This is a genomic window from Streptomyces anatolicus, assembly GCF_019400875.1.
Classification (GTDB): domain Bacteria; phylum Actinomycetota; class Actinomycetes; order Streptomycetales; family Streptomycetaceae; genus Streptomyces; species Streptomyces anatolicus.
Genome location: NZ_WMBF01000005.1, coordinates 1 through 57,117, shown reverse-complemented (window position 1 = coordinate 57,117; position 57,117 = coordinate 1). Strand labels below are relative to the sequence as shown.

Annotated in this window: 47 protein-coding genes (1 of these 47 only partly in view); 19 read left to right on the top strand and 28 right to left on the bottom strand. The window is 69.6% G+C overall.

The genetic code is table 11. The features are described from left to right. Positions 1 to 1,271: the 5' portion of an ATP-grasp domain-containing protein gene (locus GKQ77_RS01415; RefSeq protein ID WP_219686730.1), read on the bottom strand. The gene continues 154 nt to the left of window position 1, outside the view; 1,271 of the gene's 1,425 nt are visible here — the first part of the coding sequence; its start codon is at positions 1,269 to 1,271; its stop codon lies beyond the left edge, outside the window. Positions 1,272 to 2,062: 791 nt separating this feature from the next. Between GKQ77_RS01415 and GKQ77_RS01410 the strand changes: the two genes are divergently transcribed. The 5 genes from GKQ77_RS01410 (at position 2,063) to GKQ77_RS01390 (ending at position 5,992) form a co-directional block, all read left to right on the top strand. After that, on the top strand, positions 2,063 to 3,442 hold the full coding sequence (locus tag GKQ77_RS01410) for a hypothetical protein (RefSeq protein ID WP_219686729.1): 1,380 nt from the start codon (positions 2,063 to 2,065) through the stop codon (positions 3,440 to 3,442). An 11-nt stretch (positions 3,443 to 3,453) separates the two neighbouring features. After that, positions 3,454 to 3,768, top strand: coding sequence for a Rieske 2Fe-2S domain-containing protein (locus tag GKQ77_RS34040; RefSeq protein WP_219686728.1), 315 nt, complete (start codon positions 3,454 to 3,456; stop codon positions 3,766 to 3,768). Further along, entirely contained in the window at positions 3,765 to 4,025 is a 261-nt protein-coding gene (locus GKQ77_RS01400; RefSeq protein WP_219686727.1) for a ferredoxin family protein, read from the top strand. The genes GKQ77_RS34040 and GKQ77_RS01400 overlap by 4 nt, the downstream gene beginning before the upstream one ends. Continuing rightward, positions 4,022 to 4,591 (top strand): cupin domain-containing protein, encoded by a 570-nt coding sequence (locus GKQ77_RS01395; protein ID WP_308117509.1) that lies wholly within the window; start codon positions 4,022 to 4,024, stop codon positions 4,589 to 4,591. Before GKQ77_RS01400 ends, GKQ77_RS01395 begins: the two co-directional genes overlap by 4 nt. A 141-nt stretch (positions 4,592 to 4,732) precedes the next feature. After that, positions 4,733 to 5,992 (top strand): ATP-grasp domain-containing protein, encoded by a 1,260-nt coding sequence (locus GKQ77_RS01390; RefSeq protein WP_219686726.1) that lies wholly within the window; start codon positions 4,733 to 4,735, stop codon positions 5,990 to 5,992. Between the two features lie 57 nt (positions 5,993 to 6,049). Here the strand turns inward: GKQ77_RS01390 and GKQ77_RS01385 are convergent, their stop codons facing one another. The 6 genes from GKQ77_RS01385 to GKQ77_RS01360 form a co-directional block, all read right to left on the bottom strand. Further along, positions 6,050 to 7,399 carry an aldehyde dehydrogenase family protein gene (locus GKQ77_RS01385; protein ID WP_219686725.1) on the bottom strand — a complete coding sequence of 450 codons (1,350 nt, stop codon included), beginning with the start codon at positions 7,397 to 7,399 and terminating at the stop codon, positions 6,050 to 6,052. Continuing rightward, positions 7,396 to 8,757 (bottom strand): APC family permease, encoded by a 1,362-nt coding sequence (locus GKQ77_RS01380; RefSeq protein WP_308117508.1) that lies wholly within the window; start codon positions 8,755 to 8,757, stop codon positions 7,396 to 7,398. Before GKQ77_RS01380 ends, GKQ77_RS01385 begins: the two co-directional genes overlap by 4 nt. Positions 8,758 to 8,801: 44 nt before the next feature. Further along, on the bottom strand, positions 8,802 to 10,025 hold the full coding sequence (locus tag GKQ77_RS01375; protein ID WP_308117507.1) for an NAD(P)/FAD-dependent oxidoreductase: 1,224 nt from the start codon (positions 10,023 to 10,025) through the stop codon (positions 8,802 to 8,804). Positions 10,026 to 10,033: 8 nt separating this feature from the next. After that, complete coding sequence (locus GKQ77_RS01370; RefSeq protein ID WP_219686723.1) at positions 10,034 to 11,431, bottom strand: FAD-dependent oxidoreductase; 1,398 nt, start codon at positions 11,429 to 11,431, stop codon at positions 10,034 to 10,036. Then, positions 11,428 to 13,512, bottom strand: a complete 2,085-nt coding sequence (locus tag GKQ77_RS01365) for a molybdopterin oxidoreductase family protein (protein WP_219686733.1) — start codon at positions 13,510 to 13,512, stop codon at positions 11,428 to 11,430. Before GKQ77_RS01365 ends, GKQ77_RS01370 begins: the two co-directional genes overlap by 4 nt. Positions 13,513 to 14,027: 515 nt before the next feature. Continuing rightward, complete coding sequence (locus GKQ77_RS01360) at positions 14,028 to 14,828, bottom strand: bestrophin-like domain (protein WP_219686722.1); 801 nt, start codon at positions 14,826 to 14,828, stop codon at positions 14,028 to 14,030. A gap of 596 nt (positions 14,829 to 15,424) precedes the next feature. On the opposite strand from GKQ77_RS01360, the gene GKQ77_RS01355 reads away from it, so the two are divergent. Beyond that, positions 15,425 to 15,829: a site-specific integrase gene (locus tag GKQ77_RS01355; RefSeq protein WP_258020686.1), complete on the top strand. Its 405-nt coding sequence runs from the start codon at positions 15,425 to 15,427 to the stop codon at positions 15,827 to 15,829. Between the two features lie 162 nt (positions 15,830 to 15,991). Here GKQ77_RS01355 and exaC read toward each other — a convergent pair whose 3' ends face one another. The 6 genes from exaC to xylB all read right to left on the bottom strand — a co-directional run bounded on the left by exaC (position 15,992) and on the right by xylB (position 23,985). Further along, on the bottom strand, positions 15,992 to 17,515 hold the full coding sequence (exaC, locus tag GKQ77_RS01350) for an acetaldehyde dehydrogenase ExaC (protein ID WP_219686721.1): 1,524 nt from the start codon (positions 17,513 to 17,515) through the stop codon (positions 15,992 to 15,994). Between the two features lie 124 nt (positions 17,516 to 17,639). After that, positions 17,640 to 18,995, bottom strand: a complete 1,356-nt coding sequence (locus GKQ77_RS01345) for a GAF domain-containing protein (RefSeq protein ID WP_219686720.1) — start codon at positions 18,993 to 18,995, stop codon at positions 17,640 to 17,642. A gap of 127 nt (positions 18,996 to 19,122) precedes the next feature. Continuing rightward, positions 19,123 to 19,719 carry an N-acetylmuramoyl-L-alanine amidase gene (locus tag GKQ77_RS01340; protein WP_219686719.1) on the bottom strand — a complete coding sequence of 199 codons (597 nt, stop codon included), beginning with the start codon at positions 19,717 to 19,719 and terminating at the stop codon, positions 19,123 to 19,125. Between the two features lie 78 nt (positions 19,720 to 19,797). Further along, positions 19,798 to 20,835, bottom strand: coding sequence for an acetamidase/formamidase family protein (locus GKQ77_RS01335; RefSeq protein WP_219686718.1), 1,038 nt, complete (start codon positions 20,833 to 20,835; stop codon positions 19,798 to 19,800). Between the two features lie 436 nt (positions 20,836 to 21,271). Then, positions 21,272 to 22,516 carry an ROK family transcriptional regulator gene (locus GKQ77_RS01330; RefSeq protein ID WP_219686717.1) on the bottom strand — a complete coding sequence of 415 codons (1,245 nt, stop codon included), beginning with the start codon at positions 22,514 to 22,516 and terminating at the stop codon, positions 21,272 to 21,274. 14 nt (positions 22,517 to 22,530) lie between these two features. Then, positions 22,531 to 23,985, bottom strand: a complete 1,455-nt coding sequence (gene xylB / locus GKQ77_RS01325; protein ID WP_219686716.1) for a xylulokinase — start codon at positions 23,983 to 23,985, stop codon at positions 22,531 to 22,533. A gap of 123 nt (positions 23,986 to 24,108) precedes the next feature. Here xylB and xylA point away from each other — a divergent pair, with 123 nt between their 5' ends. After that, complete coding sequence (xylA, locus tag GKQ77_RS01320) at positions 24,109 to 25,275, top strand: xylose isomerase (protein WP_219686715.1); 1,167 nt, start codon at positions 24,109 to 24,111, stop codon at positions 25,273 to 25,275. Positions 25,276 to 25,673: 398 nt separating this feature from the next. On the opposite strand, the gene GKQ77_RS01315 is transcribed toward xylA, so the two are convergent. Together GKQ77_RS01315 and GKQ77_RS01310 are read right to left on the bottom strand one after the other, a co-directional pair. Further along, on the bottom strand, positions 25,674 to 26,996 hold the full coding sequence (locus GKQ77_RS01315; RefSeq protein WP_372459815.1) for an SWIM zinc finger family protein: 1,323 nt from the start codon (positions 26,994 to 26,996) through the stop codon (positions 25,674 to 25,676). After that, positions 26,993 to 29,872: an SCO1167/SCO6262 family helicase gene (locus tag GKQ77_RS01310; protein ID WP_308117506.1), complete on the bottom strand. Its 2,880-nt coding sequence runs from the start codon at positions 29,870 to 29,872 to the stop codon at positions 26,993 to 26,995. Before GKQ77_RS01310 ends, GKQ77_RS01315 begins: the two co-directional genes overlap by 4 nt. A 249-nt stretch (positions 29,873 to 30,121) precedes the next feature. Here GKQ77_RS01310 and GKQ77_RS01305 point away from each other — a divergent pair, with 249 nt between their 5' ends. Then, positions 30,122 to 31,171 carry a fatty acid desaturase family protein gene (locus tag GKQ77_RS01305; protein WP_219686713.1) on the top strand — a complete coding sequence of 350 codons (1,050 nt, stop codon included), beginning with the start codon at positions 30,122 to 30,124 and terminating at the stop codon, positions 31,169 to 31,171. A gap of 165 nt (positions 31,172 to 31,336) precedes the next feature. Beyond that, on the top strand, positions 31,337 to 31,519 hold the full coding sequence (locus tag GKQ77_RS01300) for a tail-anchor membrane protein (RefSeq protein WP_125510991.1): 183 nt from the start codon (positions 31,337 to 31,339) through the stop codon (positions 31,517 to 31,519). 18 nt (positions 31,520 to 31,537) lie between these two features. On the opposite strand, the gene GKQ77_RS01295 is transcribed toward GKQ77_RS01300, so the two are convergent. Both GKQ77_RS01295 and GKQ77_RS01290 read right to left on the bottom strand, forming a co-directional pair. Beyond that, positions 31,538 to 32,362: a hypothetical protein gene (locus GKQ77_RS01295; protein ID WP_219686712.1), complete on the bottom strand. Its 825-nt coding sequence runs from the start codon at positions 32,360 to 32,362 to the stop codon at positions 31,538 to 31,540. Between the two features lie 127 nt (positions 32,363 to 32,489). Further along, a complete protein-coding gene (locus GKQ77_RS01290; RefSeq protein ID WP_219686711.1) occupies positions 32,490 to 32,789 on the bottom strand; it encodes a hypothetical protein in 300 nt (99 codons plus the stop codon). 98 nt (positions 32,790 to 32,887) lie between these two features. Between GKQ77_RS01290 and GKQ77_RS01285 the strand changes: the two genes are divergently transcribed. Further along, on the top strand, positions 32,888 to 33,793 hold the full coding sequence (locus GKQ77_RS01285; RefSeq protein WP_219686710.1) for an oxygenase MpaB family protein: 906 nt from the start codon (positions 32,888 to 32,890) through the stop codon (positions 33,791 to 33,793). Here the strand turns inward: GKQ77_RS01285 and GKQ77_RS01280 are convergent. Next, positions 33,770 to 34,303 (bottom strand): PadR family transcriptional regulator, encoded by a 534-nt coding sequence (locus tag GKQ77_RS01280; protein ID WP_219686709.1) that lies wholly within the window; start codon positions 34,301 to 34,303, stop codon positions 33,770 to 33,772. The genes GKQ77_RS01285 and GKQ77_RS01280 overlap by 24 nt on opposite strands. A gap of 136 nt (positions 34,304 to 34,439) precedes the next feature. On the opposite strand from GKQ77_RS01280, the gene GKQ77_RS01275 reads away from it, so the two are divergent. Further along, the gene (locus GKQ77_RS01275) at positions 34,440 to 35,213 is read left to right on the top strand and encodes an alpha/beta fold hydrolase (protein WP_219686708.1); all 774 of its coding nucleotides are present in this window, start codon (positions 34,440 to 34,442) and stop codon (positions 35,211 to 35,213) included. A gap of 12 nt (positions 35,214 to 35,225) precedes the next feature. Here GKQ77_RS01275 and GKQ77_RS01270 read toward each other — a convergent pair whose 3' ends face one another. Then, on the bottom strand, positions 35,226 to 35,825 hold the full coding sequence (locus GKQ77_RS01270) for a class I SAM-dependent methyltransferase (RefSeq protein WP_219686707.1): 600 nt from the start codon (positions 35,823 to 35,825) through the stop codon (positions 35,226 to 35,228). A 151-nt stretch (positions 35,826 to 35,976) separates the two neighbouring features. Here GKQ77_RS01270 and GKQ77_RS01265 point away from each other — a divergent pair, with 151 nt between their 5' ends. From GKQ77_RS01265 to GKQ77_RS01245, 5 genes are all read left to right on the top strand, one after another. Then, positions 35,977 to 36,750, top strand: coding sequence for an MHYT domain-containing protein (locus GKQ77_RS01265; RefSeq protein WP_219686706.1), 774 nt, complete (start codon positions 35,977 to 35,979; stop codon positions 36,748 to 36,750). Between the two features lie 76 nt (positions 36,751 to 36,826). After that, a complete protein-coding gene (locus GKQ77_RS01260; RefSeq protein ID WP_219686705.1) occupies positions 36,827 to 39,475 on the top strand; it encodes a sensor histidine kinase in 2,649 nt (882 codons plus the stop codon). Beyond that, complete coding sequence (locus tag GKQ77_RS01255; protein ID WP_219686704.1) at positions 39,472 to 39,906, top strand: roadblock/LC7 domain-containing protein; 435 nt, start codon at positions 39,472 to 39,474, stop codon at positions 39,904 to 39,906. The genes GKQ77_RS01260 and GKQ77_RS01255 overlap by 4 nt, the downstream gene beginning before the upstream one ends. Positions 39,907 to 39,925: 19 nt before the next feature. Next, the gene (locus GKQ77_RS01250; RefSeq protein ID WP_219686703.1) at positions 39,926 to 40,339 is read left to right on the top strand and encodes a DUF742 domain-containing protein; all 414 of its coding nucleotides are present in this window, start codon (positions 39,926 to 39,928) and stop codon (positions 40,337 to 40,339) included. Further along, the gene (locus tag GKQ77_RS01245) at positions 40,320 to 40,925 is read left to right on the top strand and encodes a GTP-binding protein (protein ID WP_219686702.1); all 606 of its coding nucleotides are present in this window, start codon (positions 40,320 to 40,322) and stop codon (positions 40,923 to 40,925) included. The genes GKQ77_RS01250 and GKQ77_RS01245 overlap by 20 nt, the downstream gene beginning before the upstream one ends. A gap of 3 nt (positions 40,926 to 40,928) precedes the next feature. Here the strand turns inward: GKQ77_RS01245 and GKQ77_RS01240 are convergent, their stop codons facing one another. Further along, positions 40,929 to 41,357 (bottom strand): PPOX class F420-dependent oxidoreductase, encoded by a 429-nt coding sequence (locus GKQ77_RS01240; RefSeq protein ID WP_219686701.1) that lies wholly within the window; start codon positions 41,355 to 41,357, stop codon positions 40,929 to 40,931. Positions 41,358 to 41,449: 92 nt separating this feature from the next. Between GKQ77_RS01240 and GKQ77_RS01235 the strand changes: the two genes are divergently transcribed. Then, positions 41,450 to 41,863, top strand: coding sequence for a roadblock/LC7 domain-containing protein (locus GKQ77_RS01235; protein ID WP_219686700.1), 414 nt, complete (start codon positions 41,450 to 41,452; stop codon positions 41,861 to 41,863). Between the two features lie 155 nt (positions 41,864 to 42,018). Then, on the top strand, positions 42,019 to 42,942 hold the full coding sequence (locus tag GKQ77_RS01230; RefSeq protein ID WP_219686699.1) for a DUF6397 family protein: 924 nt from the start codon (positions 42,019 to 42,021) through the stop codon (positions 42,940 to 42,942). Positions 42,943 to 42,978: 36 nt separating this feature from the next. On the opposite strand, the gene GKQ77_RS01225 is transcribed toward GKQ77_RS01230, so the two are convergent. The 4 genes from GKQ77_RS01225 to GKQ77_RS01210 form a co-directional block, all read right to left on the bottom strand. Beyond that, positions 42,979 to 43,488 carry a tetratricopeptide repeat protein gene (locus GKQ77_RS01225; protein WP_219686731.1) on the bottom strand — a complete coding sequence of 170 codons (510 nt, stop codon included), beginning with the start codon at positions 43,486 to 43,488 and terminating at the stop codon, positions 42,979 to 42,981. A gap of 136 nt (positions 43,489 to 43,624) precedes the next feature. Beyond that, a complete protein-coding gene (locus GKQ77_RS01220) occupies positions 43,625 to 44,818 on the bottom strand; it encodes a winged helix DNA-binding domain-containing protein (protein ID WP_219686698.1) in 1,194 nt (397 codons plus the stop codon). A 25-nt stretch (positions 44,819 to 44,843) separates the two neighbouring features. Then, entirely contained in the window at positions 44,844 to 45,746 is a 903-nt protein-coding gene (locus GKQ77_RS01215; protein WP_219686697.1) for an acyl-CoA thioesterase, read from the bottom strand. Between the two features lie 46 nt (positions 45,747 to 45,792). After that, entirely contained in the window at positions 45,793 to 48,306 is a 2,514-nt protein-coding gene (locus GKQ77_RS01210; protein WP_219686696.1) for a DEAD/DEAH box helicase, read from the bottom strand. 121 nt (positions 48,307 to 48,427) lie between these two features. Here GKQ77_RS01210 and GKQ77_RS01205 point away from each other — a divergent pair, with 121 nt between their 5' ends. Beyond that, positions 48,428 to 49,222 (top strand): metal-dependent hydrolase, encoded by a 795-nt coding sequence (locus GKQ77_RS01205; protein WP_219686695.1) that lies wholly within the window; start codon positions 48,428 to 48,430, stop codon positions 49,220 to 49,222. Between the two features lie 41 nt (positions 49,223 to 49,263). On the opposite strand, the gene GKQ77_RS01200 is transcribed toward GKQ77_RS01205, so the two are convergent. The 4 genes from GKQ77_RS01200 to GKQ77_RS01185 all read right to left on the bottom strand — a co-directional run bounded on the left by GKQ77_RS01200 (position 49,264) and on the right by GKQ77_RS01185 (position 56,866). Beyond that, positions 49,264 to 51,150, bottom strand: a complete 1,887-nt coding sequence (locus GKQ77_RS01200; RefSeq protein ID WP_219686694.1) for an ABC transporter ATP-binding protein — start codon at positions 51,148 to 51,150, stop codon at positions 49,264 to 49,266. Further along, complete coding sequence (locus GKQ77_RS01195; RefSeq protein ID WP_219686693.1) at positions 51,147 to 53,051, bottom strand: ABC transporter transmembrane domain-containing protein; 1,905 nt, start codon at positions 53,049 to 53,051, stop codon at positions 51,147 to 51,149. The genes GKQ77_RS01200 and GKQ77_RS01195 overlap by 4 nt, the downstream gene beginning before the upstream one ends. 126 nt (positions 53,052 to 53,177) lie before the next feature. Then, entirely contained in the window at positions 53,178 to 54,959 is a 1,782-nt protein-coding gene (locus tag GKQ77_RS01190; RefSeq protein ID WP_219686692.1) for an ABC transporter ATP-binding protein, read from the bottom strand. Then, positions 54,956 to 56,866: an ABC transporter transmembrane domain-containing protein gene (locus tag GKQ77_RS01185; RefSeq protein ID WP_219686691.1), complete on the bottom strand. Its 1,911-nt coding sequence runs from the start codon at positions 56,864 to 56,866 to the stop codon at positions 54,956 to 54,958. The genes GKQ77_RS01190 and GKQ77_RS01185 overlap by 4 nt, the downstream gene beginning before the upstream one ends. Positions 56,867 to 57,117: the final 251 nt, after the last annotated feature.

The window sequence follows — 57,117 nt, the reverse complement described above, 5'->3', positions numbered from 1 at the left end:
TTGAGCACTGCCGGGTGAGCTGCGAGTTCGTCCCAGCCATGCACCGCCCGCAGCCTGCCGGTCGGTGGGAACAGGAACTGGACCCGGGCAGCGCGTGTGACGGGCGGGACCAGGCCGGGAGCGTTGCCGAGCAGATCGTCGAGGTGCATCCCGTAGAACTCGAGGCCGGGCCTGGTGTGTTCCACCAGTGCATGGATGAAGTCGCCCCCCGTGCGGATGTGGAATTCGCCCAGGACGACACCGTGCTCGGTGAGCCACAGCTCGACGTGGAAAGCGCCATGCGTGATTCCCGTCTCCGTCAGTGCGCGCGTCACGGTGTCACGGGCCGCCGATGCCGTCGCTTCGTCCAGCCCCGATGGCATGCGCTGGCTCGTGGAGATGAAGCCGCTGGTCACCTCCTTGCGGGTGAGCCCTAGTACGAGGGGTGCACCCTCGATGAAGACGCCTTCGGCGGAATACTCCGTCCCGCTCACGTGGGTCTCGACAAGGAATGGGGCGGTCTGCCGCAGTTCCTCGTCGGTGACGTGGGCCTGGTCCGAGGTGGGTTCCGCCGCCTGATTCTGCGGGACCTCCTCCACAAGGGACGCGCTGGACGCCTGCGCCACGGCCGCCGACAGGTCCTCGGGCTCCCGGACCAGGCAGACGCCGATGCTGGCCAGGCCGTCGCGAGGCTTGACCACCCATGGGCCAGGAGCCGTCCGCTCGACGAAGCGTCGGGCCTCCTCAAGGCCATGGCACACGGCCGACTCCGGTTGTGGGAAGCCCGCGTCGCGCAGCAGCTGCCGGCACCGGTCCTTGTAGCGGATACCTCTCACCGCTTCGGGGTCGTTGCCCGGCAGGCCGAGCTCCCGTGCGATCTCCGCGACGGGCAGCACGGAGAGTTCCGCGATGGTGACAACGGCGTCGAACCCCGTCCGGCCGGTCGCCCAGGCCCGACATGCCTGCGGGTCCTGTACGTCGAGAGCCACCGTTTCGTCGAAGACCGCTCGCTCCTGCGGTGTGGCCTGGGCCAGCTTCGTCGCGGTGTCCGCGCCTACCAGACGCAGGTCGCGGCGACGGGCTTGTCCGCTCAGCCGCTCCATCTGGTCCCGCCCCCAAGATGGCATCCCTGATGTTCCCAGAACAAGAATCGTTCCTTTCGCCACGGCGTCACCCTCAATCTTCCTGTGTACCGACTCATGGTCCGAATCAGAATCCAGCAAGCAGGCCCGGAAATCCAGCAGCCCCGACGGGACGCCCAGCGACGACCGGATTTTGGCCGAAGTGACCATCGGAAGAAAGGCCGAGTGGCCCGTTTCGCCCGTCCTGGTAGGCGGCTGCTCACAGTTCGATTAATAGTGCGATCGACGAATGGCTGAAGGGTGGCCTTGACTGTCTTGAGATGACGTACGAGCCGCTTCCGGAGGTCGTCATCCGGATCGGCTGTCACGCCTGCCACACGTGACCGGAAACGGATACTTGCCAGTCGTCGCTCCGTTGACCGCCTTCTACGCGACTCCTACGCTGCGTTCGGCAGGAATCATTTCCTCGCTCAGGAATACCGCCTCCCCTCTTCCAGGACGTCGGCAGACAGGCGTGTGCGCAAGTCTGCCGACGTGCCGTGGACCGATGAAGGGCACGCGTAATGCTCCTGGAACTGCGCTCACGTCCGGAGTTCGATGAACAAGACGATGCGGATACGGCCGCCGTGGAGAGGGACCTCTACCGTCGACTCGACATGTTTTCCGGCGACGACGATGTCATCGTCGCTCTAGGGATCGCCGCTGCCGGGTACTGGAAACCCGAAAGCATCGAAGTGTCCATTGACAAGATCAGGAAACAATGGAAACCTCTCGATATCACATCCGAGGGAATTGCGAGGGAGGACTTCTCTCGCTTTCAACGGCTGTGGTACAGCTTCAAAATTCCGTACGCACACGCCTCCCTGGTCTGGTGGTGTCTGTTCTGTCGTGCCCTCGGCCGGGGTGACAGCGTCGACCGAGCGTTGCACCGCATGACCCGGTGGCTCGGGATGCTGGAACCTGGAGTCGATCCCCCCACTCTGGCCGCCCTTTCGCACGAAATGGGACTGCGGCACTCCAAGACCGTGCTGACCGAGGCCGAGACCACGGACGTCGACGCACTGGCGACTGCCGTTCATGCAGGCGCGCTCTTCCTTCCGGCCCCCCACACCCGCAACGATCTGTGGCGCGGACGGCGGGTCGCCGTAGGCGCGCTCGAGGCAGCCGCCCGACGCTCCTGGACGGAACTGCCAGGAGAAGAGCGGAACGAACTGCTCGCCACACTCGCGCGACGGGTCACCCAGGTGGAACGCATGCGCTTCCTGATGGACGAAACCGTGTTGGACAACCGCGGGGTGTCCGCAGTCGTCGCGAACTGCGCGGAGCAACCGGTGGCCGACTGGTCACCGGCCCGGTTGGCGCTCGTGACCCTCCTGCGATGCTGGCACGAGGCGGGGTTCGTCCTGCAGGAGATGAACCAGACCCTCGTGTCGTTCCCGGCGCTGGCCCTCTTCCTCACCCGCAAGGACGCGGCCTACGGCGAGGGGCTCCCCGACCAGGGCCCAGCCGATCTCCTGGACGGCGACCCGGTGCGCTACGCCCAGCACCTACGCGTGTTGCGACAGCGCGCGGAGGCCACGTACGAGCGGTGTCTGCACTTCGACGGCAGCAATTGGGAACGCCGCGAATTCCTCCTGCCACGCGCGATCTACCGGCGTAGGCAGCTGCTGCCCGAGGGACTCTGTGCCCACCTGTACGCGCAGACCGGCGCCGAACCGCCCTCGCGCGAGGGCACGGGCGAGGCCTGGGACGCGTTCCTTGAGCGGGCCCTGGAAGCGGGGAGCACTCCGACCCGGGTCATACAGGAGTGCGCGCACTGGGCTGCCAACGCCGAGGACCTGCCCGTCGACATCGCGGTCTTCACCGTCCCGCATGGAACGAAGCTGCAGCAGCCGTGGACGATGGAGTTCACCGACCTGTTCTGCTACACGGGCTTCCGCGATGGCTTCGACTGTGCCGCGTTCGGCATCACGGCCGGTCGCGTGGGCATGTACAACATCATCGCTCAGCGGATGCGCTACAACGCGGTGAAGAAGGCGCAGAACTATGCGCCCGTCATGCGCTTCGCCCCGCAGGGCTTCAACCTCCCCGACATCGCCATCGCCGAGGACGCCAACCACGGAGGACACGCGGCGTCCGGGATACGGCTGGCCTGCCGGCTCCCCCTCACCGTCCACCACCGCGGCAAGGACTGGAACGGCCTCGGCGATGTGCGCCTCAATCGATGCCTCTACCGCCCGGAGAACCGTTTCCGGCCACGGGACATGGTCCTGGGCCACCGCTACACGCAGTGGGCCAAGGGAATCGCGGACGCCACCTACCGCAGGGACCTGACCTTCGACGCCAAGTGGACCGGCAAGGTCACCGACCTGACGCCGTAACGGAGGACTCGATGACCGACACCGTCCGAACCGGCCCGCGGACCGGCCAGAACACTTTCCCGGTCCGCGTCGCCGACCGTACTGTCCACGTGCCAGCGCGCTGTCCGCACCGTGGCGCGCCGCTGACCGAGGGCACCGTCACCGGAAGTCTACTGATCTGCCCCTGGCACGGGGCCACCTTCGATCTGCGCACCGGTAGCCGCCTCCGCGGGCCGGTATGCCCTGACCTCGAAGTCCTGGCTGGCGAAGAACCCCTTAGCACACCCGTCACGACGCCGCGACCGCGCAGTGACGACGCCATCGGCCCACGCGAGGAGTCCGCATGACGTACGTGATCACCCAGCCCTGCGTCGACATCAAGGACGGGGCCTGTGTCGACGTCTGCCCCGTCGACTGCATCGAGGGCGGCGAAAAGGACCGGCAACTGTTCATCGACCCCGAACGGTGCGTGGACTGCGACCTGTGTCTGACGGTCTGCCCCGTCGACGCCATCTATCCAGAGGCCGAAGTACCGCCGGAGTGGGAACACTTCACCCAGCTCAACGCCGACCACTTCGTCGACCGAGAGGCCGACGCATCGTGACCACCACCGAAAAGCCCGGCCAGGAGCACCTGTCGATCGTCCGCTGGGCCGAATCGGCGATCGGCAGCGACTCCACCTCCTTGCACATCCCGCATGGGGAACGGCCGGTACCCATGCACGGCGCCGATTCCACCGGGCTGAGCCTGGTCAGCAACGGCACTGTCGGCGCCGACGTGATCCGGCTACCGGCCGGCGCCGGATTTCCACCGCACACCCACCCCGGGCATCATCTGCTCGCGGTACTCGCAGGCCGGGGCACCATCACCTACAACGGCCGCGTCCACCCCACAGAGGCCGGCCAGATCTACCTCGTCGAGGGCTCGGTCACCCACGCGGTCGGCGCCGTGACGGACCACGTCATTCTGGCGATGGGGGCGCCCCACATGGCGGTCGACTCCGACAAGCGCATGGCGATCGTCACCTACGAGGAGGTACTCAGCGAGGTGGGCGACCTGCACTGCTTCCTGTGCGACACCAAGTCCGAGGTCCCGCAGTACCTGCACGATGTGGGCTGTCCGCACTGTCCCTGCCACACCTGCGCCGTGCACGGGCGGCTGATCGGCTGAAACCGGACTGCCACACCGCACGCTCTGATTCGCCCAGGGCGTGCGGTGCCGTGACCCGATATACCGTGCGTCCAGGCAGAAAGCCCTCTCCTCCTTCACCCCGTTCACCTCATCGATGCGTGGCCAGAGAAAGGAAGCGGCATGCCGGAGGCGACGCTGCTCGTGATGGGCAGCACCGCGAGCACCCCTTGGGGAAGGGATCAGATCCGCCGGCTGAGTACACAGGCGCGGCAGCGCGGACTCCGCCTCCTGGGCGCTGACACGCAGGACAATCTGGCCGCCGCCGGGAGCGAACAGCCCCCGATGGACGAGACGGTCTCTCTCGACGTGCACGACGTACGTGCCTGCCGTGCCTGGGCCGCGGACAACCGCGGCCGGATCGTCGCCGCGGCCACCATTCGCGAGCTGTCAGTGCTGCCGACGGCCTGGGTGGCGCGCGACCTCGGCCTCGTCGGCAACGACCCCGAGGCCGTGCTTCGTATCCGACGCAAGGACGAGTGCAGACAGCGCCTGCGACAGGCCGGCTTTCCGCAACCGCTCACCGCCGAGTGCCACGACGTGCGGGAGGCGGAGCGGTTCCTGCGCGAGACCGGCACCGGACCGTGGGTCGTCAAGCCCCGTGACGGGCTCGCGGGCATCGGCGTGACTGTCGTGAACGGGTCCGATGACCTGGCCGGCGCCGTAGCCAAGTTCGACACACTGCCCGCGGCGATGAAGCCCCTCGGTCGGCCGCACTCCTTCCTGGTTGAAACGTACGTGGAGGGGGACGAGTACTCTGCCGAGGGCGTCGTCACCGGCGGGAGACCACAAGTTCTGGCACTGACCCGCAAAGGCAAGGGCGAGGGATTCGTCGAAACGAGCCACCGGATGCCCGCAGGCCTTGACCCGGCGACCGACGCCGCCGCGCGTGAGGCCGTCGAGCGGGCGCTGACCACAGTCGGCATCACGCATGGCGTCTTTCACGTCGAATTCTGGGTCACCGCCTCGGGCATCGTCCTGGGCGAGCTGCACGATCGCGGCGGCGGCGACTTCATCCACGCGCTGGTGGAACACGTCCGCCCGGGTCTCACCCTGTACGGCATGCTGCTGGACGATCTGCTCGGCCGCCCCCCGCAGCCCGTTCCGCCCGCCACCCGCGCCGCATGCGCACAGTTCGTTCTCGCGCCACCGGGACGGCTGCGCTCGGTGCACGGGTGGGACGAGGTCGCCGCTCACCCATCGGTGATCGCGTCCCATCTCCAGCTCGCGGTCGGCGACACCGTGCCGGAGGCGGCGGACTCCTACACCCGTCCCGCCGTGTTCGTTGTCGGCACCGACAGTCCAAAGGACCTCGACGACCTCGTGTCCTCTCTCTCCGCCCGCGTCGTCTTCGAGACGGTCAAGCAGGAGGGTTCCGGGTAGTCCGGTACCCGGTGAAGGAAGAGCCCCTTTCACGTGAAAGGGGCTCTCCGAGGCGTGTTACGACGTGACGTCGACCATGATTGTCTTCGGCCGTTGATACTCCGTCAGCGCCAAGACGCTCATGTCCGTGCCGTGCCCCGAGCCCTTACGGCCGCCGTGTGGTAGCTCGGCCGTCTGCTCCAGGTGGCAGTTCACCCACACCTCACCGGCGTTCAGCGCGCGGGCGAGGCGCAGCGCCGGGGCGGACGCCTCGCCCCACACACTCGCGGCAAGAGCGTGCGGCACACCGTTGGCCGCGCTCAACAGCTCTTCAAGAGTGTCGAACGCTTGCACGGTGAGAGCGGGGCCGAAGATCTCCTCCGTGACCGCGGGGTCCTTCTCCGGGACATCGGCCAGAATGACCCCCGGGCGCCAATAGCCGCCCTCCTCGTTCGCGGCGACGTCCAATTCGCCGCTGTACCTGATGCCGGCGGCGCTGGAGCCGATGATGCCGTCGAAGCGTGCTGCCTGGTCCGGGTTGTTCAACGGTCCGAAGTCCTTCCCCGCCCGTTTGGCCGCCATCGCCTCGCTGAGGCCATCGACGGTACGTCCGTAGGATTCCCCGAGGGTCAGGACCCGGGCGGGAGAGGCGCAGCTCTGCCCCGCGTTGTAGGTGACGGCGGCGACGAGCTTCTCGTAGGTGTGAGCGGGCGCGTCGGGAAGGACGAGGACGGGGCAGTTGCCGCCGAGTTCCAGGCTGACCCGGCGAAGCCCCGCCTTGCGCAGGACGTCGAGGCCGCCAGCGCGGCTGCCGGTGAAGGCGATGCCGTCCACTCCGCTGTGGGCGGCGACCAACCGGCCCGTGTCCCGGTCACCTGGCACGGTCTGCAGCACCCCGTCGCCGAGGGCCTCCTGGGCGTGCCGACCCAGGAGCAGGGCGCTCTCGGGAGTGGTCTCGGCCGGCTTGAGCAGTACCGTGTTTCCGGCCGCGAGCGCCGGGGCGAAGCGCCATGTCGCCATCAGCAGCGGGTAGTTCCAGGGCACGATGGCGGCGACGATGCCCAGCGGCTCCCAGCGGACCCAGCTCTCGCGCCCGCGTAGCCTCGCGCCGCTACCGGGGGTGAGGTCGGTGCGGACGGCTCCCGCGAAGAACCGGATGAGGTCGACGCACTGCTCCACCTCTCCCCGTGCCTCGGTTTCCGGCTTGCCGGTCCCAGCCTGTTCAGCGCGTACGTACTCCTCAGCGGCCTGCTCGACCACAGTGGCGAGGTGTAACAGCTTGCGGGACCGCTCGCCTGTGGTGAGATTGGCCCACCATGGTGCGGCTACCTGCGCCGCGCTGATCGCATCGTCGATCCCCAATGCGTCAGTCGCCGCCACCATGAACCGTTCTCGACCGGTCCTCGGGTCTTTCAGGGTCTGCGTCATGAGGGTCGCTTTACCCCTCCCCGACTCCCTGCATTCTGCTTTTCCGACGTGAGTTCAGGAGGGTCGACGCGTAGCCCTCTGGTCAGTACACACAGGTACACAAGCCCCAGAACCAGCCAGGAAATTCCCAGCAGCAGGGCGGTCTGGTTCAGCCTGCTGAGCAGGTACAGATCTACCACTGCGCCTGCCAGCGGCAGTACGAGATGAGTGAAAGCTGTCTTCGTTCCTTCGCGGTAGTTGTGCCACCATGTGGCGATCACGCAGACATTGACCAGCGTGAACGCGAGAAAAGCCCCGAAGTTGATGAAGGAAGCTGCCGTCGTGAGAGACAGGAGTACGGCGAAGAGTCCGACCGCCATCACGAGTCCGAGATTGAACAACGGGGTGTGAAGTCGCGGATGAAGGTAGCCGAATACCCGGTGGGGCAGCACTCCGTCCCGCCCCATCGCGTACAGCAGCCGACTTGTGCCGGCTTGGATGGCCACACAGGATGCGAGACCTCCGACAATGATGACGGCGCTGACGAGATCGGCCAAATAAGTCGGACCGACCGTGGCCACCACCTCGTATCCGCCGGCGTCCTCGTTCTCGAACTCTCCTCCCGGGTGCAGCCACTGCATGAGCAGGCTGACGGCGCAGAAGACGGCACCCCCGACGAGCACGGTCAGGACGATGCCGCGCGGAATGTCACGGCGCGGCTCCCGCGCCTCCTCCCCGAGGGTGCTGAGGGCGTCGAAGCCGAGAAAGGCGTAGGCGGCCACGGCGGCGGCAGCTGCGCTGGTGCTCAGCGAACTCGCCTCGTTCCACAGGGCCCGGGAACCGGCTCCGGATGAGGCTTCGTCGAGCTGCAGCAGGCACGCCGTCACGAGTGCCAGCAGGCCCAGGGCGGTCAAGCCGAGAAGTACCTTGTTCACCTGGTCCGCGATCACGATGCCGAGCGCGTTCACCAGTGTCGTGGCCACGATCACGGCGACCAGCCAACCCCACATCGGGAGGAAGGTGAGCTGAGCGTGCATATAGGTCGCCTGAATCAGCCAGGCGACCATCGGCAGGAAGAAGTAATCGAGCAGCAGCACCCATCCGGCCAGAAAGCCGGACCGCGGACCGAGGGTGCGCCGGGCATAGGTGTAAACAGACCCGGACGTGGGGAACCGCCGGGCCAATTTTCCGTAGCTCAGCGCCGTCAAGGTCATGGCGACGGTGGCGATGAAGAACGCCATGGGAGCAGTGCCGTGGGACGCTGCGGAAATGACTCCGAAGATCGTGACGACTGTGGCCGGCGCCATGTACGCCAAGCCGAACACGGTGATCGACAAAAGGCCGAGCCGAGGAGAGAGACGACCGGAATCAGAAGACACATCCGTCCCCTTTTTCGCATACCTGATCAACGGTTCAAAGAATCTCACGGTACCGGAGCTGCCCCCGGCATCACGGACCTCAGCAGTTCCTCCGGCGAGGCGGACAGCTCATGCCCTCGCAACACATGGAGCACGGGCAATGCACCCACACTCGCTCCTACAAGAATCGCGCCGATCAGTGTCCTGCCATCACCGGCGAGCACCAGCTTGGAATAAGTGCCCGTCGAGTGGTCGTTCCAGCAAAACTCCATCGCGTCCCGCGTTTCGGCGTGCACATCACCGAATGCGGCCATGTCGACACCGGGAAGCTTGAGGCGAATAACGCTGTTCTCTCCACGGAAGCAAGCGTCCGAGGCGCCCAGTAACTGCCGTGCCACCGCTTCCGCCATCCGGTATCCGGGCGCCACCAGCCCGTAACAGCGCCCGTGGATCGCGGCGCACTCGCCTATGGCCCAGATTCTGTCGCTGCTTGTCCGGCACCGCTCGTCCACCAGGAACCCACCGCGGTCCGCGCGGATAGGTCCGGTGGCCGCGGCCAGTTCGTCACGAGGCCGGATGCCGGCGGTGAAGACGACCAGACAGGCCTCGACTTCGGTGCCGTCCGACAGCACCACCGCCGCCACCCGTCCGTCCGCCCCGGGTGTCACCTCCCGCACCCCGGTACCGCATCGCACGGTCATTCCCAGTGAGCGGACGCGGTGTACCAGGAGCCGGCCGGCGCCGTCGTCGGTGTGCGCCGGCAGCAGTCGGGGAGCCGTCTCGACGACGTACGGCACCATGCCGAGCAGACGCAGGGCGTTCGCGGCCTCCAGCCCCAGCAGACCACCGCCGACCACGACCCCGGCTCTGCCCGGACGGGCGGCTCTCCGGATCGCCTGTACGTCCTCCAGAGTGCGGTAAGTGAAGCACCCGGGAAAGTCATGGCCGGGAACAGCCGGCACCCATGGCCGGGACCCCGTGGCGAGGACCAGCGCGTCATAACCCACCTTCGTCCCGTCGGCACAGGTGACGGTGTGTGCGGCCGGGTCGCAGGCCACCACTTCCGTGCTCAGCCGCAGATCTGTCCACGGGGCCTCCCTCGTGCGGGGCCCGGGCAGGAGCAACTCCGTGGAGCTGGTGCCCTCGAAGCAGGACGACAGATTGACTCTGTCGTAGGCGGGGTGGGGCTCGTCCGTCAGCACCGTCACTCGCCGATGCCGCACCCGCTCCCCGTCCCGGATCCTGTCGATCAGGCGGTGGCCGACCGGACCGTGGCCGACGACGACCACATGTTCCGTCATGGCACCATCCCTTCGCGGCTCAGCTCGGCGCAGAATTCACGGACGAAGGGCATACAGGTGCCACACCCGGTGGCCGCGCCGGTCGAGCTGACAAGCCGGTCCGCGTCCCGGGCACCCTGGTCCCAGGCGGCTCTCAACGTGCCGCGGGTGACGTTGTTGCACGGGCAGACGACGGAGGTGTCCGGTGCGGGCTGCCCGCGATAGACGCCGGACGTGCCCGACAGGAACGCGAGCCGGTCACGCGGCACCAGCAGGCCTCGCTCGTGGAGGCCCTGCACGGTCGCAGCTGCTCGCGGCAGTCCCACGAGGACCGCTGCACGCACGCGCTGCCGGTACAGGATCAGGCGTGCGTAGCGGCCACGTGCCGGATCGTGGAACACCACCTCCTCACCGTCCTCCGCCATGCCCTCGTGGAAGGCGTTCTTTGGACCGAGGGCGAGCAGATCGAACCCCTGTGTCCTGGGTCGGAGTACGGTCACATCCGTTGTGTCGCTGTTCCGCTCCTGACCACCCGTCAGCAGGCAGGCGAGACGGTCGGCCTGCCGCCATGCGTGAGTCAGTCCGCCGAGAACGACACCTTGGTGCTCGGCGCAATCGCCCAGCGCGTGGATGCCCGGGTCCGTGGTCCGTAGCTGCGCGTCCACCAGAACACCTCGGTGTACGGCGAGGCCCGCTTCCCGTGCCAGAGCGGTGTTGGGGGTCGTACCGCTGCAGAGCAGCAGGCTCCCGCACGGGAGCTCGCGGCCGTCATCGAGGGACACGACTCCCGGGCCGTGCCCGGTCACCCGGCGCCCCGGCAGCAGCCCGACACCGGCCTCACTGAGCGCCCGGGCCAGTAGTCCTCCCGCACGAGCGTCCACGTGACGGTGCAGCGGAGTACGGCCGGGGTACACGAGCGTGACGTCGTGCCCGAAGGAGGCCAGCGCGTTTGCGGCCTCGACGCCGCGGAGCCCGCCACCGAGCACCACGGTCGGTCCGACGCAAGGTTCGCGACAGTCAGCGAGGCTCCGCAGTCGCCTCACGCCCTCCGCGAGCAGGCCGCGAGCCGCACGCAGCCCGCGCACGTCCGGCACCGCCGTACGCGCCCCTACGGCAAGCACCAGGTGGTCGAATCGGTGTCGGCGCCCGTCGCTGGTGAGTACCTGGCGGTGCCGCCGGTCGATCCCGGTGACGGTGACGCCGGTGAGCACCCGCACGTCGTCGGGCAACGCGGCAAGCCGCACGTCGTCGGCGTCCAGTTCACCCGTGAGAACGGCGGTGAGGAGGGGTCGCTGGTACGCGGGCTCCTGCTCGTCACCGCAGAGGGTGATCGCCCCCCGGTGCCCGTTCCGGCGCAACCGCTCCGCCAGCCGATGCGCGGCCGGGCCGTTGCCGGCGATGACCACCGCACTCATGCGGTCTCTCCGGCAGCGCCATGTGCCGTGACGCGTACGGCGACCGACTTGAATTGCGGCATCCCGCTGACTGGGTCCAGGGCGTTGCCGGTGAGCAGGTTGGCCGTACCGCGGCCCGGAAAGTGGAAGGGCACGAAGACGGTGTCCGGACGAATCCCTCGGTCGAGGCGAACCCGGGCGACAACGTGACCGTTGGCAGAGTCGATGTCAGCGAGTTCACCGTCACTCAATCCGAGGGCGTGCGCCGTATCGGGGTGGATCTCAACGAACGGGTTCGGCGCGGACGCGGCCAGCTCGGAGATCCTCCGCGTCTGCGCGCCCGACTGGTAGTGGAGGAGGAGACGGCCGGTGGTGGCGTGGAGCGGGTAGTCCTCGTCCGGAATTTCGGCGGGGTCGCAGTGGTCGACCTCGGCGAACCGCGCCCTTCCGTCCGGGTGAGCGAAGCGTTCCAGGAACAGTCGCGGCGTGCCGGGGTGGCCCGCGGTCGGGCAAGGCCAGTGCAGTACCTCACCCGCGTCCAGCCGTTCGTAGTCAATGCCCGAGTAGTCGGCTCTGCCGCCGCGGGACGCGGCCCGGAGTTCGTCGAAGACTAGGCGCGGCACGGTGGGGAACCGCTCGGCCGGCTGCCCCAGGCGGGCGGCGACACCGGAGAGTACGTCCAGGTCACTGCGCGCCTGACCAGGAGGCCTGAGCAAGCGTCGGCGGCGGAGTACTCGGCCCTCCAGATTCGTCAGGGTGCCCTCTTCTTCGGCCCACTGCGTGACCGGGAGGACGACATCGGCCAGTGCGGCCGTCTCCGACAGTACGAAGTCCGCCACCACCAGCAGGTCCAGCGCCGCGAGTCGTTCGCGGACATGGTTGGTGTGCGGGGCGGAGACCACCGGGTTCGAGCCGAAGACCAACAGGGCCCGGGGACCGCCCGGGGCGCCGAGCATGCCGAGGAGTTCGCAGGCGCTGGGCCCGGGACCGGGAAGCGACTCCACGGGGACGCCCCAGACCCGGGCGACGTGCGCGCGTGCGACCGGGTCACTCAGCGGCCGGTAGCCGGGCAACTGGTCGGCTTTCTGGCCGTGCTCCCGTCCGCCCTGTCCGTTCCCCTGCCCGGTGAGACAACCGTATCCACCGCCTTCCCGGCCCGGAAGGCCCAGTGCCAGCGATAAGTTGATCAGGGCCGCCGCCGTGTCGGTGCCTCTGGTGTGCTGTTCGATGCCCCGGCCGCTGAGCACGTAGGAGCGCTCCGCCTCGGCCAGCAGCCGCACCGCAGCGCGCTGCTCTGCCGCCGGAACTCCGGTGACCTGCTCCGCCCGCTCGGGCCACCACGCCGACGCTTGCTGCCAAGCCCCTTGGAAGCCAACGGTGCGTTCACGCACGTACTCCCGCTTCACCAGCCCCTCGACGACCGCTACGTGCAGCATGCCCTGGAGGAGAGCAAGGTCGGTGCCGGGGGCAGGCTGCAGATGGAGCGCAGCACGGCGGGCCGTGGCGGTACGGCGAGGATCAATGACAACGAGCTGGGCTCGCTCCAGATGCCGCAGCAACGGCGGCATGGTGCTCGCCGGGTTGGCACCGGCGAGGAGGACTACCTGTGCGTCTTCGAGGTCGGTCACAGGGAACGGCAGCCCCCGGTCGAGACCGAAGGCGGCATTGCCGGCTGCTGCGGCCGCGGACATACAGAACCGCCCGTTGTAGTCGATGCGGCTCGTACCCAGCGCGATACGGGCGAACTTGCCCAGCAGGTAGGCCTTTTCGTTGGTCAGCCCGCCGCCGCCCAGGACGCCGACCACGTCCGAACCGTGCTCGGTACGCAGGTCCCGTAAGCGGTGGGCCATGAAGTCCAGCGCCCGGTCCCAGTCGGTCGGGACGAGCTCCCCGTCAGCGCCACGCAATAGCGGCTGCAGCAGCCGGTCGGGAGTGCGCAACAGCTCCGGAGCCGTCCAGCCCTTGCGGCACAGCGCACCCGGCCGGCCATCGCTCAGGGAACCGGGACTGACCTCGACCTCCTCGTCGTCGCTTCGCAACCGTGTCGGACACTGGAGAGCGCAGTAGGGGCAGTGCGTCATCACCTCTCGTACGCCGCGCATGTTTCCCTCCATCGCCTCCGCGGGCGCTGTGGCAGAGCGGATGTCGCAGCACGACACCCCGATCGCGCACCGGTCTACTGACAGCCCGAACGCCGGGGTATAGGACCCGCGGCGCGCAGGGGACGGGCCGACCCCGAACGCTGACTTGTCGGCGAGTACCAGCGTGTTCGCTCGCGGCGTGCTTGCCAATGCCGAAATCACGCTCGCTGGAAACACTCGATGACTGAAAACCGCGCTCTTGTAGCCCGTCGCTCGGGACACTTCTTTCTGCCGGTCCGCTGAAGCGATGGTTGACCTTTCCGCTGACGCGGGGTGTGCCGTTTCCGTACCCGTCGTCCGCAGACTCCTCGTCCCCCGTGAGGTTGCTTTCAGCCTGTTCACTGGCCTTCTGCTTGGCTTCCTCCGCCTTGGTTGAGGGAGCCGATCTCGCCTGCTCTGCGAGCCGCTGTGCTTGTCGATGCGCGACAGCTTGTGGCGGACGACGACGAGCGCCGGGCGAGCCCGGGCCTGTTCGGTCAGGTGTTTCGGCGGTTGCCTTCGGCGTCGCAGGGCAGGTCGGCGGCCTGGTGGTGGGCGAGGAAGTCGCGGGTGGCCTGGCGTTCGATGTCGGAGATGGCGGTGGGCTTCACGTCGATGATGCCGCCGAACGGGCGGTCGACGTCAAGGATGATGCACAAGGTGCCAGTGAGGAGTGCGGTGATGACGGTGAGGGTGATGATCTGCCCTCGGTGATTACGTCGGGGGATGCAGGTCCCCAGGGCCATGACAGTGATGACCAGGGTTGCCAGCAGGAACCAGAGGATCGCGCTGGGAACGCTCGCGGTCGCCTGGGTCAGCCGCTCCTCGCGTTCCTCCGAGCGCTTGTTGTCGGCGGCCACCAGCATGCCGAAGACCGGCCTGCCCTCCATCTCGCGGAAGACGTGGCGGAAGTCGGTCGACCAGACGCTGGGAGCGGCCGATCCCTTGCCGTCGGCCATCGCGGGCCATTCCTGCTCGCGAACGGCGCGGGTGTAACAAACGGCATCTGCCTGGACCTTGGTCCTCTGGGCATCGGGCGCGTACTCGGCGGCCTCGACGAGTTGGTCGACGGCCCGGGCCTCGCCGCGGGAGGCGACCTCGGCTTTTCCGTAGGAACCGTTGGCGGTGACGAGCACGAACGCGAGCAGCAGCACGGTCAGGGTCAGCAGTGGGCCGACCAAGTCTTTGACCGCCATGCCCGAGTCGTCGTCCTCGCTGATGAGGCGGGGACGCAGCCAGCGGTTGGCTGCGAGGCCGGCGAGCAGGGCCAGCACGGCAACGACGATGACGAGGACCACGGGCGGTCACCTCCGGTACGGGACTCGGAAAAGGCCCCGGCGGAGAGGGGCCCGGGGACACATCCCGTGCTGCGCACCACCCGGAACAGCGGGAAGGTCTCTGCACCCCCGGACGAGCGACATCCCTTACGCCGGACAGCCTCTGTCTCGATCGCGTGTGCAGCGAGAACGGGAGCCCTCGTCCGCTCGTCCTGCCAGTGCGCGTAGCCGCCAGGGCCGAGTTCCCTGTGCCGCAAGCTGGACGGCAAGGCGGCTGCAGCCAAGACAGCGCGGCGCAAGAGGGCTGCGTTCAGCGAAGCGCTCAACACCGCAGTGGAGAAAGGTTACTTTGGCCTGGGCCGGATAGGGGACGGCAGCCGGGTCCACCTCCTCGTTGACGGGCGGAGCGTTCCGCCTGAGCCCGTTGAGGGGGTTATCTCCGAACAGGTGAGGACCGCGTCCGCGCTGGTGAGCCACCGCCCCAAGCAGCCGGTTCGCGTGGCCGCGTAGTACATGCAGCCGAGGAACGCCTCGCCGCAGGCAAGGACTGGACGGACGACGGCGCGGTGCACGAGGTGCACTCGCTCAAGCGCCGCGCGGCTACCGCGACCCGACCTGTGCCGATCCCGCCGCAGTTCGTGCGCATCCTGCGCGCGCACATCGATTGGTTCGGCGTGGCGCCGGACGGGCGGCTGTTCCGGAACCAGGTCGGCAACTACGTGGACGCAGCCGCGTACGGCACGACATGGGCGCGAGCACGGAAGTATGTCCTGACCCACACGGAACTCGCCTCCGGGCTGGCCAAGCGGCCCTACGATCTGCGGCACGCAGGGATCTCGTTCTGGCTGTACTCCGGTGTGGACCCGGCCGAATGGGCCCGCCGCGCGGGCCAGAGCATCGAGGTCCTCTTCCGCCACTACGCCAAGTTCCTGGACGGCGTCCGGGAGCAGGCCAACCGCCTCATCGAGCAGTCGATGGAGGAGTGGGACCGCGTCAGCAAGGGGGTGGCGAGTGAGGGCTGAGTCGGGGTTTTGGTCCGTGACTGGTCCGGAACAGCTGGTCAGGAGGGGGATGGCTGTGGGAGAAACTGGGAGTTACACCGCAAACCAGGCTTTGACCTCAGTGGGTCGAGTGAAAGGCGCCTGACGGGCAAAGGCCCAGGTCAGGCGCCTTTTTCCGTGCGTCTAGAAGAAGCCGAGCTTCTTCGCCGAGTACGACACCAGCAGATTCTTCGTCTGCTGATAGTGCTCCAGCATCATCTTGTGCGTCTCGCGGCCGATGCCCGACTGCTTGTAACCGCCGAACGCCGCGTGCGCCGGGTAGGCGTGGTAGCAGTTCGTCCAGACGCGCCCCGCCTGGATCGAACGGCCCGCCCGGTACGCGGTGTTGATGTCCCGCGTCCACACCCCCGCACCCAGCCCGTAGAGCGTGTCGTTCGCGATCTTGATGGCGTCGTCGAAGTCGATGAACGACGCGACCGAGACGACCGGGCCGAAGATCTCCTCCTGGAAGATCCGCATGCGGTTGTCGCCCTCAAAGATCGTCGGCTGGACGTAGTAGCCGCCCTCCAACTCACCGTCGTAATTGATCCGCTGGCCACCCGTCAGCACCTTCGCGCCCTCCTGCTGACCTATGTCCAGGTAGGAGAGGATCTTCTCCAGCTGGTCGTTGGAGGCCTGCGCGCCGATCATGGTGTCGGTGTCGAGCGGGTGCCCGGCCTTGATCTGCTCGGTGCGGGCGATCGCCGCTTCGAGGAACTCGCTGTACTGCCCGCGCTGCACCAGCGCCCGCGACGGACAGGTGCAGACCTCGCCCTGGTTCAGGGCGAACATCGTGAAGCCCTCAAGCGCCTTGTCCCGGAAGTCGTCGTCGGCGGCCCACACGTCGTCGAAGAAGATGTTCGGCGACTTCCCGCCCAGCTCCAACGTCACCGGCTTGATGTTCTCCGAGGCGTACTGCATGATCAACCGCCCCGTGGTGGTCTCCCCGGTGAAGGCGACCTTCGCGACGCGCGGGCTGGAGGCCAGCGGCTTGCCCGCCTCGACCCCGAAACCGTTGACGATGTTGACCACGCCCGGCGGCAGCAGATCGGCGACCAGGCTCATCCAGTAGTGGATGGAGGCCGGGGTCTGCTCGGCGGGCTTGAGGACGACCGCGTTGCCCGCCGCGAGTGCCGGGGCCAGCTTCCATGTGGCCATGAGGATCGGGAAGTTCCACGGGATGATCTGTGCGACGACACCGAGCGGCTCATGGAAGTGATACGCGATGGTGTCCTCGTCGACCTCGCTCAGCGACCCCTCCTGCGCCCGGATGACGCCCGCGAAGTAACGGAAGTGGTCGATGGCGAGCGGAATGTCGGCCGCCAGCGTCTCGCGGATCGGCTTGCCGTTCTCCCAGCTCTCGGCGACCGCGAGCTGTTCGAGATTGGCCTCCATCCGGTCTGCGATCTTCCGCAGAACGTCCGCGCGCTCGGTGACCGAGGTCCGCCCCCAAGCGGGCGCCGCCGCGTGCGCCGCGTCGAGAGCACGCTCGACGTCCTCGGCGGTCCCCCGGGCGATCTCGGTGAACGGCCGCCCGTTGACCGGGCTGGGGTTCTCGAAGTACTGGCCACGGGCGGGAGCCACATACTCGCCGCCGATGAAGTGGTCGTAGTGCGACTGGTAGGAGACGATCGCGCCCTCGGTACCGGGCGCTGCGTAACGGGTCATCTTGGCTGGCCTCCCGGGGAAGACTGCCCGCCGTTGGGCAGCTCTCGCCCGGAGGCTAGAACCACGGACGTTGCATCTAGGTTGCGTTCCCTCTATGCCTCTATTCCTCTGTCGGTGGGCGCCCTCAGTGGGTGGTACTGGTGGCCCGCTTGGGTGGGCGGCGTGACGGCAGCGTGGCGGTCGACTCGGAGATCCGGGGCGGGCAGCGCGCCGATTCGGGGCGCGGTCCGGCGAGGGCCAGCTCGGTGTCCAGTTCCCGCAGGCGGGCCAGGACGGCAGGCGTCGGGCGCAGCGCGGCCAGCGCCCGCCACGCCACCAGGTCGTCCTCGGCCCACGGAGCGTGGGCCCAGTCCGCCAGCAGGTCAGGGTCGCTCCGGTCGATGAGCGCCGCCCGTAGCTGGTCGGCGAGCCTGCGCCGGAGGCGGACCAGGGCGGGCGCCTGTGACTGCGGCAGCAGCGGCCCGGCGTACGCGGCGGCGGCCGCCGCCACCGCGCCTGCGCCCAGACGACGCTCAACCGTGTCGACATCGCACTCGACAGGCACGGCCAAGCGGTACGGACGCGACCGCAGCAGCTCCGCCCCGAGCACCCGCCGCAGCCGCGCCATCTCCGCCCGCAACGTCACCTGCGGCACCGACTCGTCCTCATACAGCGCACACAGCAACTCGTCCCCGCTCAGCCCCTCCGGATGACGGGCGAGCAGCACGACGATCTCGCTGTGCCTACGGCTGAGCCGCACCTTCCGCCCAGTCGCCACGAGCAGCGCCTCGTCCCGGCCCAGTGCCGAGACCTCGACCGTGCCCCCGGCCCTCGCCGACGGGGCCAGCAGCGCCAGTTGGGACTCCGCCGCCCTCGCGACCGCCTGGACGAAGGCGAGGCTGTGCGGATGCGCGAGACCGTTCCCGCCGGTGATGTCGACGGCCCCGATCAGCCTCCCGGTGCGCGGATCGTGCACCGGAGCCGCCGCGCACGTCCACGGCTGCACATGCCGCATGAAGTGCTCGGTGGCGAAGACCTGCACCGGCCGGTCCACGGCGACCGCCGTACCCGGCGCGTTGGTCCCCACGGCGGACTCCGCCCACCGCGCCCCCGGCACGAAGTTGATCCGCCCCGCGTGCCGCCGCGTCGCCGCATGCCCCTCGACCCACAGCAACCTGCCCTGCGCGTCGCACACGGCGAGCAGATGCTCCCCATCCATTGCGAAGGTGCCCATCAACTCACGGAACAGCGGCATCACCTTCGCCAGCGGATGCTCCGCCCGATACGCCCCGAGGTCGCCGTCGGTCAGCTCCACGGCGGCGCCGTCGCCCTCCGGACTGACACGCGCCCTGGCCGACCTGCGCCATGACTCGGCCACAACGGAACGCACCGGGCGGACCACCGTCCCCGCGGCGGTGAACCTCTCGTGCGCCCGGCGCAGCACCCGCACCCGCTCGGCGGGGTCGGCGCCCGGCTCCAGGGCCACCCATGGATCGGTCAACTCGGCCTCCCGGGACGGCGATGCAGTGACGCGGTCGTGCCATCGTCGTCCCGGAAACGGAAGCCGACAAGCGTGCCGCGAAGTGCGGGACTGCTCGTTCTAAGGTGGAGTGCGTCGAGGCAGCTACTCAGGCGAAGTTGACGAGCCGTATGTAGCGCGTCCAGTCCCAGTACGGGCCGGGGTCCGTGTGGTCCGAGCCGGGAACTTGGTGGTGACCGATGATGTGTTCCCGGTCCCTGGGTATGCCGTACTTCGAGCAGACGGCGGCGGTCAGCGCGGCGGACCGCTCGTACATCGCGTGGGTGAAGTACTGAGGCTTGTCGACCCATCCTTCGTGCTCGATACCGATACTGCGCGTGTTGTAGGTCCAATTACCCGCGTGCCAACCGACGTTGCGATCGCGGACGCACTGTGCGATGTGACCGTCTTGGGAACGCACCACGTAGTGGGACGAGACCTTCCTCGCCGGATTCTGGAAGATGGCGAGCGTGTCCGCGTATGTCTCCTGGGTGACGTGGATGACTACGTAGTCGATGGGATAGGTGCTGGGGCGGTTGGCGGCCGTGTAGTTGGACGTGCTGGCCGGCACCCACTCGGCGGCGGGGTAGTCGACGGCCAGGGCTTGGGCGTCCGCGTGGCCGACGGGCAGGAGTGCCGCGGGCACGGCGGCGGCCGCGCCCTGGAGCAGTCGGCGCCTGCTCGGGAAGCGTCTTGTTCGATCCATGACTGGCCTGCCTCTCGGTGGGTGGGGAGGGGGACGACTGGACGGGCGGGTGTACTGCACGGGAAAGAGCGGTGTCGGCTACCAGGAGGTGCGTAGGGTTGTTCCCTGAGGGAGCGTGGCGGCTGTCTCGCGCAGCCGGGCGTGCAGACCGCGGTGTGTCTCCCGCGCGGGCAGCCATTCCTTACGGAGCTTTGCCACACATGTGTAGTTGGTGTCGCAGACATTGGCGAGCGGCGACTCGACGGTCTGCGTCGCGAACTGATAGGCGTCCAGCTCGCCGAAGCCGTAATCCCGGACCAGCCACTGCACGAGGTCGAGTTGGGATATGCGGAACGCGTCTTCCAGCGGGCGTGCCGATCCGGTCGAGATGATGTGCGTATCGGACTCCAGGCGGGGCCAGGGAGTGGTCACCCCTTTGAGGAGTTCGACGATCACCACAGTGTTCATGGCGCACTCGACCGCGACCCCGCACGTCTCGCCCTCGCCCTGCCGCGCGTGCCCGTCGCCCAGGCTCAGCAAGGCGCCTTCCACGTTCACCCCCAAATAGCAGGTGACGCCCGACCGCATCTCGGGTGTGTCCATGTTGCCGCCGTGGGCGTCGGGCACGAGTGCCGAGCGCACCTCCAGGTTGGCCGGGGCTACCCCGACCGTGCCGTGCATGGGGTCCATGGGCAGATCTACCTCGAAGTCACCGTCCCGCGCGCTGAACCGCGCGGTCCGGCGAGCCCGGTCGAGCTGCCAGATCCATACGGCCTCGGGCAACGGAGGCTGGAGCGAGGCGGTCGCGTGCGTGGAGGTGAGAGCGCCGAACAGAGGGACTGTCGTGGAGGCCGCCCAGTCACGGGCCGGTTCGATCGACACGAAGTGCACGGCCACGGTGTCGCCGGGCTCCGCGCCTTCCACGTAGAAGGGGCCTGTCTGCGGGTTCAGGAACGGGAATTCGCAGACCTGGGAGACGAGGTCCTTCTCCGAGCGCACGTTTCCGGCGAAGCAGTCTTCCGTGAACAGGTCGAGAACGGTGCCCGGGGCGATGCGCGCCACGGGCGGGGCGCCGCCGAACGTCCAGGCGTACTCGCCCGGCTCGGGCCGTACGGTCAGAATTCGGGGGTCGCTCATCGCTGCACTGCTCCACTCTGGTCCGAAAGGCCAACGTTCTGATCGGGCACGGGCATGGGCTTGTCGTCGAGGTGGACGCGGCCAGGCCACTGCCGTAACGCTCTGGAACAGGACTCGCGGAGCCCGATGGGCTCACGGCGCAGCCCCGGATCATTCTCCCCCGACATGTGAATCCCCCGATCCGCGAGGACGCCGCCGTCACCACGCCGGGGCAGCGCCTCGCGTGAATTACGTTACGGCGCTTGCCGGTTGGGGTGGAAGGGTGAAACTCGTATCTGTGCACAGCATCGAGATTGTGGAAATCTCGGCCACTCGAATGGGGGACCCGGCGGCTGTGGAGCTGAGTGGAGTGATCAGCGCTGAGGTCGCCGACGCAGCCATGCCGGGGTTCGCCGAACCAGCTGCGCCGCAGTCCGCGGTAGGAGCCGCGATGCTCCTATCCCGCAGCGCCTACCCCCGCCGGATCATCCAGCACCGCCCGAGCGACCGAGTGTGCCGCGCCCAGCAGAGGCCCGTCTGACCCGAGCCCGGAGACCGTGACCCCGCAGGCCCGGCCTCCCGTGCGCCCTGCCAGCTCCCGCTCCAGCGACGGAAGCAGCCACGGCGCGAGTCGGGACAGTGCCCCGCCGAGCACCACCGCCCGTGGATCCAACAGGTTGACGGCGCCGGTGAGCGCGATGCCGAGTGCCGTCCCCGCGCCGCCCAGCGCTCGCCGCACCGCCTTGTCACCGGCCGCGGCGCGCTCGGCGAGGAGCGCGACGCGGTCCTCGCCCGCTTCCAGCCCCGCTGCGCGCAGCACCGCCTTCTCGCCCGCGTACTGCTCCAAGCAGCCACGACCACCGCAGGGGCAGCTCGGACCCTCTGGCCACACCGGCATATGGCCGAACTCGCCCGCGAAACCGTGCGTTCCGCGCAGTAGCCGACCATCGATGACCAGCGCGGCGCCGATGCCGATCTCCGCCGAGACGTGCAGGAAGTCCTCCGGCGTGCCCTCGCCCAGCCACAGCTCGGCGAGCGCCCCGAAATTGGCTTCGTTGTCCACCGTCAGCGGTAGCTCGGGGGGCAAGTGCGGCCCGAGGTCGATGTCGTGCCAGCCGAGGTTGGGAGCGCGGACGACCGAGTGTGTGTCCCTGGCGACCAGGCCCGGCACGGCCACCGCGAGACCCGCGGGGGACAGGCCCGCCGAGCGGGCCTCGGCGCAGACGCGTCGCACCAGGGCGGCGAGTTCCCGCAGCACCGGCTCGGGTGGGCGCCCGCGATTGCCGACCTGCTGGATGACACGTGCACGCGTCTCGCCGCGCAGGTCGACCGCGCAGACCGCGAGATGGTCCACGCCCACCTCCGCCCCGACGCCCACGGGACCCCGCGCGCTGACCGCGAGAGCTGAACCGGGGCGGCCCACCCTCCCGGGCCGCTCGGGCCCGAGTTCGTCCAGGAGTTCGGAGCGGATCAACTCGTCCACCAGCGTGGAGACGGCGGCTCGCGTCAACCCGATCCTGGAGGCCACGGCGGCACGGGACAGGGGGCCGTGCGCGGCCACGGTGTGCATGACCCGTGAGAGGTTGCGGCGCCGCATCCCCTGCTGGGTGTCGGGCAGCCGCGCACCCGACGTACCCGAGTGCCTGTCGTGCGGCCGTGCGGCCGACGTACCCGAGTCCCTGTCGTGCAGCGGTGCGGTCATGCCTCGGTCAGCCCTCACTCCCCATGGGGCGCCCTGTCCAGGAGCGGCGCCGCGTCGGAGAGTACCCCGGAGATCCGGGACAGCGTTTCGTCGTCCCGCTCCATGGGGTCGAGCACGGGCCCCTGCGTGGTGCCCCAGCGCCGCGCGATCGCGCTCGGGTCCTCGCCGGTGAGTACGCCTGCCGCCTGCGCGGCGGCACCGAGCGCGACCAGTTCCTGAGCCTCGGGCACCTGAACGGGACGCCCGGAGAGGCGACGTACGGTGTGCTGCCAGGCGGCGCCGCGCGCTCCGCCTCCGATGAGCAACAGCGGGAGCGACCTGTCGGCGTCCGTGTCCAGTACGCGGTCGAGAGCGCCGAGCAGCGAGTGCACGGCTCCGTCGTACGCCGCCTGGAGCAACTGCCCGGGTGTCGTGTCGTGTCGCAGGCCGTGCACCATCCCGGTGGCGTGGGGGAGGTTCGGCGTCCGCTCGCCGTCCAGGTAGGGCAGGAGCGTGACCGCGCCGCCCGGTGCCACTGCCTCCCGGTCCAGGTTCAGCAGCGCGGCCATCCGGTCGACGGCCAGCGTGCAGTTGAGCGTGCAGGCCAATGGCAGCCACCCGCCACGCGCGTCGGCGAAGCCCGCCACCGTGCCGGTCGGGTCCGCGGGGCGATGTTCGGAGACCGCGTACACGGTGCCCGAGGTGCCGAGACTCAGTACCGGAGTGCCCGAGTGTAGGCCGAGGCCCAGGGCGGCCGCTGCGTTGTCGCCGGTGCCGGGGGCGACCAGCGTGCCCTTGGAGAAGGGCAGTTCACCGCCGTCGCGCACTGTGCCGACGATTTCACCGGGACGCGCCACGCGGGGGAGCAACGCCGGGTCCAGCCCCACCATGCCGAGGATCTCCTCGTCGTACGTCTCCGAAGCCGACGCCCACCAGCCTGTCCCCGAGGCGTCACCGCGGTCGGTCGTGCCGAGCCCTGTGAGGCGTTCGGTGAGGTAGTCGTGGGGCAGGCGGACGGCGGCTGTGGAGCGGGCGGCGGCCGGCTCGTGCTCCGTGAGCCAGGCCCATTTCGTCACGGTGAAGGAGGGCCCCGGCACACTGCCCAGCCGGTCGGCCCATTCCTTGGGGCCGCCGAGCCGTTCCAGGAGGCTCCGCGCCTGCGCGGCCGAGCGCACGTCGTTCCACAGGAGAGCGGGCCGCACCGGGTTGCCGCCCTTGTCGAGCGTGACCAGCCCGTGCTGCTGGCCACCGACCGACACCGCAGCGGCCTCCCGCGCCACGGGACCGCACTGCCGCAGAGCAGCGCACAGCGCTTCCCACCACTCCTGGGGATCGCTCTCACGTGCCTCGCCCGCGCTGACCCGGTGCGGCGCCTGGCCGCTCGCCACGATCCGGCCCGTGGCGGCGTCGACGACCAGTGCCTTGGTGGACTGCGTGGAGCTGTCCACGCCGACGACAAGGGGCCCCTGTGCTGAGGGCGCTGATGACATGAGCGGTCTCCGTTCCTGCGGCTCGCCCGGGTACGTCCCGGAGTTTCCTCCCCGACCTTCCCAGCGGAGCCTCCGGATACTAATTTGTAAAGGGCCATGACGAAATAGTCGAGGGAGCCGCACATGAACTACCAGCCCACTCCTGAGGACAAGTTCAGCTTCGGCCTGTGGACCGTCGGCTGGCAGGGACGTGACCCGTTCGGTGACGCCACACGCAGTGCGCTCGACCCAGCCGACTCGGTGCGCCACCTCGCCGAACTGGGCGCCTACGGAGTCACCTTCCACGACGACGACCTGATCCCGTTCGGGTCGTCCGACGCGGAACGCGAAGGCCACATCAAGCGCTTCCGACAGGCACTGGACGCGACAGGCCTGATAGTGCCGATGGCCACCACGAACCTCTTCACCCACCCCGTCTTCAAGGACGGCGCGTTCACCGCCAACGACCGCGAGGTTCGCCGTTACGCGCTGCGCAAGACGATCCGCAACATCGACCTGGCGGTGGAGCTGGGCGCGCACACCTACGTCGCCTGGGGCGGCAGGGAAGGAGCCGAATCCGGGGCCGCGAAGGACGTACGCGACGCACTCGACCGCATGAAGGAGGCCTTCGACCTGCTCGCCGAGTACGTCACCTCCCAGAGCTACGACCTGCGCTTCGCGATCGAGCCGAAGCCGAACGAGCCGCGCGGCGACATCCTGCTCCCCACGGTCGGTCACGTCCTCGCCTTCATCGAGCGACTGGAGCGGCCCGAACTGTTCGGCGTCAACCCCGAAGTGGGCCATGAACAAATGGCGGGACTGAACTTCCCGCACTCCATCGCCCAAGCACTGTGGGCGGACAAGCTCTTCCACATCGACCTGAACGGCCAGACAGGCATCAAGTACGACCAGGACCTGCGGTTCGGAGCGGGCGATCTGCGCAGCGCCTTCTGGTTGGTGGACCTCCTGGAGAGGGGCGGTTACGAGGGGCCGCGCCACTTCGACTTCAAGCCGCCCCGTACGGAGGACTACGAAGGGGTGTGGGCGTCGGCCGCCGGCTGCATGCGCAACTACCTGATCCTTCGGGAGCGGTCGGCTGCCTTCCGTGCCGACCCCGAGGTGCGCGAGGCGCTGAGCGCCTCCCGTCTCGACGAGCTCGCGCTGCCCACGGCCGACGACGGGCTCTCCGGGCTGCTCGCCGACCGGGGAGCCTACGAGGCCTTCGACATGGAGGCGGCCGCCGCGCGCGGGATGGCGTTCGAACGCCTCGACCAACTGGCCATGGACCATCTCCTGGGAGCACGCGGCTGAAGCGGGAGTACGGCGCCGGCCTCCGGAGAACCGGCGCCGACGTCGCCTCCCGCGAGGGGCAGGAGGCGACGTCGGCAACCACCGATCCGTTCAGCCGTGATGGGGCGCGGTGCCCTGGTCACCCCCTTCACGTAGGTCGCGCCGGCAGAGCTGACGCATCCGGTTCCCCGCTGCCGAGCCCGGGGACGGCTCGTTGCCGTCAGACCTCCCTGGTCCCGACGTCCTCCACGCTCGCGGATGACATGGCCGCGCTCAATCGCTGACCAGGGTGAGTGCGTGCGCCGGTGTTCCCGGCGCACCGGTGCGCGGCGCGAACACGCCGGTGAGCGCCGCGTTGCTTTTCGGCCAAGCACCGGTGTCCGCGCCTCCCCGCCATCATCGGGCCGAGCGCGCCTTTGTCACTCGCTGCCGCTCGCCACGGCCAGAGCAGTCGCCGGGTCGTGAGCCGCCGGTCCCGCCGGGGTCCAGCGACCCCGCTCCTTGCGGTAGGGCCACCAACGGCCGTCGCGCCCATGGCGCAGCTGAACGTCCGAGCCGACCACGGTCCACCGATTGCGTGCGGCCCGCAGCTCCGGGCGCTCGCCATCATCCCAAGCCGCTGAGAGCGCGGCACGCGCGCGTGCCAGCACATCCTCCTCGGGAACCCACTCCTCCTCGAGTACGCGAAGCGCGGCCCGCCCCCCGTACCGCCACGCCCGGACGGCGAGCGCGAGACCGTCACGGCTATGCTCGGACGCCGCGGCCAGCCGGGCCTCGACCGCCGGACCCGGATCAGCGGCGGCCAGACGTACGGCATCCTCACGCACGCTCAGCTCATCCTCGACCGCGAGCCGGTCATGGCCCGGAGCGAGCGCCTCCGCCAGCAGCCGGTAGGCCTCGACGGCCGCCTGTGCCGCCAGGAACTCCACCGCCTCCACATCGAGGCCTTGCGCGGGCCCGACCTCCGTGTCGAGCGTGGGCGGCAGGCCTGGCTCGGAGGGCAGTGCGGGCAGACCGGGCAGCGGAGGCAGGATGGTGCCGTCCGCGTACGCCTCCGCGGCGCTGACGCCCTCTGGAGCCGCCTCCTGAGGCTCGTCACGCGGCTCGGGGGAATCGGCGCGAGTGAGGCTGCGCACGTGCAGTTCGTCCAGCAGCTCGCGTTCCCCACGGCCCCGCATCAGCAGGAGCACGAAGGGGTCCTGGTCGAGCAGCCGCGCCACCTGGTAGCAGAGGGCGGCCGTGTGCCCGCAGTGGTCCCACGCCTCGCAGTCGCACTCCGCTTCCAGGTCTCCGATGCCCGGCAGGAGTTCGACGCCCGCCGCGGCGGAGTCCTCCACCAAGTGCGGCGGCATGTCGCGGTCGAGGAGCGCCGCGATGTGCCCGGCCCGCTCGACGGCCATCCCCAGGAAGCGGTCCCACTCCTCGGGGCTCAGTTCTTGCAGCAGCACGTCGGAACGGTGTGGCGTGCCGTCGCGGTCCTGGACGACCGCCGTTATCCGGCCAGGCCGCACCGAGACCGCACCCACGGCACCCGCGCGCGCGAGCCGACGCCCCGCCTTGAGTTGACCCAGGTCCAGGGCCGTGTCCTCCAGCGCCTTCAGCCAGGCCTGACCCCACCAGGTCTGCGCGAAGCCCCGCCCGTGCGCGGGCGGCATGGCCTCGAACGTGCGCTCGTCGGTGGCTCCGTCGCCGCGCCCGTCGCCGTCTTCGGCTCCGTACGCCTCGTCATGGATGTCACTCATCGCGTGCCCCCTCGCAGCTCCACCAAGTCGGACAGTTCGGCATCGGTCAGCTCGGTGAGTCCGGCCTCGCCCGAACCGAGAACGGAATCGGCCAGCTCCCGCTTGCGCAGCAGCATGTCGGCGATGCGGTCCTCGATGGTGCCCTCCGCGATCAGCCGGTGCACCTGCACCGGCTGCGTCTGCCCGATGCGGTACGCACGGTCGGTGGCCTGTGCCTCGACGGCGGGGTTCCACCAGCGGTCGTAGTGCACGACGTGCTCGGCGCGTGTCAGGTTCAGCCCGGTACCCGCTGCCTTCAGGGACAGCAGGAAGACCGGGACCTCGCCGTCCTGGAAGCGCTGCACCATCGCCTCGCGCTCCGCGACGGGCGTGCCGCCGTGCAGGAACTGCGACGGGACACCGCGGTCCGCCAGATGCCGCTCGATGAGCCGGGCCATCTGGACGTACTGCGTGAAGACGAGCACGCTCGCGTCCTCGGCGAGGATCGTGTCCAGCAACTCGTCGAGCAGTTCCAGCTTTCCGGAGCGTCCCGGGATCCGCGGCTTGTCCTCCTTGAGGTACTGCGCCGGGTGGTTGCAGATCTGCTTGAGGCCGGTGAGGAGTTTGACGATCAGCCCGCGGCGCGCGAAACCGTCGGCCCCGGAGATCTCCGCGAGCGTTTCCCGCACGACGGCCTCGTAGAGGCCCGCTTGTTCCGCGCTGAGCGAGACGGCACGGTCGGTCTCCGTCTTCGGCGGCAACTCGGGCGCGATCCCTGGATCCGACTTGCGCCGGCGCAGCAGGAACGGCCGCACGAGCTGCCCGAGGCGCTCGGCCGCGCCCGGATCCGCGCCGCCCTCCACGGCTTGGGCGTAGCGCGTGCGGAAGGTGCTGAGTTTGCCGAGCAGGCCGGGAGTGGTCCAGTCCAGAATGGCCCACAGTTCGGAGAGGTTGTTCTCCACGGGGGTGCCGGTGAGCGCCACGCGCGCGCGTGCCCCGATGGTGCGCAGTTGCCTCGCCGTTGCCGAGTACGGGTTCTTGACGTGTTGCGCCTCGTCGGCGACGACCATGCCCCAGGGGGTCCGGCCCAGCCTCTCCGAGTCGAGCCGCATCGTTCCGTAGGTGGTGAGTACGAACTCGCCGTCCGCAAGGCCCTCCAGATTGCGCTGGGCTCCGTGGAATCGCCGTACGCGCGTGCCGGGCGCGAACTTCTCGATCTCACGCTGCCAGTTGCCCATCAATGACGTCGGACAGACCACCAGCGTGGGCCCCGCTGTGTCCTTCTGGGTCTGGCGGTGCAGATGCAACGAGATCAACGTGATCGTCTTGCCGAGGCCCATGTCGTCGGCGAGGCAGCCACCGAGGCCGAGCGAGGTCATCCGCGCCAGCCAGTTCAGACCGCGCAGCTGATAGTCGCGAAGCTCAGCCGCGAGTGCCTCGGGCTGGCCGACGGGCTCCATGCCTTCCGGGTCCGCGAGCCGTTCGCGCAACGTGGCGAGCCACCCCGTCGGCTCCACGTCGACGCGCTGCCCTCCGACCTCGGTGGTGCCGCTCAGGGCGGCGCTGAGGGCGTCGATCGGCGTGACCTTGCGGTCGAGCCGGTCGCGGGCGCGGCGTGCCTCCTCGGGAGCGATGAGCACCCATTGGTCACGCAGGCGCACCACGGGACGGTTCGCTTCGGCGAGCCGGTCGAGTTCGGCGCGCGTCAGCTGCTGGTCTCCCAGTGCGAAGCGCCAGTTGAAGGCGAGCAGGGCGTCGGGGGAGAGGAACGAGGGTGTGTCGGACGTCGGCTTGTCCGGGCTCTTGCCGTTTCCGTCCTGTTCCTCGTCCGGCGGACCGATGACCGCGCGCGCGGTGAGACTGCGCGCCAATTCCCTCGGCCAGTGCACGTCGACGCCCGCGCCCGCGAGCGCCCGGGCGCCCTCGCCCAGGAGATCGGTGACCTCTTCGTCGGCGAGTTCGATCGCGTCGGGCACGGTGGCCGAAAGCAGCGGGGCGAGCGGGGACCACGCGCGCGTGGCACGTCGCAGCGCCAGGAGGGCGTCCATGCGGGACCGCGGACCGAAGGCCTGTTCCGTCGTCCCGCCCCCGGCCCACACCTCGGCGGCGTCCGCCACCAGCGTGGGGTCGCTGACGCTGTGCAGTTGCAGAACTGCGCGGAAGGTCAGCCGGGTGCCGTCCTCGGTGACCGAGACGAGGCCGGGGATCTCCACGCGCAGCGAGATCCGTACCCCGGCGTCGTGACCCGCCGCCACGTCCGTGGCCCAGGACCGCTGTTCGGGAACGTGCTGTGGCTCCATCGACGCGAAGACGGGCCCGCCTGCCGCCAAGGCTGCGGCGGGGGAGCGCGGCAGCGTATCGGCCACGGCATCGAGGAACTGGCGCAGCAGCCGCTCCGGCTCGGGCAGCCGCAGAGGCGCGTCGGCGTCCAGCGGCAGCGAGTGGGCGGCCGGTGGCATCGCCGCGGCGAGGTCACGTAGTCGCTGCAGATCCTCGGCCCCCAACGGGCCGGCTCGCCAGGAATCGTGATCACTGGCCGTCAGGCCCGGCAAAAGCAGTCCACGGGCAGCGAGTTGCAGCGCGAGGACCCCTGCCGTCCCCCAGAAGGCAGCTGTCGGGTGGGTCCCCGACGCGGCACGCGCGCGCGTGAGGACGGGCAGCGCGGCGCGTACCGGAAGCAGGACCGCGGGCACGGCACTGAGTTCGACGCCGTCGTCCGTAGGGACGGCGACGGCCAGCTCCTCGAAAGCGGCGTCACCGACCGAAGGCGGCTCGGTGCCATCGGGACACCAGAAGGCGACCTGCCCCCCGCGCGCGGGATCGGCGGGCACGAAGAGTACGGAACAGCGCGACAGTTCGGAGATCTCGGAGGCGGAGACAACGGGGAGCCTTGGCACAGCGATAGCGCATTCCTCAAATTTGACTACTGACACCGGAGCGGCCGAGAGTACAGCACGGTGAGCATGCGGCGGACGTGTGTCGAGGGTGATCCCGATCACTTCCCCTCGGAGGGGTGTCATCAAACCCCCTGTCGGGCGGTGCTGTCCCCCGTTGAACACGGGTGGTGGCGCCATGGTTGCCCCAGGTCACCTCGCCCTACGTTTGATCAGGTCAGCCCCGCCGTCACGCAGACCGGAGACCCACCCATGCCCCAGGCAGCAGTCGCGGAACGCCCTTCCCCCGGCGCCCGCAAGCAGGCCACCGGAAGTGATTTCACGCCCCTCCTGCGCACCGTCAAGGAGAAGGGCCTCTTGGACCGCCGCACCGGCTGGTACACCCGCACCATCGCGGCCAACGCTCTGGCGCTTGTGGCTGTGGGTACCGGGATGTTCGTCATCGGAGCTTCTTGGTGGGTGCTGCTGCTGGCCCCCGTCCTGTCCATCCTGTGTGCCCGAACGGCATTCATCGGCCATGACGCGGGGCACGCGCAGATAACCGGCGACCGGTCCATCAGCCGAGCCATCGGCCTCGTACACGGCAATCTCCTCCTAGGGATGAGCTCCGCCTGGTGGAACGACAAGCACAACAGGCACCACGCCAACCCCAACCACGTCGACAAGGACCCCGATGTCGCCGCCGATGTCCTCGTCTGGACCCGCCGGCAGGCGAAGCTCCGGGTGGGTTTCCGGGGGTGGCTCACCCGCAACCAGGCCTGGCTCTTCTTCCCGCTGACGCTCCTCCAGGGCATCGCCATGAAGCTCTACGGCTTCCAGGACCTGCGACGTCAGTCTCCGCGCGAGCGCGTGGTGGAAGGGCTCCTTCTCGTCGCTCACCTCGTGGGGTACGTGACGCTGCTGCTCGCCGCCATGCCGCTGGGTCACGCGATCGTCTTCGCCGCCATCCACCAGGCGCTGTTCGGCCTGCACCTCGGGCTCGCCTTCGCGCCCAACCACAAGGGCATGGAGATGCCCGACCCGGACGGCGAGCGCTGGGGCCATCTGCGCCGGCAGGTTCTCACCTCGCGCAACATCCGCGGTGGCCCGGTCACCGACTGGTTCCTCGGCGGGCTCAACTACCAGATCGAGCACCACCTGTTCCCCAGCATGCCCCGGCCTCACCTGCGCCTTGTCCAGCCTGTCGTACGCGATCACTGCGCCGCCGTGGGCATGTCCTACACAGAGGCCGGATTCGTCGACTCCTACCGACAGGTCCTGCGCCACATGTACGAAGTCGGTGAGCCTCTGCGGGTCGAGTAGGCGGTGGGCGACGCCGGCGGGGGGCACTCAGTAGGCGGTGGGGGCAGTAGGGGTCGACTCAGGGGTCTGTCAGGGATGTCTCAGGGTCGCGACCTGGAACCGTACGAGGTCAGATCCCGTTTTCCCAGACAGAGAGCGGCACCAGCCGCGAAGGAGGCGACACACATGTCGAGGAACGCGAAGATCGCCGCAGGAGGTGTGGCGGCCGGACTCATCATGCTGTTCTGGCTGCCGTGGTGGGCCGCACTCCTGATCGTGCTCGGAGTGCCCGCGGCGGCCTATCTGACGCTCGACCCCGGGCAGCGGCGCAGGCTGCGCCGGGTCACGCGCAAGGAGATAGGGCGCTGAGACCGCTGTAGTGCGCGCTCATGAAGGGCGGACCGCCATCTCGTCGAGGGCCTTCAAGAGCTCCGGTAGCTCAGGTCCGCGGCCGACGGGCAACACCTCGCCAGGCTCCTCGTCCAGGAGCACGAAGGCGATGTCGTCGGTCCTGGCGACCAAGGACCAGCCGGGACCGTCGGCCCGCAGGATGCGGGCGTCTCCCGAAGCGAAAGACGACCGCACTCGTCCGAGGGGCGGGGGCGTGTCCAGGTACGCACGCGCTTCGGCGAGTACTCGTCGCACTCCAGTCAACGGCGCCTTCTCGGGGTCCGTCGGAAACGCGCTGTCGGGGTGGTCCCTCGCGAAGTCGGCGTCGTCGATCTGCTCCCGCCACGCCGCCCATCGCAGGGCTATCTCATCGGCGCCCAGGCGCCGCTGGGCCGGTCCCCACACGTCCGACTCCGGTGGCGTGAGCGGTTGCTGGTCCTCGTCCCCAGGGGCTGGCTCCGGGTCATGCGGGGCAGGCACGCCCGGCGCCGCGACAGCGACCGCGAGGGGCCAGCCGGGCAGTGCGGCCACGACAGTACGTGCGTCAGGGGACAGGTCGTACTCCATCCCGCAGTCCCAGGAGGCAATCGCGACGGCCACGAGCGACACATCGTCGACGACGACCGTCCATCGCGCGCCATCGCCGTCCTGGCCGAGCACCAGTCCGTAACCGGCGGCGAGCGATGCGAGGCCGAGCGCCGCGCACGCCTCCGGATAGTCGTCACCCAGCACGCTGGGGAACTTCGCGGGTGTCAGGAGAACCGCCGTCAGCACATACAGCGCGTCGTCATCGGCGGCGCCGGCGTCGTCGGTCACGGCCATGCCGGCCTCCCCTCGCTTCATCCGTCGGCGCACCCTAACCAGCCGCCCCTGAGATCGTCGAGAGGTGGATGAGCGACAAAACCTCCGCGGGTTCGCCCCGTTCCGACTTCTCCGGGCGGACGAAGGATCAGGCGGCGGGCAGCCCCAGAAGCGTACGGGCCACGTCCCGAGGCGACTCGTCACGTTCCCGCGCGAGAGCGATGACAGCCCGGCACGCGAGTTCGCTGACACCGAAGGACAGGGCCTCCGGGGAGACCCACCCCGCGGCCTCGTCCATCTGGTCCCGATCGTCCTCGGCGCAGGCCGCCACGTAGACAGCGGCCGCTTCGAAGAGATTGTGCGGGCGTTTGCGCTTGTCGGTGGCCTGGGGGCGCTCGCCCTCCGCACCCTTGCCGGCGCGCCAGAACTTGCGGAGCCTGTCAATCATGTGGTCTGCCTTCCCCCGGGTATGGCCTCACCCGCTGATCACTCATCCATCCCTCACCAAAGTAGAGTTGGTGTTCCGGTCACAGAAGGGGACAACGCGTGAAGCGTTTCGAGCGGCTCGAGCAGATCAGGCGCCTGGACCCGGAAAAGGACTTCCTCGAGATCTACCGGCTCACCGCGACGTTCGAATTCCCTTGGGACTATACGCGCGCACTCGAACTCGCCCTGTACCGCACCTATGCCGTGCCCAGCATCGGCCGACTGCTCGCGGACACAGCTGAACTGACGGGTCGTACGCAAAAGCGGTACGACGACACAGCCCTGCTCCTCGACACCGTCGTAGAACACGGATTCGGTAGCGACGAGGGCCGTACCGCCATCCGCCGCATCAACCAGATGCACCGCAGTTACGACATCAGCAATGACGACATGCGCTACGTACTGTGCACCTTCGTGGTGATGCCCAAGCGGTGGATCGACTCCTACGGCTGGCGCAGGCTCTCGCGTCATGAGACGGCCGCCGGTGCCGCGTATTACCGCACCCTCGGCCAGCACATGGGCATCAAGGAAATCCCCCGCACCTACGAAGAGTTCGAAAACTGCCTCGACGACTACGAAGAGGCCAACTTCGGCTGGGACGAAGGCGCACGCGAGGTCTCCGACGCGACCCTCGACCTGATGGCCTCCTGGTACCCGCGCCCTCTGGCGCCCGTGATGCGCTCCGCGACCCTCGCCCTGCTGGACGAACCCCTGCTGCGCGCCTTCCGCTACGACCAGCCGGGTGCCGTCACCCGTTCGCTGGTCAGGGGAGCGGTGCGCCTGCGGGGGCGTGCCGTGCGCCTGATGCCGCCGCGGAGCGCGCCGCACTACGCCCGGCAGAACTGGGAGATCAAGGGATACCCCGGCGGGTACGAGGTCGCCCAGCTCGGCACGTTCCCGGTGCCCGGCGTTCGAGGCTGCCCGGTGCCGCACAAGGGCAGCTCAACGGTCACTCCCACCGAGTGACGTCAAGGTCGCGCGCAACCAGGTGAGTTCAGCCCGGCTGGTCGCGCGGGCAATCGTGAGGATGCCGCGCCGGAAGGGGTCGTCGAGCTCTTCCGCGCTCAGCGGCCGTTCGCCGTCGTAGAAGAAGCTCGCGGGTTCCTCCAGAAAGGTCAGCCGCCTGCGCAGCACCGCCCTCTGGGCCGCCTCGTCGTCCAAGTGGCGCAGGAAGGCGAGAAGCGTGAACCACCGGTTTTCGTCGGTGATGTCTCCCTGCGCCGGTTCCGCGAGCCGCTTGCGCAGCTCCTGTCTGCCCTCCGGCGTGAGAGTGAGGACGTGGCGCGGCGCCGCGACGGCCCCCGGCTGAGTCTCGCGGGCGAGTAGTCCCGCTTTCTCGAGCCGCTTGATGGCGGGGTACAGCGTGCTCTCCGCGACGGGCCGTACGTGCCCGGTCAGTGCGGTGATGCGCTTGCGCAGCTCGTAGCCGTGGAGGGGGGTGTCGTAGAGGAAACCGAGGATGGCCAGTTCGAGCATGCGCCGCATTCTGCCGTATGCCCTGCCGTCTGCGTGGTACATCAGTTACGTAATACATCGTCAGCGATGTATCGTCCCTGACGACTCGTGCGCCGGGCGAGGCGCTGCACACGACGACAGGGAGCGGGAGTCAGCCATGCGTGAGGCACGGTTCGACGCGCGGGGGAGCCGCGTGCGGTGGACAGAGGTTGACGGCGCCGACCCGGCAAGGGTGTACGTCCACGGTCTTGGCGCGACCTCGACCGTCTACCACGCGCACATCGCCGCCAGGCCCGAACTGGTCGGCCGCCGCTCGTTGTTCGTGGACCTTCCCGGACACGGCATCAGCGACAGGCCCGCCGACTTCGGTTACACGCTGGAGGAGCACGCGGCGGCGTTGGCTGCGGCGCTGGACGAGGCCCAAGTCGCCGCAGCGGAAGTGATCGCGCACAGCATGGGCGGCTCCGTGGCCATCGTGCTCGCACACCGTCGCCCCGACCTCGTGTCGCGCCTGGTCCTCGCGGAAGCCAATCTCGACCCGAACCCGCCCCTGACGGCGGGCAGCAGCGGCATCGCCGGCTACGAAGAGGAGGACTTCGTCGGTGGCGGCTACGCGCGCGTGCTGGATGCGGTGGGGCCCACGTGGGCGGCCACCATGCGCCTTGCCGACCCCCGCGGCCTGCATCGAAGCGCGGTCGGGCTCATAGCGGGGACGCGGCCCACGATGCGCCGGATGCTGATGGCGCTGACCATGGACCGCGTCTACTTGCAGGGCGCGTCGAGCGGGAACCTCCCGGGGCGGGACGCTCTGACGGCTTCCGGAGTCAGGGTGGTGACCGTGCCGGGAGCGGGACACAACGTCATGTTCGACAACGCCGACGCGTTCGCCGCCGAGGTGGCGGGCCGCACGTCGGCCGGGGCGACGCCCTGAAGGCCGGTCCGCTCAGTCTTCGCGTACGGCCAGGGCGAGGAAGCGGGCGTCCTCGTCGACGTACGACGTCATGCGCCAGCCGGAGCCGGCGAGGAGGGGGCGGAGATTGGCCTCCGCCCGCAGATCGTCCGGCGTGATCTGTCGCCCCTGCCTGGCCGCGAGCGCTGCCCGGCCGATCGGGTGGAAGAGGGCGAGCAGCCCGCCAGGGCGCACCACGCGCCTCAACTCTCGCAAGTTCTCCGCCGGATCCGGCAGATGTGAGATCAGTCCGGCGCCGAAAACGGCGTCGAGAGATCCGGAGAGCACCGGCAGCCGCGCCACATCGGCGAGCAGGAGCTGTCCGTCGCGATCCCTGCCCGCGTTCCTGGCGGCCTCCAGCATGGCCGGTGTCAGATCGGCGCCCAGCACCACTCCCGAGGGGCCTACGGCGCCCCTGAGGGCCGGGAGGGCGCGCCCCGTGCCACATCCGGCGTCGAGCACGCGAGAGCCCGGGCGGAGTCCGAGCTCGGCCACGGCAGCCTGATAGGCGGGCCCGTCGTCGGGGAACCGGGTGTCCCAGTCGGCGGCGCGGGCCGTGAAGAAGTCCTTGACTTGTGTCGGGTCGTCGCTCATGCGACCCATGATCCCGCAAGAACAGCACGCACGTTGGGCGCACTCGTTCGACCGTGACGCGATCCTTCAGTGCCCTCTCTCTGTCATATTCCACCAGCTTTCGAAATGCGCCCCCGTTGTGCGCCCCCGGCCGGACTAGCGTCCCTGGGCCATGGGACACCTGGACCACGCCACCTTCGGCTGGCTTACCCCCGTGCTGTCGTACGCGATGGCCTGCATCGGCGCCGCCCTGGGGCTGCGCTGCACCGTCCGCGCCCTGGGGTCCTCGGGGCGCTCGCGCAGGAACTGGCTCCTCACCGCCGCCTCCGCGCTGGGCACCGGCATCTGGACGATGCACTTCGTCGCCATGCTCGGCTTCGGGGTCACCGGCACGGAGATCCACTACAACGTGCCGCTGACCATCCTGAGCCTCTTGGTCGCGATGGCCGTCGTGGGCGCCGGTGTCTTCGCCGTCGGATACGGCCGAGACCGGGGACGGGCACTGGCGCTCGGCGGCCTCACCACGGGCCTCGGCGTCGCGAGCATGCACTACCTGGGCATGGCCGCACTGCGCCTCCACGGGGACGTGCGGTACGACCCGGTGCTCGTCGGTCTCTCCGTAGTCATCGCCGTCGTCGCGGCGACCGCCGCGCTGTGGGCCGGACTCAACATCAAATCGCCCCTCGCGGTCGCGGGAGCGTCGCTCGTCATGGGCGGGGCGGTGAGCAGCATGCACTACACCGGGATGCTCGCGGTGAGTGTGCGCGTCACGCCCTCCGAAGCTGTGCTCCCCGGGGCCACGACGATGCAGTTCATCTTCCCCCTGGCCGTTGGCCTCGGTTCTTATCTCTTCCTGACCTCGGCTTTCGTCGCGCTGTCTCCCACAGCGGACGAGCGCGAGGCCTCCGAGTCCGCCCAGCGTCCGGTCGAGAGCGCTGCGCGCTAGCGGCGGGCAAGGGCGGCGACGCCGGAATACGCCCCATCCCGGAGTACGTCCCGATCCCCATCCGAGCGAGGAGGCCATGCGTACACCCCGTAGGACCCATGACCCCGTCGATGGCGCCACGCCATCACCACCGGCACGCGGTCGCCGCGCCCATACAGGCCCACCCGCTGACGAACAACGTGACGAACTCAGCGACTATCAGCGCGAAGAACGCCCTGACGAGGAGGAGCAGTTCACCGAGCCGCCACATCATGAGGCACCCACACGTGCGGTGCGGTGGCGGATACGCCCCCGCACCGTACGCGCCAAGATCGTGTGCTTGTTGATGGTGCCGGTCGTCTCGCTGCTCGCCCTGTGGGGGTACGCGACCGTCAGTACGGCACACGACGTGGCGCGCCTGCGGCAGTTGCAGCGCGTGCACGCCGAGGTGCGCGCCCCTGTGGACGCGGCTCTGACCTCGCTCCAGGCAGAACGCACCGCCGCCGTGCGCTACGCGGCCAAGCCCGGCGCCGGCCGTGGCGAGGTCCTGGAGAGACAGGCGGCCCGCACTGATCGGACGGTGGCGAGACTGCGCCTGGGCGACAACCGGACCGTCGCCGACGGAGCGGGACTCCCGGACGGCGTGGCGGACCGGCTGGACGCGTTCGTGAGCGGAGCCGAGGAGCTGCGTTCGCTGCGGACCGACGTGCTGGACCGCCGCGCGGGCTGGGACGAGGCGTATGTCCAGTACACGAAGACGATTTCGCAGGCCTTCGCGGTGGGCGGTGCGCTCACGGGTATGCACGAAGCCGAACCGGGCTCCCACGCGCGCGTGCTGCTCGAATTTTCCAGGGCGGGTGAAATGCTGGCGCGCGAGGACGCCGTGCTCGCGGCGGCCAGGCTGACCGGCACTCTGGACGGCGAGCGGCTCCGCCTGTTCACCGGCGCCGTCGACACCCGTCGGACCCTGACCGAAGCGGCGGTCGCGGACCTCCGCGGGCCCGAACGGGCCGCCTGGCGTGGTCTGGAAGTGGCGGGCGCGTATGGCGATGTCCAGGCTGCCGAGGACAAGGTGCTGGCCGCCGAGCCCGGCCGCAAGGCCCTGGCCGCGGCCCCCGCCGGGGACTGGGACAGGGCTTACGCGGCCGTGCGGAAAGAACTCCACGCGATCGAGGACGCAGCGGACAGCGGCGCCGTGGACCGGACCGACCCGTTCACCCACGGTGTGCTCACCCCGGCGGGCGCCGCCGTCCTCCTCGGCCTCATCGCGGTCGCCGCCTCACTGGTCATCTCCGTACGCATCGGGCGAGGCCTCGTCATCGAGCTGGTCAGCCTGCGCAACGGCGCCCTGGAGATCGCCCGCCGCAAACTCCCGCACGCCATGCGACGGTTGCGCGCCGGTGAGGAGATCGACATCCGTGCCGAGGCGCCGCCGGGACCGCCTGCCGAGGACGAGACGGGGCAGGTCTCCGAAGCCCTCGGCACGGTCCACCGGGCGGCACTGCACGCCGCGATCGAGCGCGCGGAGCTCGCCAGCGGGATCTCCGGGGTGTTCGTCAACCTGGCCCGCAGGAGCCAGGTCCTCGTGCACCGCCAGCTCAGCCTCCTCGACATGATGGAGCGCAGGGCCGACGACCCCGACGAACTCAGCGACCTCTTCCGCCTCGACCACCTGACGACCCGGATGAGGCGCCATGCGGAAAGCCTGATCATCCTCTCCGGAGCCGCCCCGGGGCGGGCCTGGCGGATGCCGGTGTCCCTGACCGACGTCGTCCGGGCGGCGGTCTCCGAAGTCGAGGACTACGCGCGCGTGGAGGTTCGCCAACTGCCCACCGCCTCGGTTCTGGGTACAGCGGTCGCCGACCTCACGCACCTCCTGGCCGAACTCGTCGAGAACGCGGCACAGTTCTCACCGCCCCACACCAAAGTGCGGGTCAGCGGTGAACCGGTCGGCAACGGCTATGCCCTGGAGGTCGAGGACCGCGGCCTCGGCATGGGGGTGGACATGCTGGCCGAGGCCAACCGCCGCGTCGAGCACTCCGAAGCGCTCGACCTGTTCGACAGCGATCAGCTGGGCCTCTTCGTAGTCAGCAGGCTCGCCGCTCGGCACGGCATCAAGGTGCATCTGCGTACGTCACCCTACGGAGGGACCACCGCGGTCGTGCTCCTGCCCACCGCACTGCTGCACAGCGGTCCGGTGGAGAGTGTGGACGCAAGCCCGGCGCAGCGTAGGCACGAGGTCTCCGTTCCAACCGTCCCGTCCCGGCCCGTCCTGTCGGCCCCGGTGCAGGCGCAGCCGCCAGGTGTCACTACGTTGCGGCCGCACAGGGGGTACGACTCCCGGCCGTACGGCTCCGGGCCGTGCGACTCCCGGCCGTTCGACGCCGGAGCTCTCGACGTGGCGCACGCTGGTGTTCAGGAACTCGATGTGGCGAGTGCGGACGCACAAGAATGCGATGTCCCGAGCGCGGACGCCCAGGAAGCGTCGGGCGACTTGCCCCGCCGCGTACGTCAGGCGAGCCTCGCCCCTCAACTGCGTGAGCGCCCCTCCGTAGCAGCGGAGGCCCTCCAGGCCTCCAGGGGAGACGAGCAGCGCAGCCCCGAGCAAGTGCGCGACCGCATGGCCGCCTACCGCGACGGCTGGGCACGCGGCGGCGGTCCACGACCGGGTGGCGTCGCCGGTTCGGCCTCCGACACCTCAGGACCCGTATCGGGCAGGGACGGCAGCGAAGGAGACCCCGCATGATCCAGGACCAGAGCACTCCCGCCGGGCGAATCGGTGAACTCGACTGGCTGCTGGACGACTTGGTGCTGCGCGTCGGTGAGGTACGGCACGCCGTGGTTCTGTCCAACGACGGCCTGCCGGTCGGCGCCTCGACCGCCCTGACCCGAGAGGACGCCGAGCATCTGGCCGCCGTCGCCTCGGGGTTCCACAGCCTCGCCAAGGGGGCGGGCCGCCATTTCGGGGCCGGCGGTGTGCGCCAGACCATGGTCGAGATGGATGACGCCTTCCTGTTCGTGGCGGCCGCCGGCGACGGCTCCTGCCTTACGGTCCTCAGCTCCGTGACGGCCGATATCGGACTCGTGGCGTACGAAATGGCCCGCCTGGTCAAACGGGTGGGCGAGCACCTCCACACCCCCGCGCGCCTCGCCGCGCAACCTCCGGCAGCCGGATGACCGAGGACGGCCGGTAGCCATGACCAACGAATCAGACGGCCCGCCGCGTCAGGTGGACAGCCAGTGGTACGACAACGAAGCCGGGCCCCTCGTCCGGCCCTATGCGATGACGGGCGGACGGACCGATCCGGGACCGTCCGGCGTCCGATTCGACCTGATCGCACTGGTGACGCTTGATGCGGACGCTTTGGGCCTCGGGGACGACACCGCTCTTGGCCCCGAACACCGGGCGCTCATCGGGCTGTGCCGCGCCGAGACACAGTCCGTCGCCGAACTCGCCGCGGGCGCCGATCTGCCCGTGGGCGTGGTCAGGGTGCTGCTCGGCGACCTGCTGGAGATGGGCTTCGTCAAGGTCAGCCGACCGGTGCCGCCCGCACAGCTTCCCGATGAAAAGATCCTCCGAGAGGTGATCGATGGTCTCCGAGCTCTCTGAAGCCGCGGACGGCGAGACCGCCGCCATGGCACTGAAGATCCTGGTGGCGGGCGGTTTCGGGGTGGGCAAGACCACCCTGGTCGGAGCGGTCAGTGAGATCCGTCCCCTGCGCACCGAAGAACTGCTCAGCGAGGCAGGCCAGTCGGTGGATGACACCGAGGGTGTCGACCGGAAGACCACGACGACCGTCGCCATGGACTTCGGCCGCATCACCATCCGGTCGGGACTTTCGCTGTACCTCTTCGGTACTCCGGGACAGGACCGCTTCTGGTTCCTGTGGGACGAACTGTCGCAGGGCGCCCTGGGCGCCGTCGTCCTCGCGGACACGCGGCGGCTCGAGGACTGTTTCCCCGCGGTCGACTACTTCGAGCACCGGCGAATCCCGTTCGTCGTGGCCGTCAACTGCTTCGCGCACGCCCGTACGTACGGCGCGCAGGATGTCTCACGGGCCTTGGACCTCGACCGTGGCACGCCTGTGGTGCTGTGCGACGCGCGGGACCGCGACTCGGGGAAGGAGGTGCTGATACGGCTGGTCGAGTACGCCGGGCGGATGCACACCGCCCGACTGCTCGACTCGGTGGGCTGAACCTCAGTCGGCGACTCCGGAGGACGCGAGCACCTTGTCGATCCTCACGCGCACCAGGAGTTCCCCGGGGACGCCGTTGCGCTTGCCGAACTCCTCGGCCCGGTCCTCGCCCATATACCGCGCACCGAGCCGGGCCGCCCAGTGCCGAACCTGGTCGATCTCCTCGATCAGTTCGGCGCGGCCCTGGAGAACGACGTAGGCGAACGGCGGTTGATCGTCGTCCACGCACAAGGCGACGCGTCCGTCGCGGGCGAGGTTTCGGCCCTTCACCGTCTCCTTGCCGGTGTTGAACACCAGGTCCTGCCCGTCCAGCAGAAACCAGATGGGTGCGATGTGCGGGCTGCCGTCCGCCCTGACCGTCGAGAGCTTGCCGGTTCGCGTGCCGTACGAGACGAAGGCCCGCCATTGTTCATCGGTCATCTTCTGTGCCATGTCCCCATCATGCTTGCCGGGGCGCCGGACGTGGGGAAGGCTGGCAGGTCAGATCCTCCAGCCAGGGGGAGCGGACGCGGGGAGACGGGATCATGGGGCAGAACTCGGGGCTTGGCTGGCTGCTGGACGACCTGACACAGCGGATGGAGCATGTACGGCACGCGCTGGTGCTGTCCAACGACGGGCTTGTGACGGGCGCGAGTTCCGATCTGAAGCGCGAGGACGCGGAGCATCTCGCCGCGGTCTCCTCGGGACTTCACAGCCTCGCCAAGGGGTCGGGGCGCCACTTCCGCGCCGGGAACGTGCGCCAGACGATGATCGAGTTCGACGACGCCGTCCTCTTCGTCACGGCGGCGGGCGACGGCAGCTGCCTCTGCGTCCTGAGCGCCGCGGAGGCCGACATCGGCCAAGTCGCCTACGAGATGACACTGCTCGTGAACCGTGTCGGCGAACATCTGGGCGTGGGGGCCCGGCAACCGGAACGCACGCCTGTCGTGGACCTCTGACCAGCCTTGACGCCACCTTCCGACAAGCCTGACGTCGGTGCTTGACCAGCACTGACGCTGCCACGACAAGAGTTATCCACAGGCCGAGCGAGGATCGCGGTGGTCGGGCTACGGTTTTTCCCGAGAGCAAGCACGTCTCACGGGGGAGAACCATCATGACAAGTGACACGGTCACGCAGACGGCCACCGCGACGGCCGTCCGGCCATCGTTGACGCCGAGCGGCGCCGCGAGGGAACTGGGCCTCAAGCGTGGCGAGTTCGATCTCGCGGTGGTGCTGGGACGCATCCGCACCGTCGGGGACGGGACGGGCGGTCAGCGGCGCGTCACGCGCGAAGAGATCGACCGCGTGCGCGGAAGCGAAGGGTTCCCCGAGTCGCTGCGAGAAGGCATCAGAGCCGTGGGCACCACAGAGGGTGCGAGGCTCATGGGCATCAGCCCGGCCCGCTTCACCCGTCTCGCCCGAGTTGGTGCGTTGGTTCCGGTAAAATTTTACTTGAACCGGTATCGAGCTGTTGTCTGGCTCTATCTCGCCGAGGAACTACGGCAGTTCGCCGAGACCGAAACCAATACCGACCTTCTCACCGGACGCATGCCGGGAGCGCTGCGTGAACGACTGGAGGACGGCCAGGACTTGAGGGCGCGCAACTGGCGGGGCCGCCACGCGGACTTCCTGCTGAGGCAGTCCGACGATCCGTGGGAGCGCGTCGCCGCCATGGCCTCGCTGCTGGATCCGGTGCAGCTCGCGGAGACCATCAGGGATCCTTACGAACGCGCCTACCTCAACCGGCTCAAGCCCTTGCCACGCGCCAACGGAGCACCGGACTCGCCCGTGGCGCGAATCGTCGAGAGGATCACGACGGCGGACGACCCGGACGAGATCCGCTGGCTGCGCTCAAGCCTGCTGATCGGCCTCGTCCAGGCCCGCGCGCAACGCCCGGCGCCCCGACCCGCGCCGCGCCCCATGGTCGAACCGGCGCCTCCCACTCCAGAGCTCGAGCTGCTGAGGGACGTCACCATCGACACCTCGGTTCAGGAAGCGCGTGGCCTGCTGAAGTGGCTGCGCCGTAGGCGGGCGTAGGACGATGCCGTCAGGGCGACGGTGTCGGCGCCGCCGCTACACCGTGGCGTCGAGGTCCTTGGCGTACTCCTCGATCGCCGGCCGGTATCCCGCGATCTCCGGAGCTTTGCTCGTGGCCGCGAGCAAAGTCAGCAGGATCTCCATCGCGTCATGTGCCCGGCCGGTGTTGTACAGCGCCATGGCCAGGAACGTCTTGAGCGCTCCGTCCTCGGGGAACCGGGCCGCCGCGTCGCCGAGTGTGGCGACGGCCTCTTCGTAACGGCCAAGGACCCGGTAGGTGCTGCCGAGCCCCAGAAGCGCTCCGCGGCGGTCGTCGTCGGAGAGTCCCGACCCGGCGAGCGCACGCTCGTAGTAAGGAACCGCTTCCGCCTCAAGGCCCAGCGTGTCGTGGACCCACGCGGTCTGGTAAGCGATCTCCGCGTCCTGCGGGAACCGCGCGGAGAGGGCGACAAGGCGCTCTCGGGCTTCCTCCCGTTTGCCTGCCTGGCGTAGGCCAACGGCCTCGCCAAGCAGTTGATCCCTGTCGTCGACGACTTTCCCGCTCATCTGCCCGTCCCCCTCGCTGCCGTACTCACGCGCTGTCCGCGTCATTCGTCGAGCTGTCTGCGTTGCTCATCTCGGACCCCCTTTGGATGGAGGCGCCATGCCTGAACTGCTCCACCGTAAGTCTGCCCCGCGGTCGTCAAGCGGCCAGTTCCTCCTCGAGCCATGTCCGGCCTCTGGCACGCGCGGTGAGCCGCACTCCGCCCAGCCGCGAAGTAAGGCGCTCGGCCTCCGTCCCCACGGCGCTCCGCGCGTCGGCTCCCACGTCCTCGAGGAACCGGCAGACGATCTCGCCGTGGCTGTCCTGGGCCCAGCCGCCGACGATACGGCCGTTCCACCACAGGGAAGGACCGATGTTGCCGTTCCTGTCGAAGAGGCGAGGGCCGTGGTCGCCGAGAAACCAGCCGCGGTTCTGCCAGCCCATCGGGGTCGAGTCGAGCGCCGGCAGGAGGGCGGCCCACGGCTCGGGCTGGGGAGTCTCTGCCACATCATCGGGAAGGAGCAGGCCGGTCACCCCGTCCAAGTCGACCTCGACGGGGTGCAGTTCGCTCAACGCTCGCTTCGTCTGGGTCTTGGTCCACCCCGCCCACCAGCGCAGATCATCCGCCGGTGCCGGACCGAACGTCCGCAGCCAGCGCCGGGCGAGCTCGACCTCGGCCTCCTGGGTGGACCAGTCGGCGAGCCCACCGGGAATCCAGTCCGTCAGCGGGGCCCAGCGGTACTGATGCGAGGTCCACGTGCCACGCGGGCGGCCGCGCACGACAAGGCCCTCGGCCGCGAGCAGCAGGAGAAGCCTGCTGGCCAGTTTCTGCCGGCCCTCGTAGCTCTTGCCGCGCGACAGCACCAGCACAGTGCCCAGGCGCGGGTCCTCGTCCGCCAACTCGGCCGCGGTCACCTCGCCTCGTTCCTCGAGCGCCCGCAGCGCCACTTCCTCGGTCGCAGTCAGCCATGCCGCGGCCTCGGCCGCGTCGGTGGCGACGCCGGCCTCCGTCAGCATCGCCAGGAGGAGGTGGCGCTCCCGGGCAGCCACCGCGCGCGAGCACGCGGCTTGCAGTACGGGAGCGACATCAAGGGAGGCCACGAAGACCGTGCGGCGCATCCCCAGCAACCGGATCAAAGACCGGTCCTCGTACAGCGCCCGCTCCACGTCCCTCACGTGGCCGTCCCGCATGCGCGCCCAGGCGCCCACGTAGACCGACGACGGATCGGTGCCGTGCAGAGCAAGCAGGGACCGCGCCACCTCGACCGGATCGTCCGCCCTGGTGTCGGCCGTCAACCGATGGCGCGAAGCCAGGCGCGCCCGGCGCTCAGCCACATCGAACCGTCGCACCATGCCTCCCGTACAGGTCCCCTGCCGCTCACGCGCCCGCTGTCGGACTGTCCATGTGGCGTTCCCCGTACGGACGGAACAGCCCTTCCTGAACGACCGAGACCAGGAGCCGGCCCTCGGTGTCATAGATACGGCCGCGCGCGAGGCCACGACCCCCCGTCACGATGGGCGACTCCTGGTCGTACAGGAACCACTCGTCCGCCCGGAAAGGACGGTGGAACCACATGGCGTGGTCGAGCGACGCCATGTCGTACCCGCGAGGGCCCCAGAGCGGCTCCACCGGGATGCGCACGGCGTCCAGGAGTGTCATGTCGCTCGCGTAGGTGAGCGCGCAGGTGTGCACGAGCGGGTCGTCGCCCAGCGGGCCGACGGCACGCATCCACACCGCGCTGCGTGGCTCGGCATCCTTGATCTCCTCGGCGGTCCAGCGCAGCCGGTCCACATAGCGGATGTCGAAGGGCTGACGCCGGGCCATGCGCTCCAGCTGCTCCGGGAGCGCGCCGAGATGCGCCTTGATCTCCTCAGCGACCGTCGGCAGCGACTCCGGATCGGGAGCGGCGATGCGCGGCGGCAGCTGGTGTTCGAAGGCGCCCTGTTCGGGCTGGTGGAAGGAGGCGGTGAGGTTGAAGATGGTGCGGCCCTGCTGGACGGCGGTGACGCGGCGCGTGGTGAAGGAGCGCCCGTCCCTGACCCGCTCGACCTGGTACACGATGGGCACCCCCGGGCGCCCCGGGCGCAAGAAGTACGCGTGCAGCGAGTGCACCGGGCGGTCGCCCTCAGTGGTGCGGCCCGCTGCCACCAGGGCCTGCCCGGCGACCTGTCCGCCGAACACCCGCTGCAACGACTCCTGGGGGCTGCGGCCGCGGAAGATGTTGACCTCGATCTGCTCCAGGTCAAGCAGGTCGACCAGCCGTTCGGCGGGATTGTTCATGACAGTTCCTCGACTCCTGTCCGGGACACGCGGATCCTCGGGGCCCTCAGAGCTGGCCGACGTCCGTGACCCGGACGACGGCGCGGCCCTCCTCGTCGGAAGCCGCGAGATCGACCTCCGCGCTGATGCCCCAGTCATGGTCGCCGTTCGGGTCGGCGAACGTCTGCCGGACGCGCCACAGACCGTGCTCCGGATCCTCCTCGATGAGCAACAGCTTGGGGCCACGCGCGTCGGGGCCCGTCCCGAGATCTTCGTACTCGTCCCAGTACTTGTCCATGGCCTCGCCCCAGGCGTCCGCGTCCCAGCCGGATTCACCGTCCAGCTCGCCGAGCTCCTCGACGTGGTCGAGGGCGGCCAGCTCGACCCTGCGGAACAGCGCGTTGCGCACCAGGACACGGAAGGCGCGGGCGTTGGCCGTGACCGGCTTGACCTGGTCGGCCTTCTCCTGGGCCTCCTCGGCCGTCATGACCTCGGGGTTGGCCAGCTGCTCCCACTCGTCGAGGAGGCTGGAGTCGACCTGACGGACCATCTCGCCCAGCCAGGCGATCAGATCCTCCAGGTCCTCGGACTTCAGGTCGTCCGGGATGGTGTGCTCCAGGGCCTTGTACGCGCCGGCGAGGTAGCGGAGCACGATGCCCTCGGTGCGGGCGAGTTCGTAGAAGGAGGTGAACTCGGTGAAAGACAGCGCCCGTTCGTACATGTCACGGACGACGGACTTCGGGGAGAGCGGGTGGTCGCCGACCCACGGGTGACTGGTGCGGTAAGTGTTGTAGGCGTGGAAGAGCAGCTCCTCCAGCGGCTTCGGGTACGTGATGTCCTGAAGCCGTTCCATCCGCTCCTCGTACTCGACCCCGTCCGCCTTCATCAGGGCCACGGCCTCGCCGCGCGCCTTGTTCTGCTGGGCCGCGAGGATCTGACGCGGGTCGTCGAGGGTGGACTCGACGACGGACACCATGTCGAGAGCGTACGAAGGGGACTCGGGGTCCAGGACCTCGAAAGCGGCGAGGGCGAACGTCGACAGCGGCTGGTTGAGTGCGAAGTCCTGCTGCAAGTCGACGGTCAGACGTACGACGCGGCCCGTGGCGTCCGGCTCGTCGAGCTTCTCCACGACACCGCCGGCGAGGAGCGAGCGGTAGATCGCGATGGCCCGTCGGATGTGCCGCAGCTGCTGCTTGCGCGGCTCGTGGTTGTCCTCGAGGAGCTGACGCATCGCCTCGAAGGCGTTCCCGGGGCGGGCGATCACGGACAGCAGCATGGTGTGCGTGACCCGGAAGCGGGAGGTCAGCGGCTCCGGCTCGGAGGCGATGAGCTTCTCGAAGGTGTTCTCCGTCCAGCCGACGAAGCCCTCGGGAGCCTTCTTGCGGACCACCTTGCGGCGCTTCTTCGCATCATCGCCCGCCTTGGCGAGCGCCTTCTCGTTCTCGATGACGTGCTCGGGCGCCTGCGCGACCACCAGGCCCGCGGTGTCGAAGCCCGCACGCCCGGCACGCCCGGCGATCTGGTGGAACTCCCGCGCGCGCAGCGTGCGGACACGGTTGCCGTCGTACTTGGTCAGCGCCGTGAACAGCACCGTGCGGATCGGGACATTGACGCCGACGCCGAGAGTGTCCGTGCCGCAGATGACCTTGAGGAGCCCTGCCTGGGCGAGCTTCTCCACCAGGCGGCGGTATTTGGGCAGCATGCCCGCGTGGTGCACGCCGATTCCGTGACGCACGTAGCGCGAGAGGTTGCGGCCGAACTTGGTGGTGAAGCGGAAGTTGCCGATCAGATCGGCGATCTTGTCCTTCTCCTCACGCGTGCACATATTGATGCTCATCAGCGACTGGGCGCGCTCGACGGCCTGGGCCTGCGTGAAGTGCACGATGTAGACGGGCGCCTGCTTGGTCTCGAGCAGCTCGGTGAGCGTCTCGGTGATCGGCGTCAGCCGGTACTCGTACGACAGCGGAACGGGCCGTGTCGCGGACCGCACCACCGAGGTGGGCCGACCCGTGCGGCGCGTGAGGTCCTTCTCGAACATGGAGACGTCGCCGAGTGTCGCCGACATGAGGATGAACTGCGCCTGCGGCAGTTCGAGCAATGGGATCTGCCACGCCCAGCCGCGGTCCGGCTCGGCGTAGAAATGGAACTCGTCCATCACGACCTGGCCGATGTCGGCGTGCTTGCCGTCCCGCAGCGCGATGGAGGCGAGGACCTCGGCCGTGCAGCAGATGACGGGGGCGTCGGAGTTCACCGACGCGTCGCCCGTGAGCATGCCGACGTTCTCGGTGCCGAAGAGCTTGCAGAGGTCGAAGAACTTCTCCGACACCAGTGCCTTGATGGGCGCGGTATAGAAGGTGACCTTGTCCTGGGCGAGGGCCGTGAAGTGGGCGCCCGCCGCGACCAGGCTCTTGCCCGAGCCGGTCGGAGTGGACAAGATCACGTTCGCTCCGGAGACCACCTCGATCAGCGCCTCCTCCTGGGCCGGGTAGAGAGTGATCCCCTGATTCTCGGCCCACGACGAGAAGGCTTCGAAAAGGGCATCTGGGTCGGCATCCGGCGGCAGCTGATCGATAAGGGTCACACCCCCATCTTGCCTTCCTTCTCACCGGATCAGGGAACCGGAGGGCCCCGCGAAGATCACGAAGGTTACGCTGTGTCGCCAACGGGGCGTCAGAACAATGGAAATGGGGCGGGCGGCAGCAATGATGGGACCGGCACACTCATTGTCGGGGGCTGCGGCCTGGCTCGGCGTCGGCGCGGCCGCGGCGGCCGCGGGGCACACGATGCCCTGGCCGGTCCTCCTCGTAGGAGCCCTGATCTGTGCCGGGGCAGCGCTCGCCCCCGACCTCGACCACAAGTCGGCGACCATCTCGCGCGCCTTCGGGCCGATCTCGCGGGGGGTGTGCGAGATCGTCGACAAGCTCTCGTACGCCGTCTACAAGGCGACGCGCAAGCAGGGCGACCCGCGGCGCTCGGGCGGGCACCGCACGCTGACGCACACCTGGCTGTGGGCGGTGCTGATAGGGGCGGGCGGTTCCGCCCTGGCGATCTTCGGCGGGCGCTGGGCGGTCCTCGCGCTCCTCTTCGTCCATATGGTCCTCGCCATCGAAGGCCTGCTGTGGCGGGCCGCGCGCGGGTCGAGCAGCGATGTGCTGGTGTGGCTGCTCGCCGCGACGAGCGCCTGGATCCTCGCCGGGGTCCTCGACAAGCCCGGCAACGGCTCGGACTGGCTCTTCACCGCGCCCGGCCAGGAGTATCTGTGGCTCGGGCTGCCGATCGTCCTCGGCGCGCTGGTCCACGACCTCGGGGACGCGCTGACGGTCTCCGGCTGCCCGATCCTGTGGCCCATTCCCATCGGCCGCAAGCGTTGGTATCCGATCGGGCCGCCGAAGGCGCTGCGCTTCCGGGCCGGCAGTTGGATCGAGCTGAAGGTGCTGATGCCGGTCTTCATGCTGCTCGGGGGAGTGGGCGGCGCCGCCGCGCTCAACTTCATCTGAGGCTCGGGAGCCGTAGGGGCAGGGGAAGCGCGGGCCGCGGCTCAGCTGCCGGGCCGGTGGTGTCGGGCTTCGGTGGCGAGCGGGTCCGTCCCTGTGCCGGGGGCGTCCGCGTGGGCACTGTTGGTCGGCGGGCGGTCGCCGTGCCAGGAGTGCCAGAGCGCCGCGTAGGAGCCGCCGGCCGCCACGAGGTCTTCATGGGTGCCGATCTCTGTCACCCGGCCGTCCTCCATGACCGCGACGCGGTCCGCGTCGTGGGCCGTCTGCAGCCGGTGGGCGATGGCGATGACGGTCCGCCCACGCAGGACAGCGGCCAGGGCCCGTTCCGTGTGGCGCGCTGTCGTCGGGTCCAGAAGTGCGGTGGCCTCGTCGAGTATCAGGGTGTGCGGGTCGGCGAGTACGACTCGGGCCAGCGCCAGCTGCTGGGTCCGCGCCCCGCTCAGCCGATGGCCGCCGGCACGCAGCTCGGTGTCCAGACCGTCCGACAGCTCCTCCGCCCAGTCGGCGCCGACTGCGGCGAGCGCGGCGTGCAGCTCCATGTCCGTGGCGGACTCGGCCGCGATCAGCAGGTTGTCCCGGAGGGTGCCGAGGAACACGTGGTGCTCCTGGGTGACGAGGACGACCTGGCGGCGCAGTCGGTCCGGAGAGAGGGAGGCGATGGGGGCACCGCCGATGGTCACCGTGCCCTTGGTCGGTGTGTCGATGCCCGCGAGAAGGCGCCCCAAGGTGCTCTTTCCCGCCCCGGAGGGGCCGACGATGGCGAGGCGTTCGCCGGGGCATATGGACAGGTCTACGCCCCGCAGGACGTCGGCGCCGTCGCCGTACGCGAAGTACACGCCGTCGAGGTCGATGCGGTCGTCCTCGGAAGTGTCACCGGGAGAAGGAGTGGCCGGGGTCGTGGGGGTGGCTGTCCCCGCCGGGGCGGCCGCCAGGCCTTCGACCCTGGCGAAGGCCGCGCCGCTGCTCTGCAACTCCTCGACCCGCTGCAAGATCGTGTCCAGCGGCTGGGAGAGCTGGCGCAGGTACAGCGCAGAGGCGACCACCGTGCCCAGGCTGACTGTGCCCTGCTCGTGCATCGCGCCGCCGATGAGGAGCACGCCTGCCACCGGGATCACGTACGAGATGTCGATGGACGGAAAGAGGACGCTGCGCAGGAACAGGGTGCGCTCACGGGCGATGACGCACCGCTTGATCTCGTCCTCGCATTCCGCGATGCGGCGCTCCCGCAGGCCAAAGGCCTCGATGGTGCGCGCCCCGGAGGCGGTGGCGGAGAGCACCTCGGCGAGGGCGGAGTGAGCTGCCCCCTGGTCGAGGTAGGCGGAGCGCGCACGCCGCAGGTACCAGCGGGTGGCGAACCAGATGCCGGTCAGGCCGAGCACACCGCAGATGCCGAGCAGCGGATCGAGCAGGAATACCGCGCCGAGGATGAACAGGGCCTGCACGGCCGCGACGAAGACATCGGGGCCGGTGTCACGCAGCGTTTGGCCGGCGGTCGCGACGTCGGATGTGCCGCGAGCCGTCAGGTCCCCCGCCCCCGCGCGTTCGACGACCGAGGCGGGCAGCGCGAGGGCCCGGTCGACGAACTGCTCGCGGATGCGGGCCAGGGTGCGCTCACCGAAGCGGTGGCTCAGGTAGCGGGCATGGCGCGCGAGGAGGAGCTGGGCGACGGCTCCCACGAGGATGCCGAGGGCGAGGCGGTCCACGGCCTCGACACCTCCGCCGTCCTTGACCGTGTTGACGATACGGCCGAGGAGCCACGGCCCGACGAGGCCCGCGGCCGCGGCGAGCGCATTGAAAACGATCATGGTGGTGAAGGCGCGTGCGTCCCGCTGTATCAGGTGCAGCGCGGCGCGGTGGACCTGGCGTCGGTCGGCTATGGGCAGGAGCCCCGGCGCGGCCTCGGGGCCGTCCGCGCGGCTGGGCGGCGTCATCGGAGAGTCTCGTGAGTCGGCTCGGCGGAGGGGCGGGGATCTTGATGGTCTTGTGGTGCTGGTGGGCCGTGATCTTCCGGGGCTCGCGCCTCCGCGATCTGCTCGGTTGCCGCACGCGCTGGGGGCTGCTCGACGGAGCCGCGCGACACCACGCTCCGGTAGTCGGGGTGCGCGGCCAGCAGATCCGCGTGGCGGCCGACGGCGCTTACTCGGCCTTCGACCAGGTAGTACACGACGTCGGCCTGGTTGAGGACGAGGGGAGATGTAGTGGTCACGAGGGTCGTGCGGCGGCTGCGGGCGGCGCGCAGACGGGACGCCATCCTGGCCTCGGTGTGGGCGTCGACCGCCGATGTGGGTTCGACGGCCAGCAGGACCTCGGGGTCGGCGAGCAAGGCCCGGGCCAGGCGGACGCGCTGACGCTGGCCGCCGGAGAGGTTATGGCCGTGGGCGTCGAGACGGGCGTCGAGCCCGCCGGGCAGGCCGACCACGACGTCGCCGGCCACGGCTTCGTCGATGACACGGGCGAGCGTCCGCTCGTCGGGAGCACGGCGGCCGGAGATCGCCGCGCGCAACGTACCGGCGAAGAGGTCGGCTTCGTTGTCCGCGACGAGGATCCTGGCGCGGACCTGGTCAAGGGCGACGGAGTCGAGGCGGACGGTGCCCCACGTGGTGGGGGAGGGGGTGAAGCGGCCGAGGCGGTCGACGACATCCGTTGCATCGGATGGATGGGCGCTGACGAGCGCGGTGAGGATGCCGGGCGAGACCTCCACGCCGGATACGGGGTCACGCAGCGGGGCCGGTGCCTCGGGCGCGTCGACGGGGTCGACACCTGTGCCGGAAACCTTTGTGCCCAGCCCGCTCTCATGCACCTCGCCCGCCCCTTCCCCATCCGGAGCCCAAGCTGTGAAGCCCTCCGGTTCCAGGTTCAGGAAGTGCACGACCCGCCGTGCCGAGACCAGGCCCCGGCCGATGTCGTAGCCGCTCTCGATGAAGAACGACACCGGTACGACGAGGACGGCGACGTAGCCGTAGACGGCGACCAGTTCGCCGACCGTGATGGTCCCCTGCGCGGCCATGCGCGCGGCGAGCCAGGTCACCGTGGCCAGGAACACCGTAGGGAGGCCGAGCCCGAAGGCCTGGATCCAGCTCACCGACGAGCCCACGCGGTAGCCCTCGTCAAGCAGTTGCCGCGAGCCGTGGCGGTAGCGGGCGGCGAAGACGCCCTTGCCCCCGAGGCCGTTGAGGATCCGCAGCCCCCCGGCCAGGTCGCCGAGCACGGCGGCGAGGGTGCCCTGGCGGTCCCGGTACGCGGTCTCGGCGCCCTGCAGCCGGCCGAGGAACGGGCCGACCAGCAAGGCCAGCAGGGGCACGCCGAGCAGTACCACCACCGCGAGCAGAGGGGAGACGGACAGCAGAAGCGCGGCCACCACGAAGTAGCCGAGCACCGCGCCCACGCCGGGGCCTGTCACGGTCAGGGTCTGGCCGATCACGCCCACGTCGGAGTTCCCGATCGTGACGACCTCACCCGCCGAGACGCGGCGCGGCAGCGCGGCGCCGAGCCGCGTGGCGTGGTCGACGACGACGCGCACGGTGCGGAAGTAGGCGTCGAGCCGGATCCGGGTCATCGTGCGATGCCGCATGATCGCGAGCCCGGCGTTCAGCACCCCGACTCCGAAGAGCGCCGCGACCCAACCGGCCAGCGCGACCTGATCGCCGGGCCGCAAGCCGTCGTCGATGGCGCGCGACAAGAGGTACGGAGGGAGGGTCAGGCCGATCATCCACGCACTGCCCAACAGGGCTCCGGCAGCGACCCGTCGGCGCTGGCGGGCGATCACCCACCAGAGGTAGCGGGCAGGGCCGCGACGGTCGGGGGTGCCGGGATCCGTGGGCGATGCAGCCATCCGCGTACCTTAACTACGGCTGCCGCGGCGGGAGTAGAGCGCCTTGTGGGATGGGTGAGGACAGCTCAGCCCTCACCCACCACGCAGTTGCCCTCACCCCGTCAACAGCATCAGCGACCGCCGCCCCTACCCATGCCAGGACCGCCACAGCGCCGCGTACGCGCCGTCGGCGGAGACCAGTTGGTCGTGGCTGCCGAGTTCGCTGATGCGGCCGTTCTCGACGACCGCGATGACGTCCGCGTCGTGCGCGGTGTGCAGGCGGTGGGCGATCGCCACGACCGTGCGGCCGTCCAGGACACGGGCGAGCGAGCGCTCCAGATGCCGTGCCGCGCGCGGGTCGAGGAGCGAGGTGGCCTCGTCGAGGACCAGCGTGTGCGGGTCGGCGAGGACGAGACGGGCCAGAGCGATCTGCTGCGCCTGCGCCGGGGTCAGCGCGAAGCCGCCCGAGCCGACCTCGGTGTCCAGGCCCTCGTCGAGGCCCCGCGCCCAGTCGGCCGCGTCGACCGCGCCGAGCGCGGCCCAGAGTTCGGAGTCCCGTGCCCCCGTCCTGGCGAGGAGGAGGTTGTCGCGCAGGGAGCCGACGAAGACGTGGTGCTCCTGGTTGACCAGCGCCACATGGGCGCGGACCCCCTCGGCGGGCATGGCCGACAGCGCGGCGCCGCCCAGGGTGACCTGTCCGGTGCGCGGCCCGTAGATGCCGGCGAGCAGCCTGCCGAGCGTCGACTTGCCCGCACCCGACGGGCCGACCAGGGCGACGCGCGAGCCGGGCTCGACCGCCAGGGACACCTCACGCAGCACGTCAACGCCCGCGCGGTATCCGAAGTGCACGTCGTCCGCGAGGACGTGGCGTCCCTGCGGGACGACGGAGGCGTCGCCCGCGTCAGGTTCGATGTCGCGCACGCCGACGAGCCGGGCCAGCGACACCTGGGCCACCTGCAACTCGTCGTACCAGCGCAGGATGAGCCCCAGCGGGTCGACGAGCATCTGGGAGATCAGCACGCCCGTGGTCAGCTGGCCCACGCCGATCCAGCCCTGAAGGACGAAGACCCCGCCGATCATCAGCGTCGAGCAGAGCACGGTGGTGTGGGTGAAGTTGACCACGGGGAAGAGCACCGACCGGAGGAAGAGGGTGTAGCGCTCCCAGGCGGTCCACTCCTTGATGCGGCGTTCCGACAGTTCGATGCGGCGCGCACCGAGCCGGTGGGCCTCGATGGTGCGGCCCGCGTCGACGGTCTCGGCGAGGGCGGCGGCCACGGCGGCGTACCCGGCGGATTCCGAACGGTACGCGGAGGGCGCCCGCTTGAAGTACCAGCGGCAGCCCACGACAAGAAGCGGCACGGCGACGAGGACGGCGGGTGCCAGCGGCGGCGCGGTCACGACGAGTCCGCCGAGGAGCAGCGCCACCCAGACCACGCCGATCGCGAGTTGCGGCACGGCCTCGCGCATGGCGTTGGCCAGCCGGTCGATGTCCGTGGTGATCCGCGAGAGCAGATCGCCGGTCCCGGCTCGCTCCAGGACCCCCGGCGGCAGCCCGACGGACCGTACGAGAAAGTCCTCCCGCAGGTCGGCCAGCATCCGCTCGCCGAGCATCGCGCCGCGCAGCCGCACCTCGCGGACGAAGAAGGCCTGCACGGCGAGTGCCAGCGCGAACAGGCCGATGGTGCGCTCCAGATGGAGGTCGCGGGCGCTGTCCGAGACGTTCTCGACGAGGTCACCGAGGAGGTAGGGGCCGACCATCGAGGCGACGACGGCGAGCGTGTTCGCACCGATGAGCAGGACGAAGGCCCGGCGGTGGCGCTGGAACAGCTCGCGTACGTAGGTGCGGACGGTCGCCGTCGCCCCGATGGGCAGGGTCTCCGCCGTCGTGGGGGCCGCCGGGTCGTACTCCGGTGGCGCCAGGCCGATCATGCCGTCTCCTCGATCTCGAATTCCTTGAGGGCGCCCACACGGGCGCGCTCGTCGTCGGTGTCGCGGGTCACGACCGCGCGGTATCGCGGTTCGCTGTGCACCAGTTCGCGGTGCGCGCCCACCGCGGCGACCTCGCCGTCGGCCAGGAAGACGACGCGTTCGGCGCGGTCGAGGAGCAGCGGCGACGAGGTGAGCACCACGGTGGTGCGTCCGGCCCGCAGCCGCCGGATGCCGTCGCCGACCCGCGCTTCGGTGTGCGAGTCGACGGCGGACGTCGGTTCGTCGAGCACGAGTGCCTCGGGGTCGGTGACCAGGGAGCGGGCCAGGGCGAGGCGTTGGCGTTGTCCTCCGGAGAGGGAGCGGCCGCGTTCCGTGAGGTGGGCGGCCATCGGGTCGTCGTCCACCGAGGCCTGTGCCAGGGCGTCCAGGACGTCCGCGCACTGCGCCGCCGCGAGGGCCTCCTCGGGGGTGACGGCTCCGGATGACGGGACGTCGAGGAGCGCGCGGAGCGTTCCGGAGAGGAGGACGGGGTCCTTGTCCTGGACCAGGACGGCGGTGCGGGCGGCGGAGAGGGGCAGATCGTCGAGCGGTACGTCCCCGAGGCGTACGGAGGGCAAGCCCTCGGCCTCCTCGAACGAGGGATGCCCGCCGAGACGTTCGGCCAGTCGGCCCGCCTCGTCCGGGTCGCCGCAGACCACGGCGGTGAAGCGACCGGCCTCGGCGAGGAGTCCCGTCACGGGGTCGTACAGATCACCGGTGGGCCGGGCCCCGCCGCCCGGCGCCGGACGCTCGGCGCGCTCCAACCGCCCGGAGCCCTGCCCCGAGTGCCCCGACTGCTCAGAGGGCTCGGCGTGCTCGGCGTGCTCGGCGTGCCCAGAGTGGGCGTCCGCCCCCTCTGCCGACCGCGTCACCGTCCGCTCCAGGGAGAGCACCCGCGCCGCCCGCTTCGCGGAGGGGCGGGAGAAGGAGTACGCCATGGCGATCTCTTCGAAGTGCCGGAGCGGATAGTTGAGCATCATCACCGCGCTGTAGACGGTGACCAGTTCGCCGACCGTGATCCGCCCCTCGCGGGCGAGGTGCACGCCGTGCCAGACGACCGCGATCAGGAGCAGCCCCGGCATCAGGACCTGGATCGCCGAGATCGCGGCCCACATCCGGGCGCTGCGCACCGCGGCCGTGCGGACCTCCTGGGAGGCGCGGCGGTAGCGGTCGAGGAAGAGTTCCTCACCGCCGATGCCGCGCAGCACCCGGAGCCCGGCGACGGTGTCCGACGCCAGTTCGGTGGCCCGCCCCGCCTTCTCGCGCTGGAAGTCCGCCCGGCGCGTGGCGCGCGGCAGCAGCGGGAGCACGGACAGCGCGAGCACCGGGATGCCCACCGAGACGACGACACCCAGCGCGGGCTGGTAGACGAGGAGGCCGACACAGACCAGGACGACGGTAAGGGCGGCCGCGGCGAACCGCGACAGTGCCTCGACGAACCAGCCGATCTTCTCGACGTCACCCGTCGAGACCGCGACGACCTCACCGGCCGCCACGCGCCGGGTGAGCGCGGAGCCGAGCAGGGCGGTCCTGCGGGCGAGGAGTTGCTGCACACGGGCCGCTGCCGTGATCCAGTTGGTGACCGCTGTGCGGTGCAGCATCGTGTCGCCCAGCGCGATCGCCGCGCCGAGCAGCACGATCAGCGCGCCCGCGAGGGCGAGCCGGGACCCGGAGCGGTCGAGCACGGCTTCGACGGCGATGCCGACCATGTAGGGCAGGCCCGCGATGGAGCCGAAGTGCAGCAGGCCCCAGGCGAGGGAGTTGAGTTGTCCCCCGAGTTGGTTGCGGCCCAGCCACAGCAGGAAGCGCGGCCCTGACCGGGCATCGGGGACGCCGGGGTCGGAATACGGAAGATCGCGAATCTGCATGACGTCCCAGGACTCGGAAGCGGCGGCCGTCGGTTCCTGGGCCTCGGGTCCGACGCGGTGCCGCCATCGGCGCGAGGGTGGCGCGGGCGAGATCGCGGGCGGGTCCGAAGCCAGGAGAAACAGGCGGCGGTAACAAACCGTGAAAGGTTCGCCTCGGACGGTGGCCCGAAGCAAACGGTTTTCCGGGCCGGGGTAAAGAATCGGCCCCGTCTTCTAGTGGGCCGGGGCACTGGGCGGGGACATCGCGGGCC

Excerpts from the sequence above, each read along its gene's own strand:
- GKQ77_RS01240 (WP_219686701.1), bottom strand. The coding sequence starts at position 41,357 with ATGGCACAGAAGATGACCGATGAACAATGGCGGGCCTTCGTCTCGTAC.
- exaC (WP_219686721.1), bottom strand. The coding sequence starts at position 17,515 with ATGACCCGTTACGCAGCGCCCGGTACCGAGGGCGCGATCGTCTCCTAC.
- xylB (WP_219686716.1), bottom strand. The coding sequence starts at position 23,985 with ATGTCATCAGCGCCCTCAGCACAGGGGCCCCTTGTCGTCGGCGTGGAC.
- GKQ77_RS01365 (WP_219686733.1), bottom strand. The coding sequence starts at position 13,512 with ATGCGCGGCGTACGAGAGGTGATGACGCACTGCCCCTACTGCGCTCTC.
- GKQ77_RS01290 (WP_219686711.1), bottom strand. The coding sequence starts at position 32,789 with ATGATTGACAGGCTCCGCAAGTTCTGGCGCGCCGGCAAGGGTGCGGAG.
- GKQ77_RS01265 (WP_219686706.1), top strand. The coding sequence starts at position 35,977 with ATGGGACACCTGGACCACGCCACCTTCGGCTGGCTTACCCCCGTGCTG.
- GKQ77_RS01330 (WP_219686717.1), bottom strand. The coding sequence starts at position 22,516 with ATGACCGCACCGCTGCACGACAGGGACTCGGGTACGTCGGCCGCACGG.
- GKQ77_RS01315 (WP_372459815.1), bottom strand. The coding sequence starts at position 26,996 with ATGAGTGACATCCATGACGAGGCGTACGGAGCCGAAGACGGCGACGGG.
- GKQ77_RS01190 (WP_219686692.1), bottom strand. The coding sequence starts at position 54,959 with ATGATCGGCCTGGCGCCACCGGAGTACGACCCGGCGGCCCCCACGACG.
- GKQ77_RS01185 (WP_219686691.1), bottom strand. The coding sequence starts at position 56,866 with ATGCAGATTCGCGATCTTCCGTATTCCGACCCCGGCGTCCCCGATGCC.
- GKQ77_RS01220 (WP_219686698.1), bottom strand. The coding sequence starts at position 44,818 with ATGGTGCGACGGTTCGATGTGGCTGAGCGCCGGGCGCGCCTGGCTTCG.
- GKQ77_RS01195 (WP_219686693.1), bottom strand. The coding sequence starts at position 53,051 with ATGGCTGCATCGCCCACGGATCCCGGCACCCCCGACCGTCGCGGCCCT.
- GKQ77_RS01300 (WP_125510991.1), top strand. The coding sequence starts at position 31,337 with ATGTCGAGGAACGCGAAGATCGCCGCAGGAGGTGTGGCGGCCGGACTC.
- xylA (WP_219686715.1), top strand. The coding sequence starts at position 24,109 with ATGAACTACCAGCCCACTCCTGAGGACAAGTTCAGCTTCGGCCTGTGG.
- GKQ77_RS01205 (WP_219686695.1), top strand. The coding sequence starts at position 48,428 with ATGATGGGACCGGCACACTCATTGTCGGGGGCTGCGGCCTGGCTCGGC.
- GKQ77_RS01335 (WP_219686718.1), bottom strand. The coding sequence starts at position 20,835 with ATGAGCGACCCCCGAATTCTGACCGTACGGCCCGAGCCGGGCGAGTAC.
- GKQ77_RS34040 (WP_219686728.1), top strand. The coding sequence starts at position 3,454 with ATGACCGACACCGTCCGAACCGGCCCGCGGACCGGCCAGAACACTTTC.
- GKQ77_RS01280 (WP_219686709.1), bottom strand. The coding sequence starts at position 34,303 with ATGCTCGAACTGGCCATCCTCGGTTTCCTCTACGACACCCCCCTCCAC.
- GKQ77_RS01400 (WP_219686727.1), top strand. The coding sequence starts at position 3,765 with ATGACGTACGTGATCACCCAGCCCTGCGTCGACATCAAGGACGGGGCC.
- GKQ77_RS01225 (WP_219686731.1), bottom strand. The coding sequence starts at position 43,488 with ATGAGCGGGAAAGTCGTCGACGACAGGGATCAACTGCTTGGCGAGGCC.
- GKQ77_RS01200 (WP_219686694.1), bottom strand. The coding sequence starts at position 51,150 with ATGACGCCGCCCAGCCGCGCGGACGGCCCCGAGGCCGCGCCGGGGCTC.
- GKQ77_RS01230 (WP_219686699.1), top strand. The coding sequence starts at position 42,019 with ATGACAAGTGACACGGTCACGCAGACGGCCACCGCGACGGCCGTCCGG.
- GKQ77_RS01260 (WP_219686705.1), top strand. The coding sequence starts at position 36,827 with ATGCGTACACCCCGTAGGACCCATGACCCCGTCGATGGCGCCACGCCA.
- GKQ77_RS01255 (WP_219686704.1), top strand. The coding sequence starts at position 39,472 with ATGATCCAGGACCAGAGCACTCCCGCCGGGCGAATCGGTGAACTCGAC.
- GKQ77_RS01370 (WP_219686723.1), bottom strand. The coding sequence starts at position 11,431 with ATGAGTGCGGTGGTCATCGCCGGCAACGGCCCGGCCGCGCATCGGCTG.
- GKQ77_RS01215 (WP_219686697.1), bottom strand. The coding sequence starts at position 45,746 with ATGAACAATCCCGCCGAACGGCTGGTCGACCTGCTTGACCTGGAGCAG.
- GKQ77_RS01410 (WP_219686729.1), top strand. The coding sequence starts at position 2,063 with ATGGGACTGCGGCACTCCAAGACCGTGCTGACCGAGGCCGAGACCACG.
- GKQ77_RS01275 (WP_219686708.1), top strand. The coding sequence starts at position 34,440 with ATGCGTGAGGCACGGTTCGACGCGCGGGGGAGCCGCGTGCGGTGGACA.
- GKQ77_RS01235 (WP_219686700.1), top strand. The coding sequence starts at position 41,450 with ATGGGGCAGAACTCGGGGCTTGGCTGGCTGCTGGACGACCTGACACAG.
- GKQ77_RS01340 (WP_219686719.1), bottom strand. The coding sequence starts at position 19,719 with ATGGATCGAACAAGACGCTTCCCGAGCAGGCGCCGACTGCTCCAGGGC.
- GKQ77_RS01250 (WP_219686703.1), top strand. The coding sequence starts at position 39,926 with ATGACCAACGAATCAGACGGCCCGCCGCGTCAGGTGGACAGCCAGTGG.
- GKQ77_RS01245 (WP_219686702.1), top strand. The coding sequence starts at position 40,320 with ATGGTCTCCGAGCTCTCTGAAGCCGCGGACGGCGAGACCGCCGCCATG.
- GKQ77_RS01270 (WP_219686707.1), bottom strand. The coding sequence starts at position 35,825 with ATGAGCGACGACCCGACACAAGTCAAGGACTTCTTCACGGCCCGCGCC.
- GKQ77_RS01305 (WP_219686713.1), top strand. The coding sequence starts at position 30,122 with ATGCCCCAGGCAGCAGTCGCGGAACGCCCTTCCCCCGGCGCCCGCAAG.
- GKQ77_RS01390 (WP_219686726.1), top strand. The coding sequence starts at position 4,733 with ATGCCGGAGGCGACGCTGCTCGTGATGGGCAGCACCGCGAGCACCCCT.
- GKQ77_RS01385 (WP_219686725.1), bottom strand. The coding sequence starts at position 7,399 with ATGACGCAGACCCTGAAAGACCCGAGGACCGGTCGAGAACGGTTCATG.
- GKQ77_RS01295 (WP_219686712.1), bottom strand. The coding sequence starts at position 32,362 with ATGGCCGTGACCGACGACGCCGGCGCCGCCGATGACGACGCGCTGTAT.